Raw genomic sequence first — 57,671 nt, 5'->3', positions numbered from 1 at the left:
AAAATCATTGCATTAATCAACAACACCACAGGGAATATATGTAGAGATGTTACGGTGATCGAAATTTCTGAAAAAAGTGTTAATTTGCCCTTTAGAATTAAAGATTATTCTGTAAACTCGCTTGCAGGTGCAGCAAGTCAATTTTATCAGCTACTCCCGCTGCTTGCCAATAACGACGGGCTATACTTGTATACTCTTGACATCACAAGCGACTATTTTCCCATCTGCGGGTAAAGCCACTAAAATTTCCGCTTCTCCCAGGGAACCTGAAAGTAAATAATCATACAAATTTTGTTCTAATCCCAGTGTTTGTTTTGACATGATTTATATTTATTAATTATTTTATGATAGTTCTTCCTTATCGAAATCATGATAACAAATTTAAAATCAAATGTCAACCCCTCAATTCTCTTTTAAAGCCGATTTTTTTAAAGCCTGTTTAAAAAATTATTTATTGACAAAGTTCTCAGTTTCGACTATGCTTATGTTATGAGTGGAAAAGTGTGCGCCCATATATATAGGGTTTTTATTTATCAAATTATTCAAAGCAGTAAAACCAACGTTTATAAATGATTCATGCTTTCAAGAACTTGGGTACACAAGACATTTTCGATGGTAAAGATTCTAAAGCTGCTCGAAAAACCTGTCCCTCATCCCTTTGGAAGCGTACAGTTCGTAAACTAGATCAATTAGACTCAGTTACAAGCCTAGTAGTCTGTCAAGAACTAATTGACGGGTAAATAAATTTTTCCTCTTCCTTCTTCCTTCGCGCTCTTTGCGTCCTTCGTGGTTCATTTCTTCTTTATCCGTCAAAATTTATTTGACAGACCACTAGAAAATTTAAAAATTCCCCCAGGTAATTGTCTAGAAGCATTAAAAAGTGATAAAGAAGGTCAGTATAGTATTCGGATTAATGATCAATATCGAATTTGCTTTTTTTGGCGAGAATTAGGGGCAGATGCCGTGGCAATTGTAGATTATCATTGAGGTATTAATCACATTTATGAACATCCCAACCCATGGTCTTCCTACCCATCCTGGAGAAATGTTATTACAACCCACATTCCGCACCCTTAGCTGTCACACAGGTAAATTACGGAAACAATAAAGAGAACTGAGGCTAAAAAATCACATATTAGCGAAAAAATACATTGTCGAAAGAGAAAAACACCAAAAATAGGATCAAAACCCATTCTCAATAAGGAGCAATAAGAATAAACACCACCCAGAAGAGTCAATAGATAAACAAATGAAAGTATTCAAGATAGGGCTTATAAGTTAGACTAATAAATTGAAGTGAAAAACAAAATTATAGACATAGGAAAATAGAGCTATAAATCAAAAATATTAGCTCCTAAATCTCATATTAATTCAATTAATTTAGAGAAGAATTAAGTGGCTAATTGATAGTAACAAAAACAATCATCTGGTAAAAGATTCAAAATAAGATCTCTATCTTGAGTCCAATTAGAGATGTGTTTTTCATTGTTATATTCAACTAAATGAATACACTGAAAGCATTGAAAAATCCAGCGCAAATTTTAAAGCAATGATAAAAAATATTGTATCTAATCCTTTTATAAATAATTTATCCATGACTCTCCCAGTTTATCGTCGTTGAGACATTCTGGTTTTACTCCTGCTCCTATTAGATGTTCACAGGCGATAGTTTGAAAATATTCGGGAAACATATATAACGGTTTAAAGACAAATCCTAACCCATTGATTATCATGGCTTTTACTACTTGACCTGCATTTACTTTTTCGCCTTTTTCGACTCCTATTAATTCATTTATTATTTCTACTATTCCTATTGAATCTATTATTCCTGCTACTATCCCTAGATGGTCTATGTTCTGAATTTCTATTTCTTGAGGTTTTATTTTCGCAACAGTTTCCTCTATTATTTCTGTTGTAATTATTTCTTATTTGGTTATCAATTCATTTTTTTCTTTTGTTTTTGTTACCAAGTTTCACTTTCTCACACCATTTCCCTTTTAATGCTACTTATTCTCATTAAACTTCTTTCTCTTTAATTTATCTTTAGTTTTTATGTACTACTTTAAGGGCTTTTTTGATCTGTGACAGTTGAGGGTGCGGAATGTGGGTTAAAAGGATTATTAATAATATAGGACTTACGCACAAGTCACGGAATAATGAACCACGTTCGCGGAGCGTCCCGTCAGGGATAGGAACGAAGAGAACGAAGAAAAGAGGGTTTGAGAGATATTTTGCGTAAGTCCTGTAATATATAATGTAAACTTATCATGTCAAGGAAGCTATAAAAACGGAAAATAGAACTTTCACAAAACACCCCAAGGAATTACTGAAAGTTATGTTTTTGCGAAGTTGTTACAAACTAAACCCACTGCTTGTCCAGAAATAATTACGCAGCGTCAAGGTATAACAGAAAATATAGTCTTTGAAACTTATCAAGATGAACTATTACCACCTAAAGAAATAGAATTTTAATTATGGCTTATCTGCTTGATACTTGCGTGGTTAGTAATTTTGTTAAGGGTTGGACGCAGAGAAAAAAACTCTACTTTGTCATTTTGCCAGAGCGATCGCTTCTAGAAGATGTTTGCCATCTCAAAAAATTCTCAAGTATCATCTTTAATTCTGCCTGGATCACTAATCACCCAATTTTCCGAGAACCTGATATTTTTGCTAAAGCATCTTGAAATGCAGGTGGTAACTGACGCATAATTTTACCCTTTTCCCGATCTAAAGCCACTAACGTCACCTGGGCGGTAATATATAAATCCTGGTTATCAGGAGAAACAATAGTATAATCCCAGTTCATACGCACTCCCGTTACCTCGTTCATGCGTGTTTTTACTATAACTGGCATCCCTAATTGCACGGAACGATGATAACGAATTGACAACTCCACTACGGGTAAATCACAACCTAAAGCTACTAAATCCACAAATTCAATGCCGATAGAACGTAAACATTCTACCCGTGCTTCTTCCATCCAAGTTAAATAAGTACCGTGCCAAACAATACCAGCATAGTCCGTGTGATGGGGTTGGGCCCTGACTGGATATTCAAACCAATTTTCAAATGCTACATTGGTAACATTCTCAATAGCACTTGTTGGTGGTAATTGGGGTGGGGTTGTTTCTTGAGACATTTTAATAGTTTTTTGATCCTTTTTTGAGCAACAGACTACCAAAAATTGATAAAATTTTGTAAATTGGGAATTTTTCAACTCTATTCCAATTTTACCAGATTGTGAAAACGTTGCATGAAACCTGCATAATTCAGAAAATTTGAGCAATACTGGTACAAGAAGGAAGATAAGCAGAACTTACAAAAATGACGATTCAACCTACGGATAAGAGTTTACTGGACTGGACGGGCGATACTTTAGCAATTGGCTTATTTGAAGATGCAGTACAATTAACCGGTGATTTGGCAACTTTAGACCAGAAATTGGCTGGAATCTTCACAGAACTAATTGCTGAAGAAGAATTTACTGGTAAAGTCAATAGTACCATCTTTACGAGGGTAGGGGCGGGTAATTTGGTGCGAAAGGTGATTTTAGTGGGCTTAGGTAAACCAGAGGCACTACAATTAGAAACCCTGCGACGAGTTGCGGCCACAGTTGCACGCACCGCTAAAAAGCAGAAAACTAAAACCCTGGGAATTAGTTTACCACTATGGAGCAATGATCCAGCCGCTACAGCCCAAGCTATTACTGAAGGCATAGAATTAGCACTTTACCAAGATATTCGCTTTAAGTCTGAACCAGAAGATAAAAGCCCCAATATTGAAACTATTGATTTACTGGGTTTAGCAGGACAAGAAGCGGCTATTACCCGCGCTGATCAAATTGTTTCTGGAGTTATTTTAGCACGGCAGTTAGTAGCAGCCCCAGCTAATGCAGTGACACCGATTACTATGGCCGAAACTGCTGGGGCGATCGCTCACGAATATGGGTTAGAATTAGAGATTCTAGAACAGGCAGAATGTGAAAAATTAGGTATGGGGGCATTTTTAGGAGTAGCCCAGGCTTCCGAGTTACCTCCTAAATTCATTCACCTAATTTATAAACCAGCTACCACACCTAGACGCAAGTTGGCTATTATTGGTAAAGGTTTAACTTTCGATTCTGGTGGTTTAAATATTAAGGGTGCAGGTAGCGGTATTGAAACCATGAAAATTGACATGGGTGGTGCTGCGGCTACTCTGGGCGCTGCTAAAGTCATTGGACAATTAAAGCCAGATGTAGAGGTTCACTTTATATCAGCCGTCACCGAAAACATGATTAGCGGTAAGGCTATGCACCCTGGAGACATCTTAACCGCTTCAAATGGTAAAACCATCGAAGTGAATAACACCGATGCTGAAGGGCGTTTAACCTTGGCTGATGCCTTGGTATATGCTGATAAATTGGGTGTAGATGCGATCGTTGATTTAGCTACCCTTACAGGTGCTTGTGTGGTGGCCTTGGGTGAAGATATTGCTGGTTTATTTACACCAGACGATGCTATGGCCTCCCAACTCCAAACAGCCGCAGAAACAGCCGGTGAGAAAATTTGGCGTTTACCAATGGAAGATAAATATTTTGACGGGCTGAAATCCGGTATTGCCGACATGAAAAATACTGGACCTCGTTATGGCGGTTCTATTACCGCTGCTTTGTTTCTCAAACAGTTTGTTAAGGATACTCCCTGGGCGCATTTAGATATTGCCGGTCCTGTGTGGGCTGATAAGGAACACGGTTATAACGGTGCAGGGGCGACTGGTTTCGGTGTGAGAACATTGGTAAATTGGGTGTTAAGTTAGTTTACAGCAAGTTCAGTTGAGTCAGGTACACCTTATGCGGGCAAGATGCCCGCACCACAAGAGTTTTATCATTAATATCTGTACTTCATAATACCGAGAACTGCTGTAATTTCACCTCAACAGGGCGGGGTTTCCCCGTCCCATAAATTAGAAAATTGTGAATCAGGGTGTAAATTGTGAGTTTTGATAATGTCTGTAAAATCCTAGCGGAAAAATATCCTCTTGATTTTGCCAACTGGTTGCTACCGGAAACAGTCGAAAAAATCAAAGTCTTAAAAACTGAACTCAGCATTGAACCTATTCGTGCAGATTCCGTTATATTGCTGCAAACAAAAAACAGAATCCTACATCTAGAATTTCAAACGAACACCAAATCAGAAACTCCCATTCCGTTAAGAATGTTAGATTATTTTGTCAGATTAGTTAGACAATATAATTTACCTGTTACCCAAGTGGTGATTTTCTTGCAGGAAACAACTAATGAAATCGCTTTTACCGAGGCTTATATTGATGAAATGACACATCATCGCTATCGAGTTATCCGAATGTGGGAACAAGATTCAGATTTGTTTCTCAATAACCCCGCATTACTTCCATTAGCACCATTAACAAAAACAAATTCCGCACCAGAATTATTATCCCAGGTTGCCAGAGAAATTGCTAAAATTACAGATGTACCAGCCAGACAGAATACTGCTGCTTACACAGAGATTTTAGCAGGTTTACGGTTTGAGAAAAATCTAATTCGTCAATTATTGAGCGAGGATATTATGCAAGAATCTGTAATTTACCAGGATATTTTGCAAAAGGGAGAACAGAAAGAAGCTTTTCGTTTTTTAAATCGTCAATTAAATCGGCGATTTGGAGAAATGGATTCATTTATAGTGGAACGGATTCGTTTATTACCTACTGAACAGTTAGAAATATTGGGAGAAGAGTTTTTAGACTTTTCAGGAATATCTGATTTAGTTAATTGGTTAGATACACACTTCCCCAGAAGTTTATAGGATTGTTTCTAGATTCTCGATTTTGGTTCATTCTTATGCTCCGTGTGGGAATGCAGAACCAGAGGCTCGGTCTCGAAAATACGGGAGGTAGAACCTCTAGGAGAGCATTCCCAGTCTGGAGACTGGGAACGAGAAAAGGAGAAAACTCTCAACTATTAACTAGAAATTAATGGCTGATTTTGTAAACTTTCATCTTTCAAGGTTCGGGGGATAGATACAGCTAGTAAAAGCATATTACCTGCCATATAAGAGACTAAAGTAGACCACAATAAATGATTACTATGAAAATACCAGGCAGCAATTACTAGTGGCATGAAACCTACTGCAAAAGATAATAATACCACATTCCGCAAAGTTGCACCTTCTCCTAAACCGATAAAATAACCTTCTAAAACAAAAGTTATACCTGTAACTACACAAACAGGAAGTAACCAAATCGTATATTGATTAATATCTTGATTAACTTCTGCATGATTAGTTAATAGTCCAAATATCTGATCAGGAAATAAAATAGATGTACCAGAAAAACCTAATGCTATGACCAAACTAGTCAGTCCAGCAACTATCAATAAAGGTATCATTTCTTTGGTATTACCTTTACTTTTAAAATTAGCTGTCATAGTTTGCACTGTTAGTCCGACACCATTAATTGTGAACTGACTTAAAAGAGCAATTTGTAATAATAAACCATTTTGTGCTAAGACATTTGTTCCCATGGTTGCACTTAAATTAGTAAAGATAGAATAGACAGAAACCAATAATATGAAACGAACTAAAATATTACCTTTTAAAGCAACAGTTTTTTGCAAAGCTACCCAATCAAATAATTCTTTAATAGCGGCTGGTACGGTTTGCCAAGGAATAGTAAAAACCATCCATATTAAGCCGACAATTAAGGCTAAATATTGGCTTAATGCTGTTGCTAAACCTGCTCCTGTACTTGCCCAACCCCATTGAAAAATCATTAAATAATCTAATAATACATTAGAACCATTACCCACAATTGACATTAATAAGACTACCCAGTTCATTTCTCGGCCTAAAAACCAACCGAATAAAACAAAATTGAGTAGTACAGCTGGTGCAGCCCAAATTCGTGCATAAAAATAATCAACTCCAGCAGCTTCGATATCTGAAGAACCACTTAAAATAAAAAAGCCAATTTTTTGTAAAGGATATTGTAATAAAATAATAATTAAACCCAGGAATAAAGCAATTAAACCACTGCGTAAACCAGCTAAAATTACTTCCTGATCATCATTTTTGCCTACTGCTTGAGCGGTAATGGCATTAGTGCTAGAACGGAGAAATTTTAATACTCGATAAAGATAATCAAAGAGAATAGTTGCTAAAATTACTCCTGCTAAATGTCGAATATCTGTTAAATGTCCTAAAAAAGCAATGTCTACTAAACCAGCTAAGGGAACCATCATGTTACTAAGAACGCTGATACTGGTTAATCGGTAAAACCGGCCTAAGAAGTTGTACTTATTGGGAAGTGTAAATATCATGTTTATTCTTTCAAGTGCCGTAATTTTAGTAAAGATAGGTAGAAGATAGGTAGATTTAATGCCTGCTAATAAAGATTTATGCAAATTTATGGATATCCACAGCCTAATTCTGTCATTAATGCTAATAATGCTAACACGATTGTTAATTAATAACTCAAGTTACTAGTTATCTAGTTGGGGCTGGTAATGGGTAATGGGTCATTGGTGAGTAATTTTCTGTTGTAATTCTACAATCATGGAGATCCTGGGCTATCAGACATTTTCCCTAACTACCAGATGCCTAAAAGCGGGTTGTACCAGTAGTCGTTGTTGTGTGCTTACCGTGCTTTGATGCTATCTAGATTTTGATTCTAGGGTTTTGAACCTACTTCCCGATAATTTCTGATGGCTTTTTTGAGAATTTTCAATTTTTAAGTATTGCAATCTGATAAAATTTGTAAGGTTTCTATAAGCTCTGAGCAATGGGATCGACTGGTGTAAGAATCGCAATTGACGCAATGGGGGGAGATCATGCACCCGATGAAATCGTCGCTGGCGCACTGCGGGCGCGAGAAGAATTGGGTGTTAAAATATTATTGGTTGGAGATCCCCAACGAATTGAGGCTGTAATACCGCCAAAAACTAATATGGCGGACTTGGAGATTGTTACTGCTAAGGAAGCGATCGCTATGGATGAAGAGCCTCTCAACGCAGTTAGGCGTAAGCGAGAATCTTCAATTAATATAGCGATGGATTTAGTTAAAAATAAACGGGCAGATGCGGTATTTTCTGCGGGACACTCTGGGGCGGCCATGGCCTCGGCTTTGCTGCGGTTAGGAAGATTACCGGGAATTGACCGTCCGGCTATTGCTACAGTATTCCCCACCATCAAAGCCGGTAAACCAGTAATGATACTGGATGTCGGTGCGAATGTAGACTGTCGCCCTAAATTTTTAGAACAGTTTGCAGTCATGGGTTCAATTTACAGTCAGTATGTTTTGGGAACAGAAAACCCGAAAATAGGTTTATTGAATATTGGCGAAGAAGATACCAAGGGTAATGAGGTGGTTTTTCGCGCCCACCAATTGTTAAGGGAAAATACTCAAATTAATTTTACTGGTAATGCAGAAGGACGCGATGTATTATCTGGTGAATTTGATGTGATCGTCTGTGACGGCTTTGTGGGTAATATTTTACTAAAATTTGCCGAAGCAGTCGGAGGTGTAATTCTGCAAATTCTGCGAGAAGAATTACCCCAAGGGCTACATGGTCAAATCGGGACAGCGATTTTAAAACCCAACCTCAAGCGCGTTAAACAGCGCATGGATCACGCTGAACATGGAGGGGCTTTGCTTTTAGGTGTCAGCGGTATTTGTTTTATTGGTCATGGTAGTTCCCAAGCACCATCTATTTTTAGCGCCATTCGCATGGCTAAGGAAGCTGTAGATAATCAGGTGTTAACAAGACTCCAATCCCAATATCAAATTCTCCAAAATGAAAGTAGTTAGTTGGTATTTCTCAACTATGGAAATTATCGCTAACAGCTATTTGTCAATTGTCATCCAATTTTAGATTAGGGATGAAAATCCCTAGTCTGAGAACTCAAATTGGAATTGTCATTGGTACTCGTTATTAATGCTTACAAACAAGACAATTGACAATTAATAACTGACAATTGACAACTGAGGATATTAAGAAGTGCAAAATTTTTTAGCCAGTGGCATAGCAATTACAGGAAGTGGTTCAGCAGTCCCAGAAACGGTTTTACATAACCAACAATTAACTCAATTGGTGGAAACATCAGATGAGTGGATTACTTCCAGAACAGGTATCAGTCAGCGACGGTTAGCATTACACCCTGATTCACTGACATTATTAGCCACCGCTGCGGGACAACAGGCTATTGCATCTGCTGGAATTAAACCAGCGGACATAGACTTAATTTTGCTGGCCACATCTACCCCTGATGACCTCTTTGGCAGTGCTTGCCGTGTTCAAAGTGAATTAGGTGCTGTCAAAGCAGTGGCCTTTGACTTAACCGCCGCTTGTTCCGGTTTTGTCTTCGGTTTGGTAACGGCGGCACAATACATTAGAACAGGTGTTTATCAGAATGTACTCTTAATTGGGGCAGATATCCTCTCTCGCTGGGTAGATTGGCAAGATAGACGCAGTTGTGTATTGTTTGGTGATGGGGCTGGAGCAGTGGTATTACAAGCGAATAAAAGCGATCGCTTATTAGGATTTTCCCTGAAAAGCGACGGTTCTCAAAACCAATATCTCAATCTGTCCTATCATGGCTCTAGTGTAGAACTGACAGAGGATATTCATGTATCTACGGGCAAATATCAGCCTATGACCATGAATGGAAAAGAAGTTTACCGCTTTGCTGTCCAAAAAGTTCCAGAAGTGATAGATAAAGCCTTATTTGTAGCTAACCTGAGAGTGGAAAATATAGACTGGCTAATATTACATCAAGCAAATCAAAGAATTATTAATTCCGTTGCTGAACGCTTGAATATTCCTGAACATAAAGTTATCAGCAATGTTGCTAACTATGGTAACACCTCTGCCGCCTCTATTCCCCTAGCTTTAGATGAAGCGGTGCGAGAGGGAAAAATCAAAACCAATGATATCATTGCTACCTCTGGTTTTGGGGCTGGACTTTCCTGGGGTGCGGCCATTTTCCAATGGGGAAGATAAATAATTGACCATTAACAACCGACAACTGACAACTGACAACTGATTAATAACAAATGACTAAAACTGCATGGGTGTTTCCTGGACAAGGTTCTCAAGCATTATCCATGGGAGTAGACCTATTAAATCTACCATCTGCCAAAGAAAAATTTATTCAAGCTGAGGCAATTTTAGGCTGGTCTGTGATAGATATCTGTCAAAGCGACATTGACACCTTATCACGGACACTTTATACCCAGCCCAGTTTATATGTCGTCGAAAGTATAATTGCTGATATATTGCGAGAAAAAGGACAGCAACCAGACTTAGTTGCAGGTCACAGTTTAGGGGAATATATCGCCCTTTATGTTGCAGGTGTTTTTGAATGGTCTGCTGGTTTATACTTAGTAAAACGGCGGGCGGAACTGATGGAAAGTGCTGCTGGCGGGATGATGTCCGCACTAATGAACTTTGACCGAGAAGAATTAGAAAAGGTTATTAAGGAGACACCTAATGTGGTTTTGGCAAATGATAACAGTCCTGCTCAAGTCGTAATTTCTGGCACACCTGAAGCTGTACAAGCCGTCACGTCTGGAGTCAAAACTAGAAAGGCTATTCCCTTAAAGGTTTCAGGAGCATTTCATTCCCATTTAATGAAAGCAGCAGCAACGGAATTTCAAGAAGTTTTAGATTCAGTGATTTTTCAGTCAGCAACGGTCCCAGTCTTATCTAATGTTGACCCAATTCCAGCCACAGAAGCAAAAACTTTGAAAGAGCGTCTTTCTCAACAAATGACAGGACCTGTGCGTTGGCGAGAAATTTCTTTGCAATTAGCAGAAAATGGTGTTGAGAAAGTTGTGGAAATTGGTCCTGGTAACGTTTTAACTGGTTTGATTAAACGGACTACTTCTGGGTTAATTTTGGAAAATATTCGTAATGCTCAGGAGTTGCCTGTTTAGGTTAAATTCATTAAACATCGTGAGCATTTAACGGAATCAGTTGATCAATATTTATCAGGTTTTTAACTTGATATCAACCTAATTAGTTCACGTTTGTTAACTGTATAGCCTGTTTAATATCTGACTTTTGTAGGCTGGTTATCTTACCAGCCTATATATTATGTATTATGGGCTAAATGCCTTTAAGCTAAGTAACTTTCCTTAACTGAAATGTTTTTTTATGCACCTACCTTCTTTTTTATGGTTATGGAAAATAGCCGCTTGGTCAATGGGGTTATCCTTGATGGCATACTTGTTTTTAGCAATAACTGGTATTTGGATGTTACTGGCTAAAACTACTCTCAAAGTCCCCCTGGGAATTATATCACCTTGGCATCGTGGTCAAATGCTATTGCTGCATTATATCATCGGCATCTCTATGGTTAGTCTAGTCTTACTCCTGTTAGCAGTTGGTATTGTGGGTACTTTGGGACATTTTGGTTCTTTAGGACATTCTCCACATTTAGGGGCTGGGTTAATAGTGGTGATATTAGTTTTAGTATCTGCTTTTAGCGCCACCCAAATTAGTACGGGTAAGTCTTGGGCTAGACCCTTACATCTTGGTTGTAATCTGTTATTATTACCAGGCTTTATTTGGGTATCTCTGAGCGGTTGGACGGTGGTACAAAAGTATTTACCTTAACTAGCTATAGATTAATATAGATTAATTTTGCAGCCCCATCAAACTTACTCAAAAGTACCCAAGTCTAGACTTAACCGGACACCGATAATCTTATCTGGGTGGTATGTATGCCATGAGAATATGGCATTAGTTAGGGAAAGTTAGCAAATACTTAACTAGCTAATTTCCTTCTAAACTCTTAATCAACAGCGGTGGAACTTAATTTCATTGTTTCCCATAAAACCATGTTTGGTGCAGTTGTGGGGAGAGGTTGATGGAGAGCAATCAGTTGTGTTAAAGTAGCCTTTAACTGTGTACGGGGGACGATATCATCAACAAACCCATGTTTAAGTAAGTCCTCTGCAGTCTGAAAATCTTCAGGGAGTTTTTCCCGCAAAGTTTGTTCAATTACCCGTCTTCCAGCAAAACCAATTGTTGCTTTTGGTTCAGCGATGATAATATCACCTAACATGGCAAAACTGGCGGTAACACCTCCCGTGGTAGGGTTAGTTAAAACGGGAATATATAATAGTTTAGAATCTCGGTGACGTTGTAGGGCAGCGGATATTTTTGCCATTTGCATTAAAGACAGCATTCCCTCCTGCATTCTCGCACCACCAGATGTGCAAATAATGACTACAGGATAACGCCTTTGGGTAGCTTGTTCAATCATGCGGGTGAGTTTTTCCCCGACGACAGAACCCATACTTCCACCCATAAATCGGAAGTCCATGACCCCTAATGCTATTGGAAGGGTATTAATTTGCCCTAACCCAGTTTTAACCGCATCTATCAGTCCTAGTTTTTCCTGGGTTTCTTTTAAACGATCAATATAGGGTTTGCGATCGCGGAATTGTAAGGGATCGGTTGGACATAAATTTTCATCTAATGGTTTCCATGTGTTAACATCAATTAATTGACGAATACGCTCATCACTATCAACCCGATGATGATAACCACATTCACTGCAAACCATTTGATTGGCTTTCAAATCTTTTGTATATGACAAAACACCACACTTAGGGCATTTATGCCATAAACCATCAGCAATTTCCCGTTCTTGACGTTCTAAGTTGGTACTTCCTGATTTACGACGATTTGCGAACCAATCCAATAGAGATTTTAAACCGCGTGATTCTTCGTTATTTGCCATTTTTATCTGATCTAATTAGGTATGAGGTCAAAAATGATCAATATATTGTGATTGACATTAAGCGACCTGGAGGTGGAGATTGAGAATTGTAGATTTTGGATTTGAGAAGGTTAGAATTATGACTTTTGTAACTGGTTTGACCTGGATGATTGCTTAGATATTACCAAAATCTAAAATCTTCATGGGGTGATCACAACTACAGTCAGAAAGGATAAAGATTTGGATTGATAAAATCATCAGCATGAGACAAAAAAAGATTTAAAAGTTTGATGTTAATATCCGGGTAAAAATAATCTCATATAGTGAGACAAAATAGTGTCACCGCTAAAGACAGTAATTACCGCACCTAAAGCTAGAAATGGTCCAAAAGGTATTTTCTGTCCCATTTGACTACGGGAGAGGATAATTGCTCCACTTCCTATTAATACACCCAAAATGCAGGAAATAAAACTCGCTAGTAGTAAATAACGCCATCCTAACCATGCTCCCATCATAGCAGCTAATTTAGCGTCACCTTGACCCATAACTGTTTTACCAAAAGCCATAGAACCAAAAAGTGCGATCGCCTCAAACAGCCACAAACCCATAGCTGCACCGGCTATTCCTGTCATTAAGTGTTTGGATAATTCTACCATAGTCCCTTCTGATAACCAAGCAACAGCTATCTGAAAGACTATCCCTAAGATTAAACCTGATTTAGTTAGTGAGTTGGGTAAGGTCATTGTATCTAAATCTATAAGAGATAGAGCTAATAACCAACTACAAAAAGCCCAATATCCGATGGTAAAAATTGAAAATTGAAAAACCCAAAATACTATTAAAAATATTATCCCTGTTAATGTCTCTACCAGTGGATAACGACAAGAAATTTTAGTTTGACAATAACGACAGCGCCCTTTTAACCGCAACCAACCGAAAACTGGGACATTATCATAGGGTTTTAACCTATTTAAGCACTGCGGACAACGGGAGGGAGGCGACAGCACGGATAAGCCAGCGGGTAGCCGATAAACCACAACATTAATAAAACTTCCCAGAGATGCTCCCAAAATAAAGACAATGATATTTACTGGGATATTAATCAAAGTGTCCATATTGTTATTTGTCAATTGTCAGTTCTTAATTAATGACTAAGGACTAAAGACTAATACATATAGGACTCGATTTGATTCAAAGGGACAAAACATTCCTGTGGTAACAGCACTGGGTACTGAGTAAAAATAACTTTTCCCCGATGAGTCACTCGACTAATTGCGACTCCCGTAGCTTTTCCTACTATTTCTGGATGTACTTGACAGTAGATGTAGTAAATTTGACTAGCGGCTTTAATTATATTAGGGTCAATCAAAGACTGTTCTTGTTTTAAAGCGTACACAATTTGCTTTTGTATAAGTTATGGATTTGCTGTCCTTTAACACTCTCAGTTTATCTGAAATTTTTAACATTATAGATGCTAAAACTTCCAGATTTATACTTTAACGTGATTTTAACTCAAGAATTTGTATCAGTGCTGCGCCCATAGCCTGACAACCGACAAGTTTCATTCCTGGTGACATAATATCCCCTGTGCGATAACCTTGTTCTAAAACTTCTAAAACACTATTTTCAATTAAGTCTGCTGCTTCTGGCTGGTTTAAAGCATAACGTAACATCATAGCGGTACTTAAAACCTGTGCTAAAGGGTTAGCTTTGTCAAGTCCTGCAATATCTGGGGCTGAACCGTGAACTGGTTCATAAACACCAGGACCATCAGCACCCAAACTAGCGGAAGGTAACATTCCTATACTACCAGTTAACATAGCGGCTGCATCTGAGAGAATATCACCAAATAGGTTTCCTGTAACAATCGTATCAAATTGTTTGGGAGCGCGAACTAATTGCATGGCCGCATTATCTACATACAAGTGAGATAATTCAACATCGGTATATTCTGTGGAAAGTTGTGTAATGCGATCGCGCCAAAGTTGAGATACTTCTAATACATTGGCTTTATCCACAGAACAGAGTTTTCCGCCGCGTTTTCGTGCTGTTTCAAAGGCTACGCGCCCAATACGTTCAATTTCTGACTCGCTGTAAACCATAGTATTTACACCGCGTTTTTCTCCGGTTTCCGTTGCAAATATGCCCTTAGGCTTACCGAAATAAATCCCGCCGGTGAGTTCACGCACGACCATGATATCTACACCTTCGACAATTTCCCGTTTGAGACTAGAAGCGTCAATTAACTGGGGGAGAATTTTCGCAGGGCGTAAATTAGCAAATAGCCCTAAACCAGCCCGCAGCCCTAATAAACCTGCTTCTGGGCGTAAATTGGCGCTAAGAGAGTCCCATTTGTAACCACCGATAGCCGCGAGTAAAACGGAATCACTATTCCGACACCTATCCAATGTGACAGCGGGGAGGGGTTCACCGGTTTCGTCAATAGCAGCGCCACCAATTAAAGCCGTGGAAAATTCAAAGTTAATATCAAAGGTTTTGCTGACGCATTTTAGCACGTCCACCGCGACAGCCATAATTTCTGGACCAATGCCGTCGCCAGGTAGTAGGGTAATGTGGTATTTTTGGGTCATGGTTGGGTTTTGCTGGGTGAATGTTTACAAATACAAGTAGGTTGGCGTGAAAAATTGTCGTTATGACAAGGGAACAGGGAACTCTTAACTGGGAACAGGGAACTTTACTTTTCGTTACTTATGTCGGTTTTTTTCCGTTTATCTACTTATGTTGAGTTTTTGGACTAGTTGACTTTTTGTGGCACACCCACAGTGATCAGGTTTAACAGAGTTTCGTCTTCTGTTGATTAACCTTCTGAGTTAAAAATACTCTTAAACGAGCGCCCATATCTCAATCACTTTACTAGATGTTTTCTCCGTATTTACTTATCTTTACAGATTTTGGTTGTTTCACCCCAACTTACTTGTCAGTAAATCAAAAACAATGTAGGATAAAGGAGAATACCGTCAGTGTGATTATTAATCAAATTTTGGCAATTGCTTATGCACTTACAGCGATTTTCGGGTAAATGAACCACATTTTATATCTCATGCAAAGGCGCAAAGACGCAAAGGAAGAAAGGAAGAAAGGAATAGAAAAATTAGCGTGTGGTACAAATACATGAAAACTGCTGTATACCAATTATTCAGGGCTTCCTGACAATCTGCATGGTTTTCTGCATACTCTCTTAAGATTCTAAAACTAATAACGTGCATTGTCCCTGATAACAAAGTAAGGCAATTCTATAATTTTTATTATCTATTCGGGTCTGTCAACAAACACCGTAACGCCATTAATACCAGTTTAGGACTTTTGCGTTGCATAGCCATTCTCAACCAATAAGCAGCTTCCTCCTTACCCATAGCCAGGCTTGGGATATTCTGGGGGTGCTGTACCATTGATGTCTAATTTTTATCAATTGTAATGAGTTTGTTTCTAGATGTTACACCAGATTTAATTGTAATAGATGATTTAGGAACATCAAATTTTTTGGCTAATAGTTTAATTAGTTCTTCGTTGGCTTTACCGTCTATTGGTGGTGATTTTAAATGTACAATTAAACTACCATCTGCTAATTCTTCAATCTTTTGCTGCTGGGAGTTTGGTTTAACTTTTACTATTTTTTGCATTATCTAAGTAGGTTGGCGTTAAAAATTGTCGTTATGACAAGGGAACAGGGAACTCTTAACAGGGAACAGGGAACGAGGAATTTTTTGGTGCTGCTGAATTGAGGTGTGAAAATCAAAAACTCCATTTCTCAAACTCTCACTCTTTATCTCTCACCCTTGATCTTGATCTACTTTCCCTGTCTCTATTTTCTTCTGGAGGTTTTAAGTAATCCCTAACATTCTATTTACTTGTTGTAGTGCTAGGGGTTTGCGTTCGATATTTTGGAAACATTCAATATTTTTTAGTTGTATATAAGCAGTTTTGAAATTACTCGTTTTTAATAAAACGATGTCTTGATAAACTGCTTCTTGGGGAATTTTGATTTCTATTACCAAGTCTTGTAGTTGATTTTGGCTAATAGCTATATTCAAATATTTCAAAAATACTTCTCTTTTTTTGGAACGAACAGTTACCAAGTACCAGTTATCAATGCTTTTTTCTGATGGGTTTGAATCTATGGTTTCGATTTGTGACATGATTGAGTATCTGACTTTTTGAATTTATTTAAAGAGAAATTTCAAAACCTGATTTGTTTGATTAATTGATCATGGAAATCCTAATCAGCCAAATCACGGTTCTGACTTATTTAACCAATATTTGTAAGCTGCATAAGCTAGGGTGACTACTCCTGTCATAATAGCAGATTCATCAACTTCAAATTGTGGATGATGCAGGGGATGATTAATTATTCTCTCTTCATAGCCTACACCCAAGCGAAACATTGCACCAGGGGCGTGTTCTAAATAAATTGAAAAATCTTCTGCACCTAAGGATGGTTCTGGTAAAATCTGTACACGATCATTAGTCCAGGCTTCTTCGGCTGCTGATTGTAATAGCTGCGTTAGCGTATTATCATTTTGGACACTGGGTACACCTTGACGATAATTAACTTGATATTTCGCATTATAAGAATTACAAACGTTAGCTACTATCTTTTCAATCCAATCTGGTAAATTATTACGGGTTTCTGGATGTAGCGATCGCACTGTCCCCAATAATTGTACTCTATCAGCAATTACGTTTGGCGCTCTCCCACCATTTATTTTACCAATACTCAATACTACGGGACGTAAAGGATTTTGGGTACGACTAATGGCCTGTTGTAATGATGTAATTACTTGTGATGCAATCCAAATCGCATCTATGGCTTCATGGGGACGCGCACCGTGTCCAGATTCACCAATAATAATAATCTCTAAATCGTCTGCTGCGGCTGTTAACGCACCATAACGAATACCAACTGAACCTGCGGGAATGGAAGGAAAAACGTGCAACCCTAAAATGGCCGCAACATTATTCATAACTCCATCTTTTACCATCCAATTTGCACCTTGAGCTATTTCTTCTGCTGGTTGAAATATAAACCTCACTTTTCCCCCCAATTCTGAGGCAATTTGGGAAAGTACCATCGCTGTTCCCAAACCTACTGTAGTATGAATATCATGACCACAAGCGTGCATAACTCCGGGAATCCGAGAAGCATATTCTAAACTTGTACGTTCTTGAATGGGTAAAGCATCCATATCAGTGCGAATTGCCAGTACACTATCAGTATATTTAGTCCCTTTTAATTCACCAATGACACCTGTTCTGCCTATTCCCTCTTCTACGTGCAGTCCATTGGCAGATAATACACCAGCAATAAAAGCAGCGGTTTGATATTCTTCTCCGCTCAATTCTGGATGTGCATGAATATGTCGGCGGATTTCGACTAATCGAGATGATATACTTGTTGATAATTCTTTGATTCTGTTGAGCATGGAAATAATTCTAAATTAATTGGGACTGAATTACCACAATTATTAGTATAGCATTTTATGAACAAAAATGAAATCACGGCGAATTACGATGAATCCTGGAAAGAAGCATTAAACGAATATTTTGATAGTTTTTTATCCTTCTTCTTTCCTGTAGCTTATAAAGCAATTGATTGGACAAAACCACCGGAATCACTAGATAAAGAACTGCAAGAAATTACGGCTTCATCAGCAACTGAAAAACGCATAGCCGATAAACTTTATAAAGTTTGGTTATTGGATAAAACACAAGTATGGATTTTAATTCATATTGAAATTCAAAGCCAATATGATGTTGACTTCCGAGAACGGATGTACACTTATAATTATCGTGCCTTTGACCTTTATCACCAATTTGTCGTGAGTTTGGCGATTTTAGGTGATACGAGTTCCACTTGGCGACCTAACAGTTATCATCAAGCAATGTTAGATTGTGAATTAAGTCTGAAGTTCCCCATTGCTAAACTCCTGGACTATGAATCACGGTGGAATGAACTAGAATCAAGTGATAATCCCTTTGCTATCATAGTAATGGCGCATTTGAAAACCAAAGCCACCACAGGTAATTTAGCAGAACGGGAACAGTGGAAATGGACATTAGTTAGGGGACTTTACGAGCGAGGCTTAACAAAAGAAAAGATTGTTAACCTTTTTAAGATAATTGATAAAATGATGACATTGCCCAAAGAATTGCAACAGGGATTAGTCGCTAAAATTAAACATTTGGAGGAGGAAAATCAAATGCCTTTTATTAGTCCAACAGAAGAATTAGCAATGGAACGAGGGGTAGAAAGGGGAATAGAGCAGGGAGAACAACAACTGATTTTCCGGCAACTAAATCGGCGAATTGGTGTAATTGAATCATCATTCATTGAGACAATTCGGACATTGACAATTGACCAATTAGAATTACTCGGTGAAGCACTCTTAGATTTCTCCACTGTCACTGATTTAGAACAATGGTTAGAAAATAACTCAGAGTTTTAGAAAACAAAACCCCCAAGAATTTCCACAGAGCGATAAGGGATGGTTTTGGGGGGAACTAGTACCGCAGGGCGGAAGTCAAAAATAGTTTAAGTAAATCTCAAATATAAAAAAATAATTAAGAATATACAAAAATTATATAAATTGTTATTACAGAACTATGCAAATGGGAACAAACAGTGTACATTAGTGTCAACTTGAGTATACCGAAAGATTTATAGTCTACCAATTATGAGATGCCTCTGGTTCACCACAAAATGAACCAGGGGTATCTGTGTTTTGGTGAGGTTTTTTTACCTCCAACCTAACCAACGTAAACAAGGACTAATTAAGTAATAGCTGATACTTAAGCAAAAACTAATTAAGATACTCACAAGACTAAAAAAACCTAGAGGTGAAAATATATCAAACCCTTGCGGTTCTCTGGAAAAATGAAATAAATGTAGTCCTAATCCTAAGTTAGTGAAAACACTGATCAAATAAGCACTAACCAAACCAGCAATTACAGCATAAGCGATTTTATGAGTGCGAATACCTAAACCTAATGTCAGTATGGGAAGTGATATCAAAATCCATATTACCAAGTTTTCACTATGACTTTGAGTGGGAATGAATTGACAAGCTATCCAGCCTAAACTATAACCAACAAAACCCATTAAAGCAGAAACGAGAAACCGTCGCTTTTGTCCAAAACAACCTGACAAACTTAGTCCCCAAGCTGTTCCCAAACCTGCAAAAGCGTAGACTATGGTTTCTGCGGCTATGTACGGTTGATTTTTGACCAGTGTTGGTAATTGATAGGCTAGTAATTCTAGCCAGCGATCGCCTAAACTGCTATGATAAGCCAGAATACAACCAATCATAGTGGCTATTCCTGTGGAAATACTAGTCAAAATCATTACCCAAAAAGTCACCAAACAAGCAAATAAAAACTTAAATATTCCCCGAATAATAAATAAAGTTGTATTACCTATAGCTTGGAAAAATTGAGTGACTAATTTCACTAAATATTTACTAATGCGGGTAAATAATCCTTCCCGTGGTAATGGGGAAGCAATCTTTAATAATTTTTTGTGAATAACACCTGCGTGTTCTGGACGCGATCGCACGTCATCCTGTACCATTTCATCTAGCAAGTCTGCTAAATCTGGTTTAATCTGACAATAATTACGCCACCGTAATTTTCCCGTGAGACTGTCTTCCAGTTCAGGTGGATATTTACCCGTTAGTAATTGAATCATAGTCCGTCCCAAAGCATAAAAATCTGCCCCAGGACCGACATTACTACCATGAATTTGTTCTTGAGGACTATAACCGGACGAGTATAAGCGGGTGGAGGTAGAATGGGATTTTAAAACTGAACCACTAACTTGTTTAGCACCCCCAAAATCAATTAGGACTAACTTATCATCCTTCAAGGGTTTAGCGGGTGTAGAAGTCCGTAACATTAAATTAGAAGGCTTTATATCTCGGTGAATAATTTGGCGCTTGTGTAACTCCTGCAAAATCTGTACAGCTTGAATAAACCAAGATAAAACTAAATCTTCTGGACAACCTTGGGGAGAATTTATTAATACCTCCTCTAAAGTGTAGCCATTGATTTTTTCCATCACTAAACATGGTAATTGACGGGGTTTAGGATTGATCAAATTGACTTGAAAATACCCATCAGCATCAACTTTTGGCACTCCATTATTACGTAAATTACTTAAAACTTCCGCCTCTTGCATGAACAATTCCAGGGCCTTCGGTGAAGTCTCTACCAGCACCTTGAGGACTTTTTCTGTTTGTGTCTTTTCATCCCAAATTGTATAAATTTGAGCAAATCCCCCTGATCCTAGTGGTTTAAGAGGGGAATAACGTTCTAACAAATGCAACTGTGCGCCACAACTGTTACAGAATTTGTTTCCCCAGGGTTGGGGATAAGGACGTTGACAATGAGGATTTATGCAGTGAACCGCACTCTGAGTTATCTGGGTCAAAACCACGAAAATACAAAGGCTGGATTGATTTTAGCGTTTCTTGAGGGTTATGGATAGGGTTAAATCAAAATCCTGGAAAAAAATTGGCACAAACACAGACCATTCAAATCAATTCAGATTAGGAATGATGGGTCTGACCCCCTATTAATTATCCGGTAAAATGTAATTTTAAAAGATTAATAATCAACGACAAAAAAATTTCAGAAAAATGCCAAATTGGCAACCATCATCAAATAAACCAGGCTAAATTATATGAGACAAGCAAAACAAGGGATTGTTAAGAGATTGAATCAATTAACATAAAGCTCTTGTAGAGATTGTCTAAAAAATAAATAGAAATAAAATTAGTATTTGCTGCACAGGAATACCTGCTAAATATAGGCGTTATCGTTAACCTGCAAATTACCCCCCTAATTAACGGGTTTCGTCTATATGAATAAATTCCTAAACGCTTCAGCAGCAAATGGTAGAGTGGGAGAGAAAGGCGCTTGGTAATGCCTCCTCCCACTCTCTTTTTTTGAGGACTTTTTCCGGGTTTTAAAAAATAGCGCAGCCTCACATAAGTAGGTTGGCGTGAAAAATTGTCGTTATAGTGAGGGAACTCTTAACTCTTACAGCAAGTTCAGCTTGAGTGAGGTACGCTTTGTGCGGGAAAGATGCCCGCACCACAAGAGTTTTATTATTAATATCTGTACTTCATAATGTCGGAAACTGCTGTAACGGGGAACAGGGGAGAGGTTTTGGGCAACTTTACTTTTCGTTACTTATGTCGTTTTTTTCCGTTCACTTACTTGGAATTAGTATTATCTAACAACCAATTTAAATGCTGTGGTAATAATGTTGCTAAATCATAGTTATTGATTATAGTCTTTCTGGCAGCAGCGCGAATAGGAATCATATCTTGGGAATTATCCAAAGCCGCGTTGACTTTGTTAGCAATTTGTTGGGGAGAAAAGAAATCTACCAACAGTCCATTTTTACCATCTTCAATTACTTCTAGAACCGGTGGAGTATGAGAAGCTATTAACAAACATCCTGTTGACATTGCCTCTAACATTGACCAGGATAAAACAAAAGGGCGGGTTAAATAAATATGGGCTGAAGAAGCTTGTAAAACTTGGAGATATTCACTATAAGGTAGTCTACCAGTAAAGTGTAATCTGGATAAATCCAAATCTAACTTTTCTAACATTAATTGTTTATAAGTTTTACCATCTGGTAGAGTTTTTCCATAAGCTACCCTATCTTCCCCCACAACTACAACATGACAATTTGGCCGTTGTTGTTGAATTAATGCTACTGCTTCCATAAACTGAGGAAAACCGCGATAAGGTTCCATTCCCCTACCTACATAGGTTACTAATTCTGTAACTTGAGAAAGGTCAAGATTAATGCGAGGTAAAACTAATTTAGCATCTGGCTGGGGTTGAAAAAAATTAGTATCAATTCCATCGTGACAAACATTTATTTTACTATGATATTCTGGGGGAAATTGTTGCCGTTGCCAATTAGTAGGAGAAAGACCACGATGACAATTATATAAATCAATTAAAATCGGGGCATTTTTCACACGAATACGACATAAATCATCTGCATTTAATGGTTCGCTGGGGTCAAAATCAGCATCAGAACCGCGACCATGATAAAACCATTCAAAGAAACATAATAATTCTGCTTTGGGAAAAATTTCCTTCATAAATAATGTCGGACCCCAACCAGAATGACCATAAATTATATCTGGAATAAAACCTTGTGTTTTCAGGTTTTCTGCCATTCGATATACAGCTTGTCCAGTAATAACTGCATTTTCTAAATTACGAACATAATGATGGGTTTGGGGTGCTGCTTGACGGGAAGGTTGATAAATAGCTTTAAATACGCCAGGTATTGTTCCTTCCTGACGATTAGTACCAAATACAACTTGGTAATTGCTATCTTGGGCTAAAGCTGTCGCTAAATGGCGAAATTGAGCGGGAAAGTTGGGATGTAAGAATAAAATCCGTTTGGGAATTGTCGCAGCATTTTTCATGTATGTAAATACTTATCTTCGGGTCCACCTGATACATTTTTTATAATACATTACAGCCATTTAATTTTGATGGTGATATTAATAAATTATTAACGTAAAAGGTGCGTTAATTTCTAAGCGTTGATGGTAATAGGCTTTAGATGAACAGAAAAGTTAATTATTTTTACTGACTTGGTGGATTAAACACCTCTAAAATTTGCCGACAAACCTGTTTTAGCCTTTCCCCAACAACAGCCAAGGGTATAGAATCACCCATAAAACTCCAGGTTTCCACGGTAGAAAGTCGCCAAACTTCACCACGATGGTCAAATCCAGCCGCTTCCACACCAATGGCGCGACGGTGATGAGTGATGGGATCTTGATAAAATCGAATTTGAATTAAAATACTGCGACAGCGCCAAGATTTGCTGACACCGGGGAAGTGAAAAGCGATGTCAATGGAATCTGGATCTAATAATTCTCTGGTTTCCAGGTCATTATGCCAGGGTTTGAGATCGGATTTGACATCAGGAAATTCATATTTAAACAAATTGACCACCGTAGCAATTTTGCTGGCAAATTCGAGGTTTGTGGCTTGTTCGGCTGCGTTCACTCAATAATACTCCTATATTTCGGTTAGCCTGGAGGGAAGATGAAGATAAAGACAGAAAAACCTAAGTTAATTGTAACGGTTGATTACATAGCGATCTAAAATAACACTGTTCATCGGCAACCAAAGAAAAAATTAATTTCCATTTATGGTGCGTCAACGTTCTATTTTCTCACTGATTTTCGTATTATTAGCAACATTCCTCATTGGTTGTGGTGGTCCTAGTGTTGCTACTTTACCACCATCGTATACAGCAGCGGAAGTTGCTAAAATTCAGGAGTATGTTCCTGGAATTAAGGCCGTAATTGATCGCCAAGGGGAATTGAAAAGCTTGATTTCTGAGGGTGAATGGATAAAAGTAGGCAGTTTTATCCATGGACCAATGACGGAAGCTAAGTTAAATATGACTTATATTGTCCCCAATTTGGCACGGCAGGACCAGGGAAAGGCAAGGCAAATCATTAAAGATTTGTTGAAGGACTTAGTAAAAATAGATCAATCTGCTACCGTTGGCAATACTAGTCAGACTTTGGGTAACTACAAACAAGCTTTTGTAGATATTGACAAGTTCTTAGAACTAGTTCCCCAAAAGAGTAGCTAAAAGAAAAGGCAAGAGGTGAGAGAAAACAGGGAATAAGGAAAATAATAATATATTTCTTCTCCCTCTGCTCTTTGCCTCCTACCTCCTTTCGAGTCTTGAATCACAAAATCCTGGGGTGATCAGGTGATAGGGTGAAGAGGAAGACTATTTATCCTTCACCCCTGACTCAAGCGCGAAAACCATGAATATAGTAATTATCGGTTGTGGTGTGGTTGGGGCGGCGATCGCCTATGAACTCAGCCAAGTTAAAGGTTTAAATATCACTGTTTTTGAACAAAAACAACCGGCACAAGGTTCTACTAGCGCCGCCCTCGGTGTATTAATGGGTGTAATTAGCAGTAAAACTAAGGGTATTGCTTGGCGAATGCGAGAAAGTAGTATCCAACGCTATGGAACTTTGATTCCTGAATTAGAAGCAATTACGGGGCGGAAAATCCCTTGTAACCGGCAAGGAATCGTCATGCTGTTATCGGAAAATTTAGAGCGTCCCTTAGAAAGTGGCGTTGAGGTACTTTCAGAATGGGAACAATTGCGGGAAATTCGTCAATCTCAAGGTTGGCAATTACAAGTTTGGGATCAAGAACAACTCGGAAAATATTGTCCTCAAGTTAATTATCCCCAAAGTATAGGCGCTGTCTATTCTCCCCAAGATCTACAATTAAATGCTACAGCTTTAACTTTAGCTTTAGTAGATGCTGCCCAACGCAATGGTGTAAATTTTCAATTTGGTGTGTCTGTTACGGGTACAGAAACTCCTCCACCAGCCCCCCCAACACCCTTACACATCAAAAAAGGATTGGGAGAAGCACACAAATGTAATTTTATTGAAACTACACAGGGTAAAGTCACCGCTGATTGGTTTATCATGTCTGCGGGTTTGGGTTCAAAGGCTTTAACTGCAAAATTAGATCAGATGGTAAATATCCGTCCGGTGCTGGGACAAGCTTTATATCTAAGTTTAGGACGGACTTTAGGAAATCCTGATTTTCAACCGGTGATTACTGGTAATGATGTGCATATTGTCCCCATGGGCAATGGTGATTATTGGGTCGGTGCAACGGTAGAATTTCCTAATGATCAAGACCAAATACCTCCAAATCAAGCTTTATTGGATGCTGTCAGACAACAAGCGATCGCTTTTACCCCAGATTTAGCCGCTGCTAAGGTTCTCCGCACTTGGTCGGGATTGCGTCCCCGTCCTGAAGGACGACCAGCGCCAGTTATTGATAAGTTACCGGGTTTTACTAATGTTCTTCTGGCTACGGGACACTATCGTAATGGTGTTCTACTCGCCCCTGCAACAGCCACAGCCATTCGAGAAATGATTTTACCTCAAGATTCTCGTTCTTAAATTTTCCTATATTCCTAGACTATAAGAATAAGATCCCCGACTTCTTGAACAAGTTCGGGATCTGGTAAATGCCATAAGGATTCGTTTTAATGGAATTTAGAACAAAATATAGCCGTCCTAAATCATGAAGTTACTCTCAAAGTTTTTATTAGGTTTAATGCTGATTCCTTCTGGATTATTATGTAATCCTGCTAAAATTCATGCTTCACAGGTAGCAACTCAGTGGTATTTTGGCTCGTGGGATTGTAACATTGACGGTCGTAGTGCCAAAATGCAATGGCTTGTGGTGGATGATCCACAAATTAGCTGTAGTGGTGATGTTTGTAGCACTACATCAGGTGTTAAAGTTGTAGGAAAATTCAGCGATAATGGCGGTCCTTGGGTCCCCCTAGCAAAACTTTCCGCAAATCCAACATCTCTCTCAATTCGTTATTTAGGTCAGGAACAAAACAATTGGTTTTTAAGATACAATGTTAACTCCCGTCAGGCCATTGGTTGGACTACCTGGAGAGAAAAACGCTATCCTTTATCTTGTGCAAATAGAAGACGCTAATAGTATCTAGGTTGGGTTAAGCCAAAGTGCAACCCAACACAGTCTTAATTAAACCTGATACGGCTTTCATTGCTTGGCCTAAACTTAAACTCCAATTGCCTATTACCCATTACCTATTTACCGATCAAAAGTGTACTATGATTATCAATTAAAGCCCTATTACCATCATTAATGGCACTATATTGTTCAATATAACGACGGACATGAATGGGGAAGTGGGGATATTCTAGCATAGCATCACCATCAGCAATAGTCGCCCAAAAATCCCGTAATCCGGGCGCTAGTGTTTGTGCCTGGTCTAATGGTAAACTCAGGGGAGGTAAAGTTAATAATTTGAGTACAAACGGATAGGAGCGATCGCCCATCCATTTTCGTGATAGTGTTTGTAAATTGGGAAAATTCGGTACTGATTCTACACGATGAGAAACAACTTGTAAAGATTCCCTACCCAATTCATCACGGTTAAATTCCAATATCCGATAAGGATGAGGATAGCTGACTAAAGAACCAGTAGTAATATCATATATTCCTTGGGAATAAGCAATATCTTGAACGTGCAAATGTCCTGTAAATACTAACTTAACTCCATAGCTGTGTAATAATTGCCTAAGTTCTCCTGCGTTTTCTAGCATATAACGATTAGCCATCGGATGACAAGACTGATTCGGTAAATGTTCAACCACATTATGATGAATCATTACCAAAACTAAATCATCCTCAATTGCTGCTAATTCCCCTTTTAACCATTGAAGTTGTTGATTATCTAACCTTCCTATTTGTTGTCCTTGATCATTAAATGAGTTAGAATTAAGGGCGATTAATCTCACTCCTGGAAATATCTGACGATTGTAATAATGTTGTTGGGGATTTTCATAACCGAACTGTTGGTAATAATAGGGAAAATCTGCAAAACCAATTGATTGTTCATTAGCCATTAAAACAGGTATATCATGATTACCAGGAATAACATAAGATGGAAAAGGTAACTGAGATAACCTGTTTTGTAACCATTGATGATTTGTTGGTTCACCATGTTGGGTTAGATCTCCAGGGATCAACAAAAAATCTATATCTAATTGTGTTAAATGTGCTAAGACACTATCAAAAGCCGGAATACTCACTTCTACCAAATGAAACCGATTAGGGTTGTCCCAAATAGTTTCAGGAAGCGCAATGTGTAAATCACTAACTATAGCAAACCGAAAATTGAGTTTCATTGATTTAAGAAAATGTTAAAAATCTAGTTGGAAAAAATTATTATTCTCAAAGTATAACCCTGACTGTGTATACTGGTGTGGGAATATTTAGACTTAATAATATTTGTATACATTTGTTAAAGATTTTTATTTTTTGGGAGAGTAAATTTTGTCACCTGTTCGAGTTCGTCAGCACGTTAACCCCCTTGCGAGTAAGTTCCAAAATCCAACTGCTTCTCCAGAATGGGAAAAGATTTATACAAAACCCAACCTACCACTACATTTAGATATTGGTTGTGCTAGGGGTAGATTTGTCCTTAAAATGGCACAAATAGAACCAAATTGGAATTTCTTAGGTGTAGAAATTCGAGAACCGCTAGTAATAGAAGCCAATAGAATCCGCGACGAAATGGGCTTAAAAAATTTACATTATATGTTTGCGAATGTGAATAATTCCCTAGTTTCCTTGTTATCAACTTTACCACCAGGAAGATTACAAAAAGTCACAATTCAATTTCCTGATCCTTGGTTTAAAAATCGTCACGCAAAACGTCGAGTAGTCCAACGGGAATTGGTAATAGAATTAGCCAACTATTTGTCCGTGGGTGGTGTTGTTTTTCTCCAATCTGATATACAATTCCTAGCAGTAGAAATGTGTGATCGTTTTCAGGAAAATCCCGCATTTGAGAAGCTAGGAACAACAACATGGTTAGCCGAAAATCCCCTTCCAGTTCCCACAGAACGAGAAATAGCCACCCAGAAGAAAGGTGAACCAGTATATAGGGCTTTATTTAGGAAAGGGTCATTTTAATGCTATACCAAAAATTAAACACCTACTTCCACCACAGTGATAATTTTCTCATCCCGGTTGAGTTGACAAATACTTTCACCTTGACTATCTTTGCTGAAACTAGGAATTGTATCTATACAAACCCGAATTACTCGCTCTTTGTTTGTCACTAGTGCGATCTCTCTCCCTGGTTTTACTTGTAACATTGCGGCTAAATTGTCTGTTTTGTTATGAAATTTTAAAACTTGTATACCTAAATCACCTCGATTTGCAGTCCTTAACTGATTTGCGGGCCAAGATATTGAACCCGCAAATCCTTCTTGAGTCACTAGTAACAATTGGTGATCTTTATTAAAATTGACACAGCCAACCATTTGCTGATTTTTCAAAAGCCGAAATGCTTGTAATCCCATTGCAGCACGACCCATAACAGGTAGTTGCTCATCATTAACGGGAAACCTCAACAAACGACCGCTAGAACTCGCTAAAATTATGTGTTGTCCGCTAGTTATAAATTGGGAGAAAGCTAATTCATCATTATCCTTCAGTTTTAAAATTGTAATACCCCGCCGCGAAAGATTCACAAATTCTGATAAAGATAAGCGTTTAATACGTCCTTCCTTTGTCAACAGGACCATTTCCGCCGTTTCGGGTTTTTCTGGCAGCAAGAAACGGCTAATGATAGATTCCGTGTTACCTTGGGCAGTATTGGTAAGCATGGTAATCAACGGTGTTCCCCTGGTTGCGCGGCCAGTAGTGACAGGAATATCTCCCACAGTAATCGGGTAAACTTTACCACCGCTGGTGAGGATTAATAAATCTTTATGGGTGTTAGTTAATGCAGTTTGAATAATGAAATCATGATCTAGTAACCCGTTTTCTCCTTTTATTTTTTTGCTATTTGTGGAAATACGGCGTATATAACCACGCTGAGTGACTTCTAAAATTGTTTCTTCAATTGCCAATTTTGGAACTTCTGTTCTTCCTTCTTTCTTTTCCTGACTCCTGACTCCTGACTCCTGACTTCTGACCCCTGTTTTACCTTTCTCTTCTGAAACTGGGTTTTCTTGGTTGTGAAATATTTTGGTGCGTCGCGGATCATTGTATTTACGTTTGAGCGATCGCAAATCCTTTTTCAGGGCTTTGAGTAATTCCCGTCTATCTTCCAGTAATGTCCGCAATAGCGTAATTTCTCGGTTAAGTTGATCAAATTCCTCTTGTAAATTTTGTTGTTCCAAACTAGTGAGACGACGTAAGGGCATAGATAAAATTGCATCTGCTTGTACCTCAGTTATATTTAGACGGCTACAAAGTGTCATTTTGGCTGTACTCCCATCAGGAGCTTGCCGTAATATGGTAATGACATCATCCAGATTCGATAAAGCTTTGAGCAATCCTGCCAGGATATTAACCCGATTTTCTGCTTTTCCCAATTCATAACCGTAGCGACGGTTGAGAGTATGTTCTCGAAACTTGAGAAATTCCTCCAATAGTTGTCTTAAACTTAACTGGCGGGGTTGTCCATCCACTAAAGCCAATAGAATTGCGCCAAAAGTCGTTTGTAAAGCCGTTTGGTGATACAAATGTTGAAGCAGTTCTTTGGGGTTGGTATCGCGTTTAAGTTCAATAACTACGCGCATTCCATCCCGATCACTTTCATCTCTAATGTCAGAAATTCCCTGTAAACGACCTTGATTGACTAAATCGGCGATTTTTTCAATCCAACCGGCCTTATTAACTTGAAAAGGCAGTTCTGTAACTATTAAAGCTGTTCGTCGTTTACCTCCCCTGGTGGCAGGAATTTCTTCCCTTGTCACTATACCCCGGAGGATAATTCCTCCCTTACCAGTGGTATAGGCTTCTTTAATTCCCCCATGATCAATAATTTCGCCACCTGTGGGAAAGTCAGGACCTGGAATTAATTGAAATAATTTTTCATCACTTAAATCAGGGTTATCAATTAAAGCAATTAAACCATCAACAATTTCCCCCAAATTATGGGGAGGGACATTTGTAGCCATTCCTACAGCAATTCCTGCACAACCATTGAGTAATAAAAATGGTAATTGAGCAGGTAGTACCGTTGGTTCTTGTTGAGAATTGTCAAAATTCCCCGTAAAATCTACAGTTTCCTCGGCAATTTCCGCCAACATTCCCTCATGTCCCACAGGTGCGAGACGGGTTTCCGTATAACGCATGGCTGCTGGTGGGTCATTATCAACACTGCCAAAATTACCATGTCCTCCCAGCAAAGGATAACGACTGGAAAAGTCTTGTACTAACCGAACTAAAGCATCATAAACTGATTGATCACCATGAGGATGATATTTACCTAGAACATCTCCCACTACACGGGCGCATTTCCGATAAGGCCTATCTGGCGTTAAACCCAGTTCGTGCATAGCATATAAAATACGCCTATGTACTGGTTTTAAGCCATCACGGACATCTGGTAAGGCCCGCCCCACAATCACACTCATGGCATATTCTAGGTATGACCGTTGCATTTCGGTGTGCAGGGCTGTGGTGATTACCTGTCCCTTGGAGAGAAGGTTTAACTGGTTTGCCATGAGGTTTCCTCGTAAATTTTGACTATACAACAGGCGTTAAGTAATTCAAAAGTCAAAAGTGAAGAAATAATTTCTTCACCAATGACCAATAACTAATCACCAAAGATAAAAGCAGTAGTATTATCCTTGACGTGATCTAAGCCTATAGATTATTAAAAATACAACAGATATTGCCCGGGTGTTAGCCCTGTTAGTATAAGGTCTCATGAAAACAGTTCTCATTGTTGACGATGATTTAATAAATGCTCGCGTTTTTTCGAAAATTCTTAGCAAACGCGGGGGTTTAGAGGTTAAATGCACGGAAAATGTGGAAGAGATTCTCAAAATCGCCCGGTCAGGTCAAGCTGACTTGATTTTAATAGATGTTTCTCTCTCCCATAGTGCTTACCAAGGTAAGCCCGTTGATGGTATCAAAATTACACAGATGTTGAAATCTGACCCAAAAACGGCTAAATTGCCAGTGATTTTAGTGACGGCACACGCTATGGAGGGCGATAGAGAGAATTTTTTGAAACAAAGCGGTGCTGATGGTTATATTTCTAAGCCTGTAGTTGATCATCAATTGTTTATTGGCCAAATTTTAGCACTCTTACCTTAGGAACACGAATATTTGGGAAATTCAATTTTGGATTTTGGATTTTGGATTTTGGAAAATTCAAACTAAAATCTTGAAATCTAAAATCTAAAATTTCCTATTAAGGTGTTGGTGCTTCTCTCTGTTGTTGTAATGCTGATTTAATTTCCGGTAATCCTAAGAATTTTTTTGCTTCTAAAAGTAAGCGTTCACCCCAAAGATTCTCTTTGAGAAAATCTAAATCAGCATAACGGGAATCAATGCGGAGTGCGGATACTCCCATTTTTAACCCTTGCTGGATTTCCCCTTTATTGTAGGTAGCTATTGCTAAAGCTAATAAAGGTTCTGCGGCTTTTTTATCAATGTTAACTGCTGTTTGCCATTGCTTAATTGCTCCCGAAATATCCCCTTGTTGATGTTTGATTAAGCCGATATTATTAATTGCTGGCCAAAACTTTTGATCTTGTTTGACAGCTAAATTAAATTGAGCGATCGCTTCGGGGAATTTATTTAGCATATAATAAGCATTGCCCAAATCAAATAACCCCCCAGAATAATTGGGTTTTAATTTCAAACCCGCTTGATAATGATTGATAGACCCCTGATAATCTTTTTTTTGAAATTTGGCTGAACCCAAAGAAAACAGCACTTCAGCGTTTTTGGGGTTGAGTGTTTGGGCTTTATTCAGGGTGGTAATAGCTTGATCAAATTCTTTGTTTTGTAAATATAAGCTCCCCAGTAGCCACCAGACTTTATCATTCTGCGGAGCCAGTTTCACCGCCAATTCCGCCCTGAGTAAAGCTGGTTCAATTTGCTCGAACCGAGCTAACTGGGCTGCTTCCCCTGCTAAACTCAAGCCCTGCTTCTCTAATTTTGCATTATCAATTTGCACCCTATGAGGTATAAATGCTTGAGCATGAGCAGAAGAGGGAATACTCCATAAACTACAAGCAACTAAAATCGAAACATACCCAATGTATTTTGCCACACTACCGCCTCCTAGTCCGAATATTGGCACCTTATGGATAATGCCATACTACGCTTTCAGATAGCTTAACAAAATCAGATAGATTAGTTGTCAATTTAATTCCGAACTTGGCGGTTTTAGGGGTAAAATTACGATGAAAGTAGTACCTTGACCCAATGTGCTGGCTACTTGAATTTGTCCTTGGTGATGAGCGATAATGGCTTGAGCGATCGCTAATCCTAATCCTGAACCAGTATTTGTGGTTGAGCAGCTTTTTTCGCTTCTATGTGTCCGCGCTGGATCAACTCTGTAAAAACGATCAAACAATTTTGGTAGCGCGTCCCTGGGAATACCAATTCCCGTATCACTAACTTTAATTTGTAAATGAGAATTAGTGCAACGCCTTCCTGTAACTCGATTTATCCCCTCGATTCTTTCTATCTCCACTTTTATTACTCCCTGTACAGGAGTATAATGCAAAGCATTACCAATCAAATTTGTAAATAATCTGACTAATTGCTCCCAATTTCCGATGAGAGTAAACCAATTTTCTTGTAATTCAGGATTAACTTCCGTCCCAGAAGAAGCGACTAAATTCAAAACCAAATTAATTTGTTTTTCCCTCGCTACCAGTTGTTGTTCTTCCACCACTTCCATTAATAAAGCATCAAGAGGACAAGGGGAAAATACATCTGTGTTAATTCCACTATCTTGTCTAGCTAAAAAGAGCAAATCATTAACTAACTTCCCCATACGTTGAGTCAGTCTTTCCATGATTTTTAATTGTTGACGATATTGAAGAGTATTATTTTCTTCTTTGACTAAATCTAAATCAGCCAAAGCCACCTGGACATTAGTTTGAATTAAAGCAATAGGACTTCTTAATTCATGGGAAGCATCAGCAGTAAATTGTTTTAAACGCTGGTAAGATTCTCCCACAGGTTTCATGGCTTTACCCGACAAAAACCAACCACTAGCTGCTACTGACAATAGCATTAAACTAATTCCTAAAGCCAAATCAAAAATTAATTGTCGGCTAGGTTTTGTCACCTCAAACCAAGGATGACTTACTCGTAAATATCCTAAAACCTGTCTTCCTCTTTCTATTCTTTTGGTAACTTGTCTTAATAATTGTGCAGATTCTCCCCATCCTCCTTTGCTTGCTACTCGCACAGTTTCACCTGTATGATTAGGATGAATAGGAACATTTAATATTTCCGAAAAAGTTGACCACAATAATTCACCATTAGGACTAAACCACTCTAAATCAATGCGATCATCTTCGGCGTTTTCAGCATTATTAGGAAAACTAGATTTTACATTTACTCGCAGTTGATTAGGTTGAATTTTTGTGGCTTCAATGACTAAGGAACGCTCGACAACTTCCACTACATGATATAATGTATCATCAACTCTTTCAATTAATGTACTGTGAACATATAAATATACACCACTAGCAAATAATAATAATAAAATTGCAGTTATAGCCGTGTACCAAATCGCTAACCGACGACGAGTAGCTTGAAATAGGTAAATAGACATAAAATTAATATGTATGATTGGTAACAGAAATTTGTCTGGGAAATTTAGAGGGAACTCTTTACACTCAGGATTTTATATTTTATAGCAGGGAACAGGGAACTCTTAACTGGGAACAGGAAACAGAGGTCAAAGTCCGTCTGTGTATGCTTTTTGGTTAAATTCTCTATCTCATTCAAGTGCATACCGCTATATTATTTTGGGGGAATATTTATTTATATATAAAATATATTTTTATACATAGAAATACCCAATTAAGAATTTGATCAAGTTTTTATATCAAGAACTGTAAAAATCTATGCAGTAACAATTAAGATATTTATATTCATATTTCATAAACAATATCTACTTTATCTAAATGATCATGGCGAAATCCAAAAAAAATAATACCTCTATTAATCTAAATGATCCACAATACTACATTAACCGGGAGTTAAGTTGGCTAGAATTTAATCACCGGGTGTTACATGAAGCTTGTGATCCTAGAACTCCGCTATTAGAAAGGCTGAAATTTCTGGCTATTTTCAGTTCTAACTTAGATGAGTTCTTCATGGTGCGAGTAGCAGGGTTAAAGCAACAGGTAGAAGCCACTGTCAATTTATTAACACCTGATGGACGGACACCACAAAAACAACTAGATGATATTCGTTTACATCTCAAACCCCAACTGAAAAAGCACAACGCGGAATTTGAGGAAGTTCTGCGGCCACTTTTAACCCAAAAGGGAATTTACATTTTAGATTACATAGAATTAAATCAAAAACAGCGAAATCACTTAGACAATTATTTTCAGGAACAGGTTTTTCCCGTTCTTACTCCTCTGGCTGTTGATCCTAGTCATCCCTTTCCCCACATTTCTAATCTCAGTTTAAATTTAGCAGTGGTGGTCAAAAATCCTGAAACAGAAGAGGAGTTTTTTGCTAGGGTGAAAGTTCCCAAAGTCTTACCCAGATTTTTGCCCATACCGCCAGAATTAGCAACCCAGGAAGATTATAACACTATACAGTGGACGGGAGTTCCTTTAGAACAAGCGATCGCCCATAATTTAGAATCCCTTTTTCCAGGAATGATTATTCAAGAATATCACCCTTTCCGTATTACCCGCGATGCTGACTTAGAATTGGAAGAAGACGAAGCAGATGATCTCCTCCTAGCTATTGAACAAGAACTCCGCAAGCGTCGCATGGGAGGAAATACTGTCAGGTTAGAAATTCGCTCCCAAACCCCCACCTTAGTACGTTCTCGTCTCTTACAGGATTTAGGATTAACTGAAAGCGATGTTTATGAAGTTGATGGTCTTTTAGCACTGCGGGATTTAATGTATTTTCTCACATTACCCCTACCAGAACTCAAAGATCCACCGCGTCAATCTGTTGTTCCTTTTCGGTTACAAAGACTTAGAGAACCCAGTATTGATACTGATATCAACGAACCAGAAGAAGGAAAAGACTTTTTCTCCGTAATTCGAGAAAAAGATTTACTAGTGCATCATCCTTATCAATCCTTCTCCGGTACAGTTGTGCGCTTTATTACTAATGCTGCCCATGATCCCCACGTTCTAGCCATTAAAATGACCCTTTACCGAACATCCGGGGATTCACCGATAGTCAATGCCTTAATTACTGCGGCAGAAAATGGCAAACAAGTTTCCGTATTAGTAGAATTAAAAGCACGATTTGATGAAGAGAATAACATTTATTGGGCAAGACGTTTAGAAAGAGTGGGTGTTCATGTTGTTTATGGTTTAGTAGGCTTAAAAACCCATAGCAAAATAGTTCTAGTAGTGCGACGGGAAAAAGATAAAATGCGTCGTTATGTACATATTGGTACAGGCAATTATAATCAGAAAACAGCACGACTCTATACAGATTTAGGCTTATTTAGTTGTCGGGAAGAATTGGGTGCAGATTTAACAGATGTATTTAATTTCTTAACAGGCTATTCTCGTCAAAAATCCTATCGAGAAATTATGGTAGCACCTGTGAATATGCGCGATCGCTTTCTCGAATTAATTCACCGCGAAATTGTCAATGTCCAAAATGGATTTTCCGGCCGAATTGTTGCGAAAATGAATGCTCTAGTTGATCCACAAATCATTTCTAAATTATACGAAGCCTCTCGTATTGGCGTACAAATTGACCTAATTATTCGCGGTATTTGTTGTTTACGTCCCGGAATACCAAACCTGAGCGAAAACATTCGTGTAATCAGCATTATTGGCCGCTTTTTAGAACATTCTCGCATATATTACTTCCACAATAACAGTCAAGAAGAAATATATATTGGTAGCGCTGATTGGATGCGTCGTAATTTAGATCGTCGCGTGGAAGTAATTACACCAATAAAAGACCAAGATATTGCTAAAGATCTACAAGAAATATTAGGAATTATGTTAGCAGATAATCGCCATGCTTGGGAACTACAACCTGATGGTAATTATATCCAAAGATGCCCCGGTGATAACTGTCCAGAAGCCAATTCCCAAAAAACTATTATGTCTATGGCGTTACGTTCTACTGGTACTAATTAGGGCTTACTGAAAAAGTTGTCTGTGAGGGCAGGGAACAGGGAACAGGAAACAAGGAACAGGGAACAGGGAACAGGGAACAGGGAACAGAGAACAGAGAACAGAGAAAAGGTTACAGGGAACAGGGAACAGGGAACAGGGAACAGGGAACACAGGAAGAAAGACAGAATTGATACCTATTGAGTTTTGTATGGCTAGGCCACGCAAGTTATCAAAAATCAAATATTATTCCTATATCAATTTATGCTTTACCAACTATCCGTAATAACAAATAATTTAATTTTGAATTAATCAGGACTTACGCAAAATATCTCTCAAATCCTCATTTCTCCGTGACCTCTGTGCCTGGAGTGGTTCGTTATTCCATGAATCTTGCGTAAGTCCTATTAATTTTTAATTTTTCATAAAATCATGATGCAAAAAAGACATGACTAAATCTTTTTTCTGCATAAAAATATTTTTTTAATCACTAAAATTCATCCATAAGATAGAGTGAATTATTTTACTAATAATCATAGACTATAAAAGTTCATACCATTTGGGATTTTAAATTGTCAATAAATTATTAAATCAGCACAAAATTGACAACTTTTTACCTGCGACAATCATTTCTCAAATTGGTATTAATTTACATTTATTCTTTTTTTTGGAATGTTAATGTTGTCCCCTGAGTTTTCTAACTTGGATCTTCTCGTAGTTGATGATCATGAACTGACTCGTTTAAGCTTACAATTAGTTTTTTCTATTCAAGAAAATATTCATGTTGTTGGTTTAGCCGCTAATGGTCAAGAAGCTATAGAAATGGTTAAATTATATCAACCTCATGTTGTTATTCTCGATTTACAAATGCCAATTATGGATGGTTGGGTAGCATCTCATTACATTAAAGATATATCTCCAAATACTCAGATTTTAGCTTATTCATCTGTAGATGAAACATCTTTTCAGCAAAACCAAACTCAGCATAAATTTGATAAAATTTGCAAAAAAGATATTCGTACAAAAGAACTCATTACTTTAGTCAGACAGTTAGGACAGCGAGTTAAGTATTTTTCCTATTCAGAAGAAAAATTTAACTCCGTCTAGTCTAGTATAAATTATAAATTATAAATTATCAATTCTTGTCAAAATTAAATTGCGTCGGGTATATTGTTCATAACACATACCCGACGCTAATCTGACGCTAATCTTTATTATTAAACCCGCTTAATTACTTCACGCATTAGGAACAGTGCGTTTAAATTCATCCAGTAGATCATCTAGTTCTTCCAATGCTTGATTAACATCAACCCTTAACGTTCCTAAATTGGGTTGTTCGAGTAAACTCAGCAACCGTTCACGTTTACCTTTAACAGTGCTAATTCGGTCTTTAATTGTCTGTATATCCATTTTTTTGCTTCCAGTCCTTAAACACTTCAAATCTAAAGTTAACGCAAAAAGCAAGAATATTAATTTCTCTCTGTGTCAATTTGGGCCTAATCAGCGATGATAATAGAAGATGAAAATAAATTATACTAATCTCAAATTATGCTGGGCGGAATTTCTTTGGGAACACTTGGTTTAACAATCGGTAGTATACTCACTATTACAGGTTTTGTTGCCTATTTTGCAGATAACGCTACCCTCAATTTAGTCGGTTTTTTCTATGGTTTTCCGCTGTTATTGGGAGGTTTAGCTCTCAAAGCCAATGAACTCAAACCCATACCTTTCAGCCAAGCCACCACACCATCAATTTTAGCACTCAGAAAACAACAAGCAACTGTCACACAAACTAAAATCCGTAAAGACATCACACGGTACTGCTATGGACAAAAAGCCCATTTAGACGAAGCCCTGGCTTATTTAGGTTTAAGTCCCACGGACGATTCAAGACCAATAGTGACAGGTTTACGAGAAACCGAAATCAATGGGGCTTATACCATCATTTTAGAATTTGATTCGCCACTAATTAGCTTTGATACTTGGCAACAAAAGCAAGAAAAAATGACCAAATATTTTGGACCGAATGTAGAAATTAGCATAACACAGCCCAGAGAAGATTATATTGAAATCTCTTTGATGAAAACGTAATCTAAGAGGATGTTTTAAAAGTTGACTGCGATTATAAATCGCTACCACACAAACAAAGTCCACGCAGGTGGACTTATGAATTTAGACTTTTCAAACACCCTCTTAGTCCAATATAGAGGACTAGAGCTATCAGACAGGGAATAAATTCCCAGAACGCTGAAAAAGCCAACTAGAATTAAAATGAAACCCGGCCAATGGTAGGACTATTCTAAGTATAGTATGATCATCTCTCAAATAAACTCAGAATCTTACTTTTTACAAGTTGCTTATTTTACAAACTTCGGCATGATTTCCGCTGCGGTAAATAAGCCACAAATGCCCCGTTGATGCAATTGTTGGCCTGCTTTAAGATAACCGAAGGCGGGACCACAAACATTAGCAGCCATGCTGGTTTCATCTCCTAATGTGAAGGTGTGAGTGGATATTTTCCCCTCAAAGGTGCGCCCGGTAACTTTCACATTTGTACTGAGAGGTTTTTGGGGATTACGGGTATCAACTACACCACCAACTATGACTCTATCCCGTGAACAAATACCCGCTATTTCTAACATCACATCATCGGCGTGTTCCATATTCGCTAAAGTTAACACACCATTGGTTTTATCTAGTAATGCTTCTACCTCTGGGTCTGTCATGGCTCTAGCGGTTTCTACAGTATAACCGGGTATGTGGCCAATATCTTCCCGAACAGTAGCACGGTAAGCTTCCCAGTTAGCAATTCCTACACCAAAGGTAATTTCTACTTTGTGGATTTCAGCGTAACTTTGGGAGGCCAAAGCGGCAGCGGCGGTTAAGAGTCCGGGAGTAGCACCACAGCCAGTCATGTAAGTAATTCCCGCTACTTGTAGTTCATCTTTCATGGCTAAAAGCTGTTCTACTGCACTAGTGCGTTTTATAGCATCCACTAGTACACCTTTCCAACCGGCTTTGATAAATTCTTTGGCGACGGAGGGGATAAAGTCGTTAGGAAGGTTGGGTAAAGCGAGGAAATAACCATCTACAGCGTCACCAGTGGCTTGAATTAGATCTTGAATGCTGTTATTGCTTAATGTGCCGGCGGGTTTTAAATAACCAACTGTACCTTGATTTTGGTAGGTCGTAATACAAGCTTGAGTATTTAAGCCTTCTGTAGAGTAAGCGTAACCTTGTTGGTCTGCGGCCGCGACAAGGATCATTTCCCGTTTGCTAGAAAGGATTTTGGCTGCTGCTTGTCCGAGTCCACCAAAACCGAGAACTCCGACGCAGAGGGGGAGGGGCTGTGTGTTCATAGTGTTTTTTCTGTGTTGTCTAATGGTTAATTATGCTTTATTTTTGATCAAGCTTTCGCGCCATCACTAAGTGGAGTTGCTTGAACCTAATTTACATAGTCCTGACTATACTCGACTATGTAATTTAGAACTATCAGAAGTCAGTAATCTATGTTTTTAAATAGACATTAGAGGATACTTATTATCAACTACCACACCTTCAAAATTACGGTTTACCAGATCAATCGGTTGCCTTTTATCCCCATAATAGTCTTAAAATTCTGACAATTAGTGAAAAAGTCTTTCTTTTTGACAGTAAGATTCGAGAAGACACCTGAAGTGGGAAAATCAAATCATAACCAGAAAGGGAGACCCAGTCCCCTGGGGCTTTAGACACGGGGATAAATTAATAGGGATTTTAAAATCCTGCAAAACGATTGCATGGCTTTAGCCATAGTGATATAAATATAACAGATACTAGCGAAAAACAATTAGCAATAACCTTCGGCGCGTTGAAATATCCTGGTACGGAGCAATCCCGGCGACGAACAGATCCGACTTGATCGGAATAGTTAAAGAGCAAATAATGGCAGGATAGGGAGCGTTAAAAAATTAAGCAGAGGAAGGACTCGGAAAGTATACGCAATTTCAGCTATAAACTGTTTGAGTGAGTACAGGGATTTTTGAATATCCCGTTGTCGCCCTTGAGGTGGGCAAAAATCCCCCGGCTTTAGACGTGGGGAGGTTCAAGAAAGTAGAGTTAGAGAGGAAAAGCTGATAATATGCACTTGAGTGAAATCACCCATCCTAACCAGTTGCATGGTTTGTCAATTCGACAGTTAGAACAAATTGCTCGTCAAATTCGTGAGAAGCATTTACAAACCGTAGCCGCCTTTGGCGGGCATTTGGGTCCCGGTTTGGGCGTGGTAGAATTAACACTAGGACTTTACCAAACCTTAGATTTAGACCGGGATAAGGTAATATGGGATGTCGGTCATCAAGCTTATCCTCACAAATTAATTACCGGACGCTACAGCAACTTCGACACTCTCCGTCAAAAAGACGGCGTTGCAGGTTATCTTAAACGCTGCGAGAATAAATTTGATCATTTCGGTGCAGGACACGCTTCTACAAGTATTTCCGCTGCCTTGGGTATGGCTTTAGCCCGTGACTTGAAAGGGGAAAAATTTAAAGCCGTTGCTGTCATCGGTGACGGCGCTTTAACTGGAGGTATGGCTTTAGAAGCTATTAACCACGCTGGTCACCTGCCAAAAACCAATTTGCTGGTCGTTCTTAACGACAATGAGATGTCTATTTCTCCCAACGTGGGTGCAATTCCTCGTTATCTCAATAAAATGCGTCTGAGTCCACCAGTACAGTTTCTCGCCGATGGTATTGAAGAACAGTTAAAACATCTTCCTTTTGTGGGTGAGTCTCTTTCCCCAGAACTAGAACGCATTAAAGAAGGAATGAAGCGTTTAGCAGTTCCTAAAGTAGGTGCGGTTTTTGAAGAATTGGGTTTTACCTATATGGGTCCAGTTGACGGACATAATTTAGAGGAGTTAATTACTACATTCCAACAAGCACATCAAATTACTGGTCCTGTTTTGGTTCATGTAGTCACAACTAAGGGGAAGGGCTATGAACTCGCGGAAAAAGATCAAGTAGGCTATCATGCCCAAACTCCCTTTAATTTGGCTACTGGTAAAGCAATTCCTTCTAGTAAACCTAAACCCCCTGCTTACGCTAAGGTCTTTTCTCACACTCTAGTTAAATTAGCGGAACAAAATCCGCAAATCGTCGGTATCACAGCCGCAATGGCTACTGGTACGGGTTTAGATAAACTACAAGCTAAACTACCTCATCAGTATATTGATGTGGGAATTGCGGAACAACACGCTGTGACTTTAGCTGCGGGTTTAGCTTGTGAAGGTATGCGTCCTGTCGCTGCTATCTATTCCACTTTCTTACAACGTGCTTATGACCAAATTATTCACGATGTTTGTATTCAAAACCTACCCGTATTCTTCTGTTTAGATCGGGCAGGTATTGTTGGTGCTGATGGTCCGACCCACCAAGGTATGTATGATATTGCTTATCTACGTTGTATTCCCAATATGGTGGTAATGGCTCCCAAGGACGAAGCAGAATTACAACGGATGGTGGTTACTGGCATTAACTACACAGATGGACCTATTTCTATGCGCTTTCCCCGTGGTAATGGTCACGGTGTCCCTTTAATGGAAGAAGGTTGGGAAGCTTTGGAAATCGGTAAGGGGGAAATTATCCGTCAAGGTGACGATGTTTTAATCGTCGGCTATGGTACAATGGTCTATCCTGGAATGCAAGCCGCCCAAATTCTCAGCGAACATGGGATTGAAGCCACTGTAATTAATGCCCGCTTTGTCAAACCTTTAGACACCGATTTGATTTTACCATTGGCTAAACAAATTGGCCGGGTTGTCACTTTGGAAGAAGGTTGTTTAATGGGTGGTTTTGGTTCTGCGGTAGCTGAAGCTTTACTTGATGCTGATATTCTAGTTCCTGTCAAGCGAATTGGTGTACCTGATATTTTGGTAGATCATGCCACACCAGACCAATCTTACACAGAATTAGGCTTGAGTAGTCCTCAACTTGCAGAAACAATCTTACAAGCTTTCTTTAAGAAAGAATTAGTCGCTGTGAAATAACTCACAATTGTAGAGACGTTCTTAAGAATATTTCTACTTATTTCCGTTCCCGGTTGGGGTGTGCTATGCTAATGTGGGGGCGATTCATGTCCCCTATATTACCCAAGCATTAAATATATTGTAAACGCATTTATATAGGCCAGTCAGGTAATCATCAGAGTCAGAACCAACATAAATAGGTGTTCAAGGTCAATTTCAGATATAAAAGACCCCCGGATTCTACACCTCAATAATAGCATAAAAAGTCAAGAGGTCAATACCCTAGTAACTTCGTTCAATTACTGATATTATTCTCAATATTATTGAGAATAAGCTAGATATATTGTCAATAAACATAGTGATCAACTTTTTTCCCAAAACACTGATTAAAAAAACTTATGAGTATTGCGGGGAAACTTATCAGTGTGGTCTATATAATCATTTCCTGTATGACTGTCTTGCATGACTGTATATTCAAAATATTAACGTATCTACCAAAACCCACTCATGAACCAGATATGTTGTCTGAACCCGGACTGCTACAACCCATCATTGCCAGGTACTACAAATTTTTGCCTTAATTGCGGTGTTCCCTTAGTCATACTTAAAAACCGTTATCGTCCCATTAAACCTTTGGCTGGTGGGAGTTTTGGGAAAACTTATTTGGCAGAAGATACTGGTAAACTGAACGAAAAATGCGTTATTAAACAACTGGCGCCCCAAACCCAAAATAGCTACGCATTAAAAAAAGCAAAGAAGCTATTTGAGCAAGAAGCAAAACAGTTAAAAGAACTTAAACATCCGCAAATTCCCCAACTACAAGCCTATTTTGATGAAGATAACTGTTTGTATTTAATTCAGGATTTTATTGAAGGAAATAATTTACTAGAGGAATTGGCGAACCAAGGAACTTTTAACGAGCCGAAAATCCAGGCCTTGTTACTTAATTTATTACCAGTTCTCAAAGAAGTTCATAGTCGAAATATTATTCATCGGGATATTAAACCAGAGAACATTATGCGTCGTAATGACGGCAAGTTATTTTTAATTGATTTTGGGGCATCAAAGCAACTTCAGGGAACAATGCGAATAGGTACGAAAATTGGTACTTTTGGTTATGCGTCTCTGGAACAAATGGAAGATAGAGAGGTTTATCCTGCCAGTGATTTATTTAGTTTAGGTGTAACTTGTTTTCATTTAATGACTGGGGTTTATCCTGAGAACTTGTGGAACAGACAAGGTTTCAGTTGGGTGAAAGAATGGCGTAAGCATTTAAGAAACTCTGTGAGTCCAGAATTAGGGGCAATTTTAGATAAGTTATTAGAACTAGAATATGAAGACCGTTACCATTCAGCAGAGGCAGTTTTAAGAGATCTAAAATCACCGGCCTCACCTGTTGTCCGACGGACAGCGTTTTATCAGTCAATACCTGTTGTCCAGGAGACAGTACCTTATCAAACAACCTCAAGCCCAAATCCCAGATTATCACAATCAAAGGCGAAAACTAATTTTTCCCTTCCTGGTTTTCTACTAATTGTGGTTTTAGTTTTATTAGTTGGGGGACTGATCATAGTAGTAATCGGACACAATATGTTTGGGAATAAAAATCAAAAATTAACCAAACCCGACACGAGCATAACGAGCTACTGATAGTTTTGTCACCACTTGTACTCTTTGTCTTTAGTTTAAAGGCAATGGTGATATTTGCTGGTTGGAGTAGTTTTCTACTCTAACCGCTGCTTCATAAAATTGCTGCAAAACGATTAGATAAATCAATAATATCCTGTTTGCGAGCAATTTTTTCAACCCATTCCGGGGGAATATTTTCTATACCGTAATAAATTCCCGCTAACCCACCAGTCACCGCAGCCGTAGTATCTGTATCTCCCCCTAAATTAACAGCTTTGAGAACTGACTCAGCGTAAGATGAGCTAGTTAATAAACACCAAATAGATGCTTCTAGAGTATCAATTACATAACCGCCTGAATTAATCTGGTTATCAGGTAATTCGGCAATTTTACCACTGAAAACCCGCTGAAAATGGGACTTTTCTCGATTATAATTACTATGATGATAAAGTTCTTGAATTTTCTCTAAACTATGTAAATAGGCTGTTGATAAATTAGCCCCTTTCAGTAGTTCTACAGCCATAGTAATATAAATCCCACAGGCCATTTGCGAACGGACATGGGCATGAGTAAGACAAGAAACTTCATGTACTTTTGTAATTAAATCGGGAAAAGTTAAGGTTTCGTGTAGGTAAGCTATGGGCAAAATTCGCATTAATGAACCATTTCCATTGCTATGTTCACCAGTACCACCTGCTTGTAACGGGGGAATACCTTTCTCTAACTTGATAATAGCTTGATACGTAGTATTGCCAATATCAAATACGTCACCATGGGCAGTCCAGTAATTTTCTCTATACCAGCGACAGAATGATTTAGCTATATCATCCACAGAATAGCCACTACAGAAAGATTCTGTCAAACACAATGTTAAAGAACTATCATCAGACCAAGTTCCGGGAGGTTGATTCCATGTCCCATAACCCAACATCTTTGTAACTGGTGACTTGATACGTTCAGCACGAGTGGAAAATTCAACGGGTACACCCAAGGCATCTCCTACACATACACCTATTAAACCAGATAATGTTAATGTTTTAGTGGTTGGCATAATTAGATATTAATCTCAGTGTTTCAGGACTTACGCAAAATACCTCTCAAACCCTCTTTTATTCGTTATCTTCGCTCCTTCGTGGTTCATTATTCCGTGACTTGTGCGTAAGTCCTATGTTTATCTAAAATGGTAAGTTATGTCAATGATCAGGCTGGCCTCTGATCATGTTATCATGAAAATAATATTCATAATTCCGACCAAATTTAAGTAGTTTAATTAGCTCAATAAGTGCTATTAATTGCCTAATTTCGGTTTCATCTACCGCTTTATTCAGAAACGTATCTACCGTAATGGTTAACTCTGCTGCTTCTTTTGTTGCTGACCGTAAACCTTCTAAAGTAGAAGGTATCAAAGAAAATAGTAATTTTTTGCGTGAACCCGTGGCTACTGAAATCCTTCAGGATACCACCCACTTTAGTGAAGACGCAATTCAGATTCTCAAGTTTCATGGTTCTTATCAACAAGATAACCGTGATAACCGCGTCAAGGGACAGGAAAAAGACTACCAAATGATGCTGCGGACAAAAAGCCCCGGCGGGTTAATACCACCACAGCTATATTTAGCCCTGGATAAACTGGCCGATGAATATGGTAATCATACCCTCAGAGCTACCACTCGCCAAGGTTTTCAGTTACATGGTATCTTAAAAAAGAACCTGAAAGCGGCGATCGCTACAATTATCCAAAATCTTGGTTCAACTTTGGGCGCTTGTGGTGACATTAACCGCAACGTTATGGCTCCTCCAGCCCCCTTTAAAAATCGCCCAGAATACCAATACGCTTGGGAATATGCCCAAAATATCGCTGATTTGCTTTCTCCCCAAACTGGTGCTTATTATGAGATTTGGTTAGATGGGGAAAAAGCCATTAGTGCCGAAGAACATCCAGATGTCAAAGCAGCGCGACAAAGTAACGGTAATGGTACTATTTTTCATGATTCCGTAGAACCTATCTATGGAACTCATTATATGCCCCGGAAATTTAAAGTTTGCGTGACGGTTCCTGGGGATAATTCCGTTGATTTATATTCCCAAGACTTGACCCTGGTAGTAATTACCAATAAAAAAGGTGCATTAGCAGGATTTAATATCTTCGCTGGTGGTGGTTTGGGTAGAACCCATAACAAAGAGGAAACCTTTGCCAGAATTGCTGATCCCATTGGCTACGTAGGCAAAAATGATGTATATCATCTAGTGAAAGCTATAATTGCTACCCAGCGAGATTATGGTGATCGCACGGACAGACGACACGCAAGACTAAAATACTTAATCAATGATTGGGGTGTAGATAAATTCCGCACTAAGGTAGAAGAATACTTTGGTAAACCGCTTGAACCATTTAAACCGCTGATTCAGTTTAAATATAAAGACTTTCTGGGCTGGAATGAACAAGGGGATGGTAAGCTCTTTGTAGGTATTTCCATTGATAACGGGCGTGTCAAAGATGATGAAACATTGCAACTCAAAACCGCTTTGCGGACAATTGTTGAACAATTTAATCTGCCTATTCGCTTAACAGGTAATCAAAACCTGATTTTTTACGATATTGCACCGGAGAATCAGGAAGCCATTCAAGAGATTCTCGACCGCTGTGGCGTTGTAGCCGACCCCAGCCAAATAGCAGCATTAACCCGCTATGCTATGGCTTGTCCAGCTTTACCTACCTGCGGTTTAGCAATTACAGAATCAGAACGAGCCATTCCCGAAATTTTAACAAGAATCCGGACTTTATTAGATCAACTGGGTTTACAAAAAGACCATTTTGTGGTAAGAATGACAGGATGCCCTAACGGTTGCGCTCGTCCTTATATGGCAGAATTGGGTTTTGTGGGTAGTGGTGTAGAATCTTATCAAGTGTGGTTAGGTGGTTCACCAAATCAAACTCGGTTAGCCCAGCCTTTTGTAGAAAAACTGCATCACAATGATATTGAAAGTTTCCTAGAACCGATTTTTGTCTTCTTTAAAAAATCCCGCACACCCAAAGAAAGTTTCGGCGATTTTTGTCACAGAATGGGTTTTGATGCTATTAGGGAATTTGTGGCTAATTACACACCAGGAGAGCCTACCAGTAGCGGTAAATCACGTCATAGAGTAAGTCTGCGGGATGATTTTTATCAGCAACTTAGGGAAACTGCTGAAAAACAAGGGCGACCGATGACTGATTTAGTACATGAAGCTTTGGAGAAGTATTTCCAAGATTTATAAGTAGATATTCTCACGCAAAGACCATTGGTGCAAAGTTGTTTTTGGGGTTTTTGCGTGAGATTAAATTTGCGTTTGCGGATTTGATCTGGGTCAGGTACACTTTTGGCAGGCAAGATCCCCGCACCACAAGATTTTTATCTTTTATCATTAATAATCTGTACCTCATAACATCGGAAACCGCTGTATTATTTTGAGAGTGAGAAAAAAGGCTTGACATATACTATTTGTTTATGGTATTTTCGTGTGGGCAAATTTTTTTATTTTAACTATTTTATTTACCTGATTTTAACTCTTCCTAATTCCAAGATAATAGCTCAATTCTTTGATAATCTTTTTTATCCAAATGATTACGTTTGAGAGGATAATAATATTGACTTAAATTATTCAATATTCTTGCTTCCTTCTAATTCTTCCTCCTAACTCCTAGCCCCAAGGAAAAGACTTTCTCCGCAAACCCTAAGTATGGTATATCGAGGGATTTCCCGTGTCTAACTCATCCCCAACTTATCTGATTAGCTTAGAATTACGAGATTTACTCGTGCAAAAACTTGGTAATCTGCAAAGAGAAAATGTAGCATTACAGCGGTCTTTACAAGAACAGCAAACCAAAACCACAGCCCAAACACAAGACTTGTTCTTAGAACTTTTGGAAGTTGCTGATGTCCTAGAAGCTTTATTAGACTATCTAGAAAACAATCCCCGCCCCAGTCGAGAATTTATAGCCCGTCTACCCAAATCTATAAGTGTAGTTAATCGCAAGTTTCTCAGTGTATTAGGAAAACGCCAACTTTTACCTATAGAATTGCAGGAAGGTGTGGAAGCAGATTTTAACTTATGTCGCGTCATTGATCGGGAAGAAAGAATAGATATCCCAGACCAAACGATTACTAAAATTGTCCGTCGCGGATTTTATTGGGGTCAAAAAGTCCTCCGCCCCACGGAAGTCATTACCGCTCAAAGACCCATAAAATTCATTATCTCTAAAGAACCCACAGAAGTCATTACCGCGCAAAGCGAACCTCCACCCATACCGTTACCAGAACTTTTCAGCGAAGGGATTACCGCTTGTCAAGAAGGACGCTACCCCAAAGCTATAAAATATTTAGAAGATTACTGTCAAGGCTGCAAAGAGCGCAATAGCCCCAATTATGTTCAAGCCCAAATGTGGCTAATCAAAGCCTACCGCATGAGTGGACACTTACCAAGAGCGATCGCCATTCTTCGGCTTTTGACTAATCATTTTCACCCCCAAGTCAACACTTGGGCTAATAATATCTTAACTATGCTATCCCAAGAGATTTCCCCTGTCTGAATAAATATCTTCATACAGCATATTGCAAGTCAGGTACAAGTTTCAATCACAAAGCCTTGCGGCTAAAGGGTTTTGTTGAAAGCTGGTGTAAATATCCCCGACTTTTCAAACAAGTCAGTTATCTGAAATCTAACTATAGATATACCTCTATCTACTTCTGTGGCATGAAGTTAAGTTAATAATTAAAGTTTAGATTAGAGTGAGTTCATCATTGTTTGCATTGAAATGTATGGCTAATTATTCCATAAATAACACAGGATTTTAACCTATTCACTTATAATTTTTTTCGTTTATGATACAAATTCTTGATTTAAATCTTGGAGATCAAAAATGCAATATAATGAGTTTATAATTCATGTCCAAAGTCTAGCGCAATCAGAATCTCTGGAGGAAGCAGAGGTTGCTACCCGTGCTACTTTGGAAATTATTAAACAAATTGTTCCTAGTGCTGAAAGAGAGGAATTAGCAACACAAATACCTGAAGAATTAGGGGAATATTTACGTGGAGGTGAAGCAGACCCTATTGAAGCTTTTAATTTACAGGAGTTTATTGAACGTATTAGTGAAAAAGAAAATGTGAAACCTACTATCTCAATTATTCATGTCCGCGCTGTTTTTGCTGTTTTACAAAGTGCTATCTCTCCAGATAAATTTCGCAAGTTTTATGACTATTTTTCCCGTGACTATGAGGAATTATTTAGCATTTTATTAATAAATCAAGCCTCCGCTTAATTAGCAGAAATTTCCCCGTCGAAAATTATAGTTAACCCTAGCCTATTATATACCTGATTTCTTGGAGAAGTTGGGTATATTTTTGTTTATTTTGTCTATTTTGTTTATAATGCAGGACTTACGCAAAATATCTCTCAAACCCTCTTTTCTTCGTTCTCTTCGTTCCTATCCCTGACGGGACGCTCCGCGAACGTGGTTCATTATTCCGTGACTTGTGCGTAAGTCCTATAATGGCTAAAGTTCAATATCAAGTTGATTTTATTAAATTATGCTGACTTTTACCCAACGTCAACCACCTAATATTCCCACTACAGTTAATATTACTCTTTCACTGACTGCGGAAGAACGGACTCGCAGCCGTTATAAATTTATCTTAGCAGATGGTCAGGAGATTCTTTTGCGTTTACCTAGAGGGACAATATTAAATGATGGTGATATACTTGTTGATGAAAACCACAGTATTTATATGAAAATTATTGCTAAACCTGAACCTGTTTTAACTGCTTATGCGGAAATTCCTTTATTATTAAGGGCTGCGTATCATTTAGGAAATCGTCATGTACCTGTGGAAATTACTCCCACTTATTTACGCTTATCTCCAGATCCAGTTTTACAGGCTATGTTGACCCAATTGGGTTTAGAAATTCAAGCGGAAATTGTCCCTTTTCAACCAGAATTAGGTGCTTATGGAAATCACTCTCACTCATAACAATTTTTTGGCGATTTTACAATTAGCTAGTCCCGCTTTACCTGTAGGTGCTTATGGTTATTCGGAAGGTTTGGAAATATTAGTAGAAAATGGTACTATTACTAATATAGAAGATCTCAAACATTGGCTCAAATCTGAGTTGATTTATGGTTCAATTCGTCTAGATGCTGGGGTAATTGTTAGGGCTTTTCATGCTGCAAAAACCGATGATCTAAAGGCTTTAAAACGGTGGAATTTATGGTTATCAGCCGCCAGAGATACGGAGGAATTACGGGCTGCTAATTGGCAAATGGGACGTTCTCTGATGCAATTATTAGGTAAGCTAGAACCGGAAATTTTACCTTTAGTTAATGCTGTGGGTTATCCTAGTAATTATGCGATCGCTTTTGCTATAGCTTGCGCTTATTGGGATATAAATATTCAAGCCTGTTTATTAGCTTATTTACACAGTTGGGCTAATAATTTAATTACGGCTGGGATCAAACTTATTCCTCTGGGACAAACTGCGGGACAAGAATTATTACTGGGTTTACAACCTTTATTAACTACTACTGTGGAGGAAATTTTGATTATGGAAGATGATGATTTAGGATGTTGTAATTGGGGTTTATCTTTAGCAAGTATGCAGCACGAAATCCAGTACACTAGACTATTTAGGAGTTAAGAATTATGACGGCTTTAAGAGTAGGGGTTGCGGGTCCTGTGGGTTCAGGAAAAACAGCTTTAGTAGATGCTTTATGTAAGAATTTACGGGAAAAATATCAATTAGCAGTAGTGACAAATGATATCTATACTCAAGAAGATGCTCAATTTTTAGTTCGTTCTCAAGCCTTAGAAAGCGATCGCATTTTAGGAGTAGAAACGGGAGGTTGTCCCCATACTGCTATCCGTGAAGATGCTTCCATGAATTTAGCCGCAATTGAACAATTAGAAGAGAAATTTACCAATTTAGATTTAGTCTTTTTAGAAAGTGGTGGGGATAATTTAGCTGCTACTTTTAGTCCTGAATTAGTAGATTTAACCATTTATGTCATTGATGTCGCTGCTGGTGATAAAATCCCCCGTAAAGGTGGTCCAGGTATCACTAAATCTGATTTATTAGTGATTAATAAAACCGATCTTGCTCCCTATGTGGGTGCTGATTTAAATGTTATGGAACGAGATGCAAAAAAAATGCGCGGTGATAAGCCTTTTGTTTTTACAAACCTGAAAACTCAAACTGGTTTAGGAGATGTAATTCAGTTTGTGAATGCGGCTATTTGTTAATTGTCTGGTAGCGTAGCCATATCAGGATTTATAGAAGGTAATACATTTTCAAAAATATGTGCTATATTTGTATAGCATTCTAAAAATGCTATTAATTTTTAATTTCCTGATTATACACAATCAACCCATTCAATGATAAACTAAAAATATGGTAAATAATATCTCATTCATGGTTATGAGTAAAAATATTGATAAAATCAAAGATAGAAGAGTAGATTGTTACTCTGTGATGACACAGTTCCAAGTAGAAGAATATCTAAAAATGGTAAAAAGTGCCTTTGAAAATAGAGGAGGTTTAGAAGGACAAAGAGATACTTTAAAAACAAATACTGCTATACGTATACGCAAGAGGATGATTAAAGATATAGAAGCTGGAGCGGTATTACCACCAATAGTTATAGGGGTGATTATTCCCCAGGATAATTTTGCCATTATTGAACAATTAGAAGACAATAATGCTTTTTTAGAATTTATTAACAAAATACCTGAAGATAGTATATCTATTATTGATGGTATGCAACGAACTAAAGCTTTAAGTGTAGCTTTAGAAGATAATGCCAATATTTGCGATCATGAAATTCGTGTAGAGTTTTGGATTGCTTCACAAATAAATAGCTTAATTTATAGAATGTTAGTTTTGAATACAGGACAAGTTCCTTGGGATATAAGAAGACAAATTGAAACAGTTTTTCAAGGAATAATTAAAGAACTTAAAGAAAAATTTCCTGTAATTGAAATAATACCAATCACAGACAAAAATCACAAAAATAAACGTTCAAGTCCAGGACAATTTAAATCTGATGATATCATTGAATTATTTTTAGTATTTGGAGCTAGAAAGGTGAAAATAGATATTCCGGAAAGATTAGCAGAGGAGTTTATAAGACTAGATTTTATAAGCTCAACATCAAATCCTAATTTGACTAATATTTTTTATGAAGTAATGTTTTATTTATATAAATTTGATCAAGCAATTTCTCGATATCAAAATGAAGAAATACAAGGATATTTTCAGAAAGGTAAGGATTTATTTAGTAGTCAACCAGCTTGTATTGGGTTTGTGACTGCGCTGGCTTTTTCTATATTAGGTAGACCTGGTAATGATTATGAACCAGAAGAGCAAAACCAAAAATGGCAAGATATTAAAAACAAAACCGATATACTTTTAACAAAAATAGATAAGCTGAGTAATGATGAAATAGGTAATTTTTTAGATTTTCCAACATTAAATGAATTAATTAGTAAAAAAACAGGTAGAAAAGATTTCTTTGAAAGAGAGTTTTTTCTACAGGCTTTTAATTTATTAATTTCTGAAAAATTTAATATTGATAATATGACACAATGCTGGAGAGCATTATATTGAGATAATTATGTCTAGAAATATGATAGAAGCTAATAAACATATATTTGATTTATTAGCTAGTTTTGTAGAAAATCAAAATATTGAAGTGCCTATTTTTAGGGATCATAAACGTTGTATTCAAACTAATGAAGATGATCAACAATGGTTAAAAAAACTAAAAATTACAAATCAACAATCAATTTTACCTTATTTCAGAACTGCAACTTTTGAGTTTGATCATAAAAATTACTTTGTGGCTATTGGTTGGGAACATAAATTAGAAATCGAACAAGAAATAATAGAAGAAATTGAGCTAAATGGAGGAATGCTTACAGCACTGTTATTTGAGTTAAAAGTTTCTGTTAAGCAAACTGCTGATGCTTATCAAATAGCACAAGATATTTTTTATCCTCCCGAAAATGAAGACCTTATTAGATATGAATTTAGTCAGATAAATCATTTTTTTGAGCCAGTTTTTGTTTATCAAATTAATGATGAATGTCCATTTATTAAAGTTAAATCTGATGTAATTCAAATTGCTACTGTAAATTTATCAGCATTTTATATTATTCAACAGAGGCAAATTATTTCTTTAAAATTTAGTGAAGAAACTCTTTTTGTTTTTGAAAAGTTGTTTATTGAATCTGTAGAAATGATGCAACTTGATACTTTTGAGAATTTACTATTTAGCTTAGTATCAGTTAGTTGGAAACATTCATTTCTTGATGTTTATCGGTGTATAGAAAGACTATTCTCAATTTCATTTTGGCAAGAATTTTATCAAAATTTAGGAATTAAAGATTCTTTACTTAAATTTTCTGCTAATATAGAAAATTATACTAATTGGCGGCCAAACGAAAAGGAAGCTATTAATAAACTTATAGATAAGTCACCCGAAGATGCTACTAATATTTTGAAGGAAATTAAAAATGATCTTGATGGTAACTCAGAAGGTAATTTAGGAGAGTTTATTTATAAAATTCGTAATTCTATTGTTCATTTTCGACCAGCAACAGAACCAATATCAATAAATGATAAGAATTGGGATAAATTAATCAGAGCGTGTTTATTGGTTATTGAATATTGGTATGGTCAATATGAAAATGAATTCAATAATTGTCTGAATCAGGATTTAGAAGATTAAAGGATATTACTTTGTAGTTAATTTTCAGACTTTAATTCATTTTATGCCCTAATTTTTACCCAGGAAATACTTTGGATAAATCTAAAACTAAATGAGGAAAAGATGGCAATTTAACAGACTCATTAGGTAATAAAATTAATTTACGACGATAATCAAAATTACCTTGAGAATCTTGATAAGGTTCACTGTAACACTCTAAACAATATTTGATTAAATTAAATATCCAATAATCAGAAATACCTGCTTCTGCTTCTGAAGCTTTCAGGAAGCCTGGACAATAAAATTCGGTTTTATCTTTGAAACATAACCTTATAAAAAGGAATTAAAAATTTAAGTTTAGTGTTTTTAATCCCTTTTTTATTAGTTAGCCGAAAGCAAAATTGTATAAAACTACAAAATTAACTAACGGAACAATCGTTAACAAAATTAACCAAGGATTTTTACCCAGCTTCTGCACAATTTTAATGAAAGCCATCAGTAAGAAAATCAGAGCTACAAAATTAACAACTGGTATAAAAAGCCCAACAATCCACCAGGGAGACTGATCACCTGCTTTATACATGATCCAATTATTAAGAATTGGTACTCAAGCAAACCAAGCATTTTGTTCTCCTAATTTCTTATAGATAGTATAGAAGCAGTAAGAACTAAACAAATAGCTAAACAGATAGCAGTAACTACAGTCATAAAAATTACAGAATTACTATAAACTATATTTTGTATTAACTCCTTTGCATTTTTTATTTTTCCTTGTCGGATCTAGGGAATTGAGGATATCCAGATAACTAAAACAGTTAATATCTCCGTACCCTCACAGACAACTTTTTCATCAAACCCTAATTAACTCTCTAAAATATTAGAATCTGTTGCTAAACTTAATGCTACCTTTTGTATCAGTTGAATGTCCGCTAAAGTCCAAGAACGCGCACTTTGACAGTGATGAGCTACTAATAGTCCCCATAATCCCCTTGGTATCAAAATTGGCGCTACTAAATTGGCCCGCACCTGCATACCGCGCAGAAATTCACGATGACAATCCTCAATCGCTTCTAATTCTATATCAGCGATCGCTCGTACTCGTCCTTCTAAGTATAAAGCAGCATACTCATTATTAAAACAATTACTAGGACCAGTAGAACCGAGAATCGAATATTCATCAGCACTTAATGACTCAAATGTCACCTGTCCTTGCCATTGTCCATAAAAATAATACAATACTACCCGATCAACCTTTAAAGATTCTCGCAATTGATTTGTCGTTTGTCTGATCAATTCATCTCGTTGCATTCTGATGATAAGACGACTGAGCAATTCTTGTAAACCCTGATCAGGGTGATGATTCGAGCAATTTTCAAATTCTGGTAAAGAAGGAAGTTCCACAGATTTCAAATGATGACTAACTAAACAATTTCGGATTTTTATAGTAACTTATCAGATGTTTTATAGAAAATTAAGTTGATTTTCCACAAAAATCATGTAGTTTAATATTAAAGTTGAGATTCTTATTTAATCTAAACTACACCTATTTTAAATTCTGATTCCCGCAGCATTGGGTAAATCAACTTTCAAGCGTTTAAACATTGCTTCTCGTCCCTGCATCGCTAAGGTATCATCTAAAGATGAAAGTTTAATTTCTTGCTGATATTTTAATCTTAACGCGGTTTGAATTAACCAATCAGCAACAAAGGGATTTTTAGGTAATAATGGACCATGGGAGTAGGTAGCGATCGCGTTTTGATAAAACGCTCCTTCTGTTCCATCTTCTCCATTATTACCCAAGCCATACACTACCCGTCCTAAAGCTTCCACTTTCCCTAACTTAGTCCGGCCACCGTGATTTTCAAACCCGACTAAATAAGGTTTTATCCCTGTCATTGCTTGCAATTCTGCTGCTAACCGGGAAGCCGTAACTTCTATGACCAAATTACCGATACATCTTTTAGTATTTTCACCGGGATGAACAGAAACTAAATCCAATATTCCTAAACCCTCAATTCTTTTTCCAAAAGCTGGTTCATAATAATTTCCCAGTAGTTGAGGAGAACCACAGGTAAAAACTCCCGGTGTACCATTTTCTATTTTATGACGCATGGACTCAGCTTTTGCACCCTGTAAATCTCGCATCACAATTTCTTGTTGACGGTCCTGGGCCCCACCACCAACGATCAGATCTACTGATTTGATATCTTCTGGAGTGGAATCTTGATCCAAGGGTAATACAATGACATTATACCCCCGCCAACAGGCGCGACGTTCTATGGTGATCACATTTCCCCGATCACCATAAGTACTCATCAACTTGGGATATAACCAACCAATAATAATTTCCATCGGTGCAGAACTCATAAAACCTCTAATATAGCCTTAAAGATATCAAATTAACTATCTGATGCCAGCCTAAAAACAAGATGAAAAATAATTATAGCGATCATCAATCATTTTCGGAAAATTTGATGATTTATCTATAGATTTAAGAGTTATCATTAGACATCTGGTAAAAATTAAATGTGCGTCCTTTGAAAACCTTGTAGAGACGTAACCTGGGTAGAGATTGTCCTCTCTAAAATCTTTACCCCCAGATGTGTATTTTTAGCAAGGATAAATTAAAAAACCTTCATAAACCAAATTAATGTGGTGTATTATCCCAAACTTTGTATTTCTGAACCTAGCTGTCCTATTCATTTAGTTAGCAAAACAGGACAAGCTGTAGAGATTTCGATTCATACTCCCAGTCCATATATCTGTGCTAACTGTGAACAGATATTACCAGACTGGAAACAACAACAGTTTTTGTGGGTAGTGCTTGTCCTGCAACAATCACGATATCCTCTGGAGGAAATAACCGCAGAAACGGAGAAAGAAAAAGAAAAACTGCGGGAAAAATTTATGCGGTTTGGTTGCGATGTAGCATTTAATTTGCGCGATCGCGGGTATTTAACGGACTTGATAGATCCCCGTACAGGTTATCCATTACTATCTCATTCCGGTGTATTTCCCCATGATGATACAGCAGTAGCACAAGCCTTACTAAAATATCCCGCAATTGAAAATAAATGCCATGTCCTTGTACATCCTCATTGGGGAACTGCTGTTTATCCTAGTGTTATGCTTTCGGAAGCTCCCCCAGATATGATTGAGTTAGTGACTAAAGCTGTAGCACCAATGCACGGGTGGATAGAAAATTAAAAATGAGACTTGTGCATTTATCCTCCCAATTGCTGCTGCTGCTAAATTTGCGAAAATAAATGTGTAGGCTAGAATTACTAAGCTTTTACCATAGCCTGGTTAATTCCAAACCGTGAGTTCATTTAGCAATAAGTCAGAGGAAGGGAGTATGGATAGTAACAACTGGTTGGAACAGCTAATGATGTTGGGTATTGGCACAACTTCTTTAGTTGCAGATAAACTTAAGCAAGTTAGTGATGAACTGGTAAAGGATGGTAAACTCAATCCTGATCAAGCTAAGGCCGTCATGGATGATCTTGTTCATCAATTAAAGTCCGAACAAGGCAGTTGGGATGAGCAAATGCAACGCCAAGTGCGAAATGTGATGCAGGATTTGGGGGTTGCGCGTCAGTCAGAAGTGGACGAATTACGGGGTAGAATTGACAGGTTAGAGCGTCAAGTTCGTGATTTGGAAAATAAACTGTGGCGCTAAAATGTCCTTTGTGATTTACACTAATTTTTGTTCTGTCGGTAATCTGATTACCAGTAATTAAAACAGAGAGGGCTGATTTTGAAAGGAATTTTCCTCAGTGTGGTGTTAATGCTGGTATGTGTTGGCGTTTTAGTATTTACTCAAATTAGCGGTCAAAAAAATGCTGCAATCGGTAATGAATCGC

The 57,671-nt window shown here is 37.9% G+C and carries 54 protein-coding genes and 3 pseudogenes (1 of these 57 only partly in view); 31 read left to right on the top strand and 26 right to left on the bottom strand.

Features of this window, described 5'->3' with window-relative positions:
- Window positions 1-109: 109 nt before the first annotated feature.
- Window positions 110-321, bottom strand: a pseudogene (locus H6G25_RS10020) (SAM-dependent methyltransferase); the annotation flags it as partial.
- Between the two features lie 248 nt (window positions 322-569).
- On the opposite strand from H6G25_RS10020, the gene H6G25_RS10015 reads away from it, so the two are divergent.
- Window positions 570-740, top strand: a complete 171-nt coding sequence (locus H6G25_RS10015; RefSeq protein ID WP_190392339.1) for a hypothetical protein — start codon at window positions 570-572, stop codon at window positions 738-740.
- 46 nt (window positions 741-786) lie between these two features.
- Complete coding sequence (locus H6G25_RS21145; RefSeq protein ID WP_347239159.1) at window positions 787-987, top strand: type II toxin-antitoxin system RelE/ParE family toxin; 201 nt, start codon at window positions 787-789, stop codon at window positions 985-987.
- A 594-nt stretch (window positions 988-1,581) separates the two neighbouring features.
- Here the strand turns inward: H6G25_RS21145 and H6G25_RS10005 are convergent.
- Window positions 1,582-1,883 (bottom strand): annotated as a pseudogene (locus H6G25_RS10005) (DUF4277 domain-containing protein); the annotation flags it as partial.
- A gap of 466 nt (window positions 1,884-2,349) precedes the next feature.
- Here H6G25_RS10005 and H6G25_RS21505 point away from each other — a divergent pair.
- Window positions 2,350-2,472: a hypothetical protein gene (locus H6G25_RS21505; RefSeq protein WP_277881745.1), complete on the top strand. Its 123-nt coding sequence runs from the start codon at window positions 2,350-2,352 to the stop codon at window positions 2,470-2,472.
- 166 nt (window positions 2,473-2,638) lie between these two features.
- On the opposite strand, the gene H6G25_RS09995 is transcribed toward H6G25_RS21505, so the two are convergent.
- Window positions 2,639-3,139 carry a thioesterase family protein gene (locus tag H6G25_RS09995; RefSeq protein WP_190392338.1) on the bottom strand — a complete coding sequence of 167 codons (501 nt, stop codon included), beginning with the start codon at window positions 3,137-3,139 and terminating at the stop codon, window positions 2,639-2,641.
- Between the two features lie 185 nt (window positions 3,140-3,324).
- On the opposite strand from H6G25_RS09995, the gene H6G25_RS09990 reads away from it, so the two are divergent.
- Both H6G25_RS09990 and H6G25_RS09985 read left to right on the top strand, forming a co-directional pair.
- Window positions 3,325-4,797 carry a leucyl aminopeptidase gene (locus H6G25_RS09990; protein ID WP_190392337.1) on the top strand — a complete coding sequence of 491 codons (1,473 nt, stop codon included), beginning with the start codon at window positions 3,325-3,327 and terminating at the stop codon, window positions 4,795-4,797.
- 176 nt (window positions 4,798-4,973) lie between these two features.
- Complete coding sequence (locus H6G25_RS09985; RefSeq protein ID WP_190392336.1) at window positions 4,974-5,804, top strand: DUF4351 domain-containing protein; 831 nt, start codon at window positions 4,974-4,976, stop codon at window positions 5,802-5,804.
- Window positions 5,805-5,959: 155 nt separating this feature from the next.
- Here the strand turns inward: H6G25_RS09985 and gntT are convergent, their stop codons facing one another.
- Window positions 5,960-7,315 (bottom strand): guanitoxin biosynthesis MATE family efflux transporter GntT, encoded by a 1,356-nt coding sequence (gntT, locus tag H6G25_RS09980; protein ID WP_190392335.1) that lies wholly within the window; start codon window positions 7,313-7,315, stop codon window positions 5,960-5,962.
- Window positions 7,316-7,776: 461 nt separating this feature from the next.
- Here gntT and plsX point away from each other — a divergent pair, with 461 nt between their 5' ends.
- From plsX to H6G25_RS09960, 4 genes are all read left to right on the top strand, one after another.
- The gene (gene plsX / locus H6G25_RS09975; protein ID WP_190392334.1) at window positions 7,777-8,802 is read left to right on the top strand and encodes a phosphate acyltransferase PlsX; all 1,026 of its coding nucleotides are present in this window, start codon (window positions 7,777-7,779) and stop codon (window positions 8,800-8,802) included.
- Window positions 8,803-8,992: 190 nt separating this feature from the next.
- Window positions 8,993-9,994 carry a beta-ketoacyl-ACP synthase 3 gene (locus tag H6G25_RS09970; protein ID WP_190392333.1) on the top strand — a complete coding sequence of 334 codons (1,002 nt, stop codon included), beginning with the start codon at window positions 8,993-8,995 and terminating at the stop codon, window positions 9,992-9,994.
- A 53-nt stretch (window positions 9,995-10,047) separates the two neighbouring features.
- Entirely contained in the window at window positions 10,048-10,929 is an 882-nt protein-coding gene (fabD, locus tag H6G25_RS09965; RefSeq protein ID WP_190392332.1) for an ACP S-malonyltransferase, read from the top strand.
- Between the two features lie 220 nt (window positions 10,930-11,149).
- Window positions 11,150-11,611 (top strand): DUF4079 domain-containing protein, encoded by a 462-nt coding sequence (locus H6G25_RS09960; RefSeq protein ID WP_190392331.1) that lies wholly within the window; start codon window positions 11,150-11,152, stop codon window positions 11,609-11,611.
- A gap of 178 nt (window positions 11,612-11,789) precedes the next feature.
- On the opposite strand, the gene accD is transcribed toward H6G25_RS09960, so the two are convergent.
- From accD to H6G25_RS09920, 8 genes are all read right to left on the bottom strand, one after another.
- Window positions 11,790-12,743, bottom strand: a complete 954-nt coding sequence (gene accD, locus H6G25_RS09955; protein WP_190392330.1) for an acetyl-CoA carboxylase, carboxyltransferase subunit beta — start codon at window positions 12,741-12,743, stop codon at window positions 11,790-11,792.
- 272 nt (window positions 12,744-13,015) lie between these two features.
- On the bottom strand, window positions 13,016-13,837 hold the full coding sequence (locus tag H6G25_RS09950) for an A24 family peptidase (RefSeq protein ID WP_190392329.1): 822 nt from the start codon (window positions 13,835-13,837) through the stop codon (window positions 13,016-13,018).
- Window positions 13,838-13,887: 50 nt separating this feature from the next.
- Window positions 13,888-14,118, bottom strand: a complete 231-nt coding sequence (locus tag H6G25_RS09945; protein WP_347239157.1) for a hypothetical protein — start codon at window positions 14,116-14,118, stop codon at window positions 13,888-13,890.
- A gap of 100 nt (window positions 14,119-14,218) precedes the next feature.
- The gene (gene leuB, locus H6G25_RS09940) at window positions 14,219-15,313 is read right to left on the bottom strand and encodes a 3-isopropylmalate dehydrogenase (protein ID WP_190392328.1); all 1,095 of its coding nucleotides are present in this window, start codon (window positions 15,311-15,313) and stop codon (window positions 14,219-14,221) included.
- A gap of 675 nt (window positions 15,314-15,988) precedes the next feature.
- The gene (locus H6G25_RS09935) at window positions 15,989-16,132 is read right to left on the bottom strand and encodes a hypothetical protein (protein WP_190392327.1); all 144 of its coding nucleotides are present in this window, start codon (window positions 16,130-16,132) and stop codon (window positions 15,989-15,991) included.
- Between the two features lie 6 nt (window positions 16,133-16,138).
- On the bottom strand, window positions 16,139-16,363 hold the full coding sequence (locus tag H6G25_RS09930; RefSeq protein ID WP_190392326.1) for a DUF167 domain-containing protein: 225 nt from the start codon (window positions 16,361-16,363) through the stop codon (window positions 16,139-16,141).
- A 201-nt stretch (window positions 16,364-16,564) separates the two neighbouring features.
- Window positions 16,565-16,879, bottom strand: a complete 315-nt coding sequence (locus H6G25_RS09925) for a chromosome segregation ATPase (protein ID WP_137907325.1) — start codon at window positions 16,877-16,879, stop codon at window positions 16,565-16,567.
- 93 nt (window positions 16,880-16,972) lie between these two features.
- Window positions 16,973-18,163: a M20 family metallopeptidase gene (locus H6G25_RS09920; protein WP_190392325.1), complete on the bottom strand. Its 1,191-nt coding sequence runs from the start codon at window positions 18,161-18,163 to the stop codon at window positions 16,973-16,975.
- A gap of 57 nt (window positions 18,164-18,220) precedes the next feature.
- On the opposite strand from H6G25_RS09920, the gene H6G25_RS09915 reads away from it, so the two are divergent.
- The gene (locus H6G25_RS09915) at window positions 18,221-19,186 is read left to right on the top strand and encodes a DUF4351 domain-containing protein (RefSeq protein ID WP_190392324.1); all 966 of its coding nucleotides are present in this window, start codon (window positions 18,221-18,223) and stop codon (window positions 19,184-19,186) included.
- Window positions 19,187-19,476: 290 nt separating this feature from the next.
- Here the strand turns inward: H6G25_RS09915 and H6G25_RS09910 are convergent, their stop codons facing one another.
- From H6G25_RS09910 to H6G25_RS09900, 3 genes are all read right to left on the bottom strand, one after another.
- On the bottom strand, window positions 19,477-21,165 hold the full coding sequence (locus tag H6G25_RS09910; RefSeq protein WP_190392323.1) for a serine/threonine-protein kinase: 1,689 nt from the start codon (window positions 21,163-21,165) through the stop codon (window positions 19,477-19,479).
- Window positions 21,166-21,952: 787 nt separating this feature from the next.
- The gene (locus tag H6G25_RS09905) at window positions 21,953-23,194 is read right to left on the bottom strand and encodes a glycosyltransferase family 4 protein (RefSeq protein ID WP_190392322.1); all 1,242 of its coding nucleotides are present in this window, start codon (window positions 23,192-23,194) and stop codon (window positions 21,953-21,955) included.
- Window positions 23,195-23,357: 163 nt separating this feature from the next.
- Entirely contained in the window at window positions 23,358-23,786 is a 429-nt protein-coding gene (locus tag H6G25_RS09900) for a hypothetical protein (protein WP_190392321.1), read from the bottom strand.
- A gap of 145 nt (window positions 23,787-23,931) precedes the next feature.
- Here H6G25_RS09900 and psbQ point away from each other — a divergent pair, with 145 nt between their 5' ends.
- From psbQ to H6G25_RS09885, 3 genes are all read left to right on the top strand, one after another.
- Window positions 23,932-24,384: a photosystem II protein PsbQ gene (gene psbQ / locus H6G25_RS09895; RefSeq protein WP_190392320.1), complete on the top strand. Its 453-nt coding sequence runs from the start codon at window positions 23,932-23,934 to the stop codon at window positions 24,382-24,384.
- Between the two features lie 181 nt (window positions 24,385-24,565).
- The gene (locus H6G25_RS09890; protein WP_190392319.1) at window positions 24,566-25,735 is read left to right on the top strand and encodes an FAD-dependent oxidoreductase; all 1,170 of its coding nucleotides are present in this window, start codon (window positions 24,566-24,568) and stop codon (window positions 25,733-25,735) included.
- A gap of 124 nt (window positions 25,736-25,859) precedes the next feature.
- On the top strand, window positions 25,860-26,288 hold the full coding sequence (locus H6G25_RS09885) for a DUF6006 family protein (protein WP_190392318.1): 429 nt from the start codon (window positions 25,860-25,862) through the stop codon (window positions 26,286-26,288).
- 113 nt (window positions 26,289-26,401) lie between these two features.
- Here H6G25_RS09885 and H6G25_RS09880 read toward each other — a convergent pair whose 3' ends face one another.
- Window positions 26,402-27,505: a metallophosphoesterase gene (locus tag H6G25_RS09880; protein ID WP_190392317.1), complete on the bottom strand. Its 1,104-nt coding sequence runs from the start codon at window positions 27,503-27,505 to the stop codon at window positions 26,402-26,404.
- Between the two features lie 148 nt (window positions 27,506-27,653).
- On the opposite strand from H6G25_RS09880, the gene trmB reads away from it, so the two are divergent.
- Window positions 27,654-28,295 (top strand): tRNA (guanosine(46)-N7)-methyltransferase TrmB, encoded by a 642-nt coding sequence (gene trmB / locus H6G25_RS09875; RefSeq protein WP_190392316.1) that lies wholly within the window; start codon window positions 27,654-27,656, stop codon window positions 28,293-28,295.
- A 14-nt stretch (window positions 28,296-28,309) separates the two neighbouring features.
- Here the strand turns inward: trmB and H6G25_RS09870 are convergent, their stop codons facing one another.
- A complete protein-coding gene (locus H6G25_RS09870; protein ID WP_190392315.1) occupies window positions 28,310-30,844 on the bottom strand; it encodes a DNA topoisomerase (ATP-hydrolyzing) in 2,535 nt (844 codons plus the stop codon).
- Between the two features lie 205 nt (window positions 30,845-31,049).
- Between H6G25_RS09870 and H6G25_RS09865 the strand changes: the two genes are divergently transcribed.
- Complete coding sequence (locus H6G25_RS09865; RefSeq protein WP_190392314.1) at window positions 31,050-31,442, top strand: response regulator; 393 nt, start codon at window positions 31,050-31,052, stop codon at window positions 31,440-31,442.
- 97 nt (window positions 31,443-31,539) lie between these two features.
- On the opposite strand, the gene H6G25_RS09860 is transcribed toward H6G25_RS09865, so the two are convergent.
- Both H6G25_RS09860 and H6G25_RS09855 read right to left on the bottom strand, forming a co-directional pair.
- Window positions 31,540-32,406, bottom strand: coding sequence for a tetratricopeptide repeat protein (locus H6G25_RS09860; RefSeq protein WP_190392313.1), 867 nt, complete (start codon window positions 32,404-32,406; stop codon window positions 31,540-31,542).
- A 90-nt stretch (window positions 32,407-32,496) separates the two neighbouring features.
- Complete coding sequence (locus H6G25_RS09855; protein ID WP_190392312.1) at window positions 32,497-33,927, bottom strand: HAMP domain-containing sensor histidine kinase; 1,431 nt, start codon at window positions 33,925-33,927, stop codon at window positions 32,497-32,499.
- Between the two features lie 361 nt (window positions 33,928-34,288).
- Here H6G25_RS09855 and ppk1 point away from each other — a divergent pair, with 361 nt between their 5' ends.
- Both ppk1 and H6G25_RS09845 read left to right on the top strand, forming a co-directional pair.
- Window positions 34,289-36,454 (top strand): polyphosphate kinase 1, encoded by a 2,166-nt coding sequence (ppk1, locus tag H6G25_RS09850; RefSeq protein WP_190392311.1) that lies wholly within the window; start codon window positions 34,289-34,291, stop codon window positions 36,452-36,454.
- Window positions 36,455-37,102: 648 nt separating this feature from the next.
- Complete coding sequence (locus tag H6G25_RS09845) at window positions 37,103-37,537, top strand: response regulator transcription factor (protein WP_190392310.1); 435 nt, start codon at window positions 37,103-37,105, stop codon at window positions 37,535-37,537.
- Between the two features lie 129 nt (window positions 37,538-37,666).
- Here H6G25_RS09845 and H6G25_RS09840 read toward each other — a convergent pair whose 3' ends face one another.
- A complete protein-coding gene (locus H6G25_RS09840; RefSeq protein WP_190392309.1) occupies window positions 37,667-37,840 on the bottom strand; it encodes a hypothetical protein in 174 nt (57 codons plus the stop codon).
- A gap of 138 nt (window positions 37,841-37,978) precedes the next feature.
- Between H6G25_RS09840 and H6G25_RS09835 the strand changes: the two genes are divergently transcribed.
- Entirely contained in the window at window positions 37,979-38,521 is a 543-nt protein-coding gene (locus H6G25_RS09835) for a DUF2854 domain-containing protein (protein WP_190392308.1), read from the top strand.
- A gap of 266 nt (window positions 38,522-38,787) precedes the next feature.
- Here the strand turns inward: H6G25_RS09835 and H6G25_RS09830 are convergent, their stop codons facing one another.
- Entirely contained in the window at window positions 38,788-39,789 is a 1,002-nt protein-coding gene (locus H6G25_RS09830; protein ID WP_190392307.1) for a saccharopine dehydrogenase-like oxidoreductase, read from the bottom strand.
- Between the two features lie 761 nt (window positions 39,790-40,550).
- Here H6G25_RS09830 and dxs point away from each other — a divergent pair.
- Window positions 40,551-42,458 (top strand): 1-deoxy-D-xylulose-5-phosphate synthase, encoded by a 1,908-nt coding sequence (dxs, locus tag H6G25_RS09825; RefSeq protein ID WP_190392306.1) that lies wholly within the window; start codon window positions 40,551-40,553, stop codon window positions 42,456-42,458.
- 531 nt (window positions 42,459-42,989) lie between these two features.
- Window positions 42,990-44,087: a serine/threonine-protein kinase gene (locus tag H6G25_RS09820; RefSeq protein WP_242034928.1), complete on the top strand. Its 1,098-nt coding sequence runs from the start codon at window positions 42,990-42,992 to the stop codon at window positions 44,085-44,087.
- Between the two features lie 91 nt (window positions 44,088-44,178).
- Here the strand turns inward: H6G25_RS09820 and H6G25_RS09815 are convergent, their stop codons facing one another.
- Window positions 44,179-45,117 carry an ADP-ribosylglycohydrolase family protein gene (locus H6G25_RS09815; RefSeq protein WP_190392304.1) on the bottom strand — a complete coding sequence of 313 codons (939 nt, stop codon included), beginning with the start codon at window positions 45,115-45,117 and terminating at the stop codon, window positions 44,179-44,181.
- Window positions 45,118-45,410: 293 nt separating this feature from the next.
- On the opposite strand from H6G25_RS09815, the gene sir reads away from it, so the two are divergent.
- The 8 genes from sir (at window position 45,411) to H6G25_RS09775 (ending at window position 53,829) form a co-directional block, all read left to right on the top strand.
- A complete protein-coding gene (gene sir / locus H6G25_RS09810) occupies window positions 45,411-47,324 on the top strand; it encodes a sulfite reductase, ferredoxin dependent (RefSeq protein WP_190392303.1) in 1,914 nt (637 codons plus the stop codon).
- A 484-nt stretch (window positions 47,325-47,808) separates the two neighbouring features.
- Window positions 47,809-48,636, top strand: coding sequence for a nucleotide exchange factor GrpE (gene grpE / locus H6G25_RS21140; RefSeq protein WP_347239156.1), 828 nt, complete (start codon window positions 47,809-47,811; stop codon window positions 48,634-48,636).
- A 330-nt stretch (window positions 48,637-48,966) separates the two neighbouring features.
- The gene (locus tag H6G25_RS09800) at window positions 48,967-49,368 is read left to right on the top strand and encodes a DUF2267 domain-containing protein (RefSeq protein ID WP_190392302.1); all 402 of its coding nucleotides are present in this window, start codon (window positions 48,967-48,969) and stop codon (window positions 49,366-49,368) included.
- Window positions 49,369-49,636: 268 nt separating this feature from the next.
- Window positions 49,637-50,077 carry an urease accessory protein UreE gene (gene ureE / locus H6G25_RS09795; RefSeq protein ID WP_190392301.1) on the top strand — a complete coding sequence of 147 codons (441 nt, stop codon included), beginning with the start codon at window positions 49,637-49,639 and terminating at the stop codon, window positions 50,075-50,077.
- On the top strand, window positions 50,055-50,741 hold the full coding sequence (locus H6G25_RS09790) for an urease accessory protein UreF (RefSeq protein WP_190392300.1): 687 nt from the start codon (window positions 50,055-50,057) through the stop codon (window positions 50,739-50,741). Before ureE ends, H6G25_RS09790 begins: the two co-directional genes overlap by 23 nt.
- A gap of 5 nt (window positions 50,742-50,746) precedes the next feature.
- Window positions 50,747-51,343 carry an urease accessory protein UreG gene (ureG, locus tag H6G25_RS09785; protein ID WP_168637094.1) on the top strand — a complete coding sequence of 199 codons (597 nt, stop codon included), beginning with the start codon at window positions 50,747-50,749 and terminating at the stop codon, window positions 51,341-51,343.
- Between the two features lie 175 nt (window positions 51,344-51,518).
- The gene (locus H6G25_RS09780) at window positions 51,519-52,706 is read left to right on the top strand and encodes a hypothetical protein (RefSeq protein ID WP_242034927.1); all 1,188 of its coding nucleotides are present in this window, start codon (window positions 51,519-51,521) and stop codon (window positions 52,704-52,706) included.
- A gap of 19 nt (window positions 52,707-52,725) precedes the next feature.
- Window positions 52,726-53,829, top strand: coding sequence for a hypothetical protein (locus tag H6G25_RS09775; RefSeq protein WP_190392299.1), 1,104 nt, complete (start codon window positions 52,726-52,728; stop codon window positions 53,827-53,829).
- Between the two features lie 55 nt (window positions 53,830-53,884).
- Here H6G25_RS09775 and H6G25_RS21135 read toward each other — a convergent pair.
- From H6G25_RS21135 to H6G25_RS09760, 4 genes and pseudogenes are all read right to left on the bottom strand, one after another.
- Window positions 53,885-54,079 (bottom strand): annotated as a pseudogene (locus H6G25_RS21135) (Uma2 family endonuclease); the annotation flags it as partial.
- A 114-nt stretch (window positions 54,080-54,193) separates the two neighbouring features.
- Window positions 54,194-54,409 (bottom strand): DUF5684 domain-containing protein, encoded by a 216-nt coding sequence (locus H6G25_RS09770; protein WP_347239161.1) that lies wholly within the window; start codon window positions 54,407-54,409, stop codon window positions 54,194-54,196.
- Window positions 54,410-54,669: 260 nt separating this feature from the next.
- Complete coding sequence (locus tag H6G25_RS09765; protein WP_347239155.1) at window positions 54,670-55,209, bottom strand: GAF domain-containing protein; 540 nt, start codon at window positions 55,207-55,209, stop codon at window positions 54,670-54,672.
- Between the two features lie 147 nt (window positions 55,210-55,356).
- Window positions 55,357-56,175, bottom strand: coding sequence for a type 1 glutamine amidotransferase (locus H6G25_RS09760; RefSeq protein ID WP_190392298.1), 819 nt, complete (start codon window positions 56,173-56,175; stop codon window positions 55,357-55,359).
- Between the two features lie 285 nt (window positions 56,176-56,460).
- On the opposite strand from H6G25_RS09760, the gene H6G25_RS09755 reads away from it, so the two are divergent.
- The 3 genes from H6G25_RS09755 to H6G25_RS09745 form a co-directional block, all read left to right on the top strand.
- Entirely contained in the window at window positions 56,461-57,015 is a 555-nt protein-coding gene (locus H6G25_RS09755; protein WP_190392297.1) for a methylmalonic aciduria and homocystinuria type D protein, read from the top strand.
- A 148-nt stretch (window positions 57,016-57,163) separates the two neighbouring features.
- Entirely contained in the window at window positions 57,164-57,487 is a 324-nt protein-coding gene (locus H6G25_RS09750) for a phasin family protein (protein ID WP_190392296.1), read from the top strand.
- A gap of 78 nt (window positions 57,488-57,565) precedes the next feature.
- Window positions 57,566-57,671 carry the 5' portion of an FKBP-type peptidyl-prolyl cis-trans isomerase gene (locus H6G25_RS09745; RefSeq protein ID WP_242034924.1) on the top strand. The gene runs 416 nt beyond the window's last position, so 106 of the gene's 522 nt are visible here — the first part of the coding sequence; it begins with the start codon at window positions 57,566-57,568; its stop codon lies beyond the right edge, outside the window.

The sequence above is a fragment of the Dolichospermum sp. FACHB-1091 genome (assembly GCF_014697585.1).
Taxonomy (GTDB): domain Bacteria; phylum Cyanobacteriota; class Cyanobacteriia; order Cyanobacteriales; family Nostocaceae; genus Dolichospermum.
This window is presented reverse-complemented; position numbering and strand designations above follow the sequence as displayed.

Coding starts and splice junctions, on each gene's coding strand:
- H6G25_RS10015 (WP_190392339.1), top strand. CDS start 570: ATGATTCATGCTTTCAAGAACTTGGGTACACAAGACATTTTCGATGGT.
- H6G25_RS09995 (WP_190392338.1), bottom strand. CDS start 3,139: ATGTCTCAAGAAACAACCCCACCCCAATTACCACCAACAAGTGCTATT.
- H6G25_RS09990 (WP_190392337.1), top strand. CDS start 3,325: ATGACGATTCAACCTACGGATAAGAGTTTACTGGACTGGACGGGCGAT.
- gntT (WP_190392335.1), bottom strand. CDS start 7,315: ATGATATTTACACTTCCCAATAAGTACAACTTCTTAGGCCGGTTTTAC.
- plsX (WP_190392334.1), top strand. CDS start 7,777: ATGGGATCGACTGGTGTAAGAATCGCAATTGACGCAATGGGGGGAGAT.
- fabD (WP_190392332.1), top strand. CDS start 10,048: ATGACTAAAACTGCATGGGTGTTTCCTGGACAAGGTTCTCAAGCATTA.
- H6G25_RS09960 (WP_190392331.1), top strand. CDS start 11,150: ATGCACCTACCTTCTTTTTTATGGTTATGGAAAATAGCCGCTTGGTCA.
- accD (WP_190392330.1), bottom strand. CDS start 12,743: ATGGCAAATAACGAAGAATCACGCGGTTTAAAATCTCTATTGGATTGG.
- H6G25_RS09950 (WP_190392329.1), bottom strand. CDS start 13,837: ATGGACACTTTGATTAATATCCCAGTAAATATCATTGTCTTTATTTTG.
- leuB (WP_190392328.1), bottom strand. CDS start 15,313: ATGACCCAAAAATACCACATTACCCTACTACCTGGCGACGGCATTGGT.
- H6G25_RS09935 (WP_190392327.1), bottom strand. CDS start 16,132: ATGGTACAGCACCCCCAGAATATCCCAAGCCTGGCTATGGGTAAGGAG.
- H6G25_RS09930 (WP_190392326.1), bottom strand. CDS start 16,363: ATGCAAAAAATAGTAAAAGTTAAACCAAACTCCCAGCAGCAAAAGATT.
- H6G25_RS09925 (WP_137907325.1), bottom strand. CDS start 16,879: ATGTCACAAATCGAAACCATAGATTCAAACCCATCAGAAAAAAGCATT.
- H6G25_RS09920 (WP_190392325.1), bottom strand. CDS start 18,163: ATGCTCAACAGAATCAAAGAATTATCAACAAGTATATCATCTCGATTA.
- H6G25_RS09915 (WP_190392324.1), top strand. CDS start 18,221: ATGAACAAAAATGAAATCACGGCGAATTACGATGAATCCTGGAAAGAA.
- H6G25_RS09905 (WP_190392322.1), bottom strand. CDS start 23,194: ATGAAAAATGCTGCGACAATTCCCAAACGGATTTTATTCTTACATCCC.
- psbQ (WP_190392320.1), top strand. CDS start 23,932: ATGGTGCGTCAACGTTCTATTTTCTCACTGATTTTCGTATTATTAGCA.
- H6G25_RS09890 (WP_190392319.1), top strand. CDS start 24,566: ATGAATATAGTAATTATCGGTTGTGGTGTGGTTGGGGCGGCGATCGCC.
- H6G25_RS09885 (WP_190392318.1), top strand. CDS start 25,860: ATGAAGTTACTCTCAAAGTTTTTATTAGGTTTAATGCTGATTCCTTCT.
- H6G25_RS09880 (WP_190392317.1), bottom strand. CDS start 27,505: ATGAAACTCAATTTTCGGTTTGCTATAGTTAGTGATTTACACATTGCG.
- H6G25_RS09870 (WP_190392315.1), bottom strand. CDS start 30,844: ATGGCAAACCAGTTAAACCTTCTCTCCAAGGGACAGGTAATCACCACA.
- H6G25_RS09865 (WP_190392314.1), top strand. CDS start 31,050: ATGAAAACAGTTCTCATTGTTGACGATGATTTAATAAATGCTCGCGTT.
- H6G25_RS09855 (WP_190392312.1), bottom strand. CDS start 33,927: ATGTCTATTTACCTATTTCAAGCTACTCGTCGTCGGTTAGCGATTTGG.
- ppk1 (WP_190392311.1), top strand. CDS start 34,289: ATGGCGAAATCCAAAAAAAATAATACCTCTATTAATCTAAATGATCCA.
- H6G25_RS09845 (WP_190392310.1), top strand. CDS start 37,103: ATGTTAATGTTGTCCCCTGAGTTTTCTAACTTGGATCTTCTCGTAGTT.
- H6G25_RS09840 (WP_190392309.1), bottom strand. CDS start 37,840: ATGGATATACAGACAATTAAAGACCGAATTAGCACTGTTAAAGGTAAA.
- H6G25_RS09835 (WP_190392308.1), top strand. CDS start 37,979: ATGCTGGGCGGAATTTCTTTGGGAACACTTGGTTTAACAATCGGTAGT.
- H6G25_RS09830 (WP_190392307.1), bottom strand. CDS start 39,789: ATGAACACACAGCCCCTCCCCCTCTGCGTCGGAGTTCTCGGTTTTGGT.
- dxs (WP_190392306.1), top strand. CDS start 40,551: ATGCACTTGAGTGAAATCACCCATCCTAACCAGTTGCATGGTTTGTCA.
- H6G25_RS09815 (WP_190392304.1), bottom strand. CDS start 45,117: ATGCCAACCACTAAAACATTAACATTATCTGGTTTAATAGGTGTATGT.
- sir (WP_190392303.1), top strand. CDS start 45,411: ATGGTTAACTCTGCTGCTTCTTTTGTTGCTGACCGTAAACCTTCTAAA.
- H6G25_RS09800 (WP_190392302.1), top strand. CDS start 48,967: ATGCAATATAATGAGTTTATAATTCATGTCCAAAGTCTAGCGCAATCA.
- ureE (WP_190392301.1), top strand. CDS start 49,637: ATGCTGACTTTTACCCAACGTCAACCACCTAATATTCCCACTACAGTT.
- H6G25_RS09790 (WP_190392300.1), top strand. CDS start 50,055: ATGGAAATCACTCTCACTCATAACAATTTTTTGGCGATTTTACAATTA.
- ureG (WP_168637094.1), top strand. CDS start 50,747: ATGACGGCTTTAAGAGTAGGGGTTGCGGGTCCTGTGGGTTCAGGAAAA.
- H6G25_RS09780 (WP_242034927.1), top strand. CDS start 51,519: ATGAGTAAAAATATTGATAAAATCAAAGATAGAAGAGTAGATTGTTAC.
- H6G25_RS09775 (WP_190392299.1), top strand. CDS start 52,726: ATGATAGAAGCTAATAAACATATATTTGATTTATTAGCTAGTTTTGTA.
- H6G25_RS09760 (WP_190392298.1), bottom strand. CDS start 56,175: ATGAGTTCTGCACCGATGGAAATTATTATTGGTTGGTTATATCCCAAG.
- H6G25_RS09750 (WP_190392296.1), top strand. CDS start 57,164: ATGGATAGTAACAACTGGTTGGAACAGCTAATGATGTTGGGTATTGGC.